Source organism: Stenotrophomonas sp. YIM B06876, from assembly GCF_030711595.1.
Classification (GTDB): domain Bacteria; phylum Pseudomonadota; class Gammaproteobacteria; order Xanthomonadales; family Xanthomonadaceae; genus Stenotrophomonas.
The window spans coordinates 1-53,768 of sequence record NZ_JAUJUJ010000005.1; the positions used below are offsets into that span (position 1 = coordinate 1).

The 53,768-nt window shown below is 66.6% G+C and carries 62 protein-coding genes (1 of these 62 running past the window's edge); 27 read left to right on the forward strand and 35 right to left on the reverse strand.

All coding sequences use genetic code 11. The features are described 5' to 3' along the window. Positions 1-302 (reverse strand): VOC family protein (locus QZH66_RS03785; RefSeq protein ID WP_305804626.1); only part of this gene is annotated, 302 nt, incomplete at its 3' end. A gap of 144 nt (positions 303-446) precedes the next feature. Continuing rightward, positions 447-941: an HNH endonuclease gene (locus QZH66_RS03790; protein ID WP_305804627.1), complete on the reverse strand. Its 495-nt coding sequence runs from the start codon at positions 939-941 to the stop codon at positions 447-449. Between the two features lie 44 nt (positions 942-985). On the opposite strand from QZH66_RS03790, the gene QZH66_RS03795 reads away from it, so the two are divergent. Together QZH66_RS03795 and QZH66_RS03800 are read left to right on the forward strand one after the other, a co-directional pair. After that, positions 986-1,171, forward strand: a complete 186-nt coding sequence (locus tag QZH66_RS03795; RefSeq protein ID WP_305804628.1) for a hypothetical protein — start codon at positions 986-988, stop codon at positions 1,169-1,171. Positions 1,172-1,298: 127 nt separating this feature from the next. After that, positions 1,299-1,748, forward strand: a complete 450-nt coding sequence (locus QZH66_RS03800; RefSeq protein ID WP_305804629.1) for a VOC family protein — start codon at positions 1,299-1,301, stop codon at positions 1,746-1,748. A gap of 202 nt (positions 1,749-1,950) precedes the next feature. Here the strand turns inward: QZH66_RS03800 and QZH66_RS03805 are convergent, their stop codons facing one another. After that, positions 1,951-2,760, reverse strand: a complete 810-nt coding sequence (locus tag QZH66_RS03805; RefSeq protein WP_305804630.1) for an HNH endonuclease — start codon at positions 2,758-2,760, stop codon at positions 1,951-1,953. Between the two features lie 131 nt (positions 2,761-2,891). Between QZH66_RS03805 and QZH66_RS03810 the strand changes: the two genes are divergently transcribed. Next, on the forward strand, positions 2,892-3,272 hold the full coding sequence (locus QZH66_RS03810; RefSeq protein ID WP_305804631.1) for a hypothetical protein: 381 nt from the start codon (positions 2,892-2,894) through the stop codon (positions 3,270-3,272). A 223-nt stretch (positions 3,273-3,495) separates the two neighbouring features. Here QZH66_RS03810 and QZH66_RS03815 read toward each other — a convergent pair whose 3' ends face one another. Further along, positions 3,496-3,702 (reverse strand): hypothetical protein, encoded by a 207-nt coding sequence (locus QZH66_RS03815; RefSeq protein ID WP_305804745.1) that lies wholly within the window; start codon positions 3,700-3,702, stop codon positions 3,496-3,498. A 202-nt stretch (positions 3,703-3,904) separates the two neighbouring features. After that, positions 3,905-4,903 (reverse strand): NAD(P)H-quinone oxidoreductase, encoded by a 999-nt coding sequence (locus QZH66_RS03820; RefSeq protein WP_305804736.1) that lies wholly within the window; start codon positions 4,901-4,903, stop codon positions 3,905-3,907. A gap of 431 nt (positions 4,904-5,334) precedes the next feature. Here QZH66_RS03820 and hdhA point away from each other — a divergent pair, with 431 nt between their 5' ends. After that, positions 5,335-6,102, forward strand: coding sequence for a 7-alpha-hydroxysteroid dehydrogenase (gene hdhA / locus QZH66_RS03825; RefSeq protein WP_305804632.1), 768 nt, complete (start codon positions 5,335-5,337; stop codon positions 6,100-6,102). Between the two features lie 122 nt (positions 6,103-6,224). Here hdhA and QZH66_RS03830 read toward each other — a convergent pair whose 3' ends face one another. From QZH66_RS03830 to QZH66_RS03850, 5 genes are all read right to left on the reverse strand, one after another. After that, positions 6,225-6,908, reverse strand: a complete 684-nt coding sequence (locus QZH66_RS03830; RefSeq protein ID WP_305804633.1) for a type 1 glutamine amidotransferase domain-containing protein — start codon at positions 6,906-6,908, stop codon at positions 6,225-6,227. Positions 6,909-7,469: 561 nt separating this feature from the next. Next, a complete protein-coding gene (locus QZH66_RS03835; protein WP_305804634.1) occupies positions 7,470-7,727 on the reverse strand; it encodes a hypothetical protein in 258 nt (85 codons plus the stop codon). 291 nt (positions 7,728-8,018) lie between these two features. Continuing rightward, positions 8,019-8,405: an MAPEG family protein gene (locus QZH66_RS03840; RefSeq protein ID WP_305804635.1), complete on the reverse strand. Its 387-nt coding sequence runs from the start codon at positions 8,403-8,405 to the stop codon at positions 8,019-8,021. A gap of 127 nt (positions 8,406-8,532) precedes the next feature. Further along, positions 8,533-8,745, reverse strand: a complete 213-nt coding sequence (locus tag QZH66_RS03845) for a DUF2945 domain-containing protein (protein WP_305804636.1) — start codon at positions 8,743-8,745, stop codon at positions 8,533-8,535. Then, positions 8,742-9,329, reverse strand: a complete 588-nt coding sequence (locus QZH66_RS03850) for a DUF488 domain-containing protein (protein ID WP_305804637.1) — start codon at positions 9,327-9,329, stop codon at positions 8,742-8,744. Before QZH66_RS03850 ends, QZH66_RS03845 begins: the two co-directional genes overlap by 4 nt. Positions 9,330-9,541: 212 nt before the next feature. Between QZH66_RS03850 and QZH66_RS03855 the strand changes: the two genes are divergently transcribed. Further along, positions 9,542-9,985: a hypothetical protein gene (locus QZH66_RS03855; protein WP_305804638.1), complete on the forward strand. Its 444-nt coding sequence runs from the start codon at positions 9,542-9,544 to the stop codon at positions 9,983-9,985. Next, entirely contained in the window at positions 9,978-11,297 is a 1,320-nt protein-coding gene (locus tag QZH66_RS03860; RefSeq protein ID WP_305804639.1) for a sorbosone dehydrogenase family protein, read from the forward strand. The genes QZH66_RS03855 and QZH66_RS03860 overlap by 8 nt, the downstream gene beginning before the upstream one ends. Before the next feature lie 122 nt (positions 11,298-11,419). Here QZH66_RS03860 and QZH66_RS03865 read toward each other — a convergent pair whose 3' ends face one another. Next, on the reverse strand, positions 11,420-12,448 hold the full coding sequence (locus tag QZH66_RS03865; RefSeq protein WP_305804737.1) for an NADP-dependent oxidoreductase: 1,029 nt from the start codon (positions 12,446-12,448) through the stop codon (positions 11,420-11,422). A gap of 610 nt (positions 12,449-13,058) precedes the next feature. Between QZH66_RS03865 and QZH66_RS03870 the strand changes: the two genes are divergently transcribed. From QZH66_RS03870 to QZH66_RS03885, 4 genes are all read left to right on the forward strand, one after another. After that, positions 13,059-13,373, forward strand: coding sequence for a hypothetical protein (locus QZH66_RS03870; RefSeq protein ID WP_305804640.1), 315 nt, complete (start codon positions 13,059-13,061; stop codon positions 13,371-13,373). After that, the gene (locus tag QZH66_RS03875) at positions 13,370-15,031 is read left to right on the forward strand and encodes a PA domain-containing protein (RefSeq protein ID WP_305804641.1); all 1,662 of its coding nucleotides are present in this window, start codon (positions 13,370-13,372) and stop codon (positions 15,029-15,031) included. Before QZH66_RS03870 ends, QZH66_RS03875 begins: the two co-directional genes overlap by 4 nt. A gap of 215 nt (positions 15,032-15,246) precedes the next feature. After that, the gene (locus QZH66_RS03880; RefSeq protein ID WP_305804642.1) at positions 15,247-16,176 is read left to right on the forward strand and encodes a M14 family metallocarboxypeptidase; all 930 of its coding nucleotides are present in this window, start codon (positions 15,247-15,249) and stop codon (positions 16,174-16,176) included. A 255-nt stretch (positions 16,177-16,431) separates the two neighbouring features. Next, a complete protein-coding gene (locus QZH66_RS03885) occupies positions 16,432-17,286 on the forward strand; it encodes a PA4780 family RIO1-like protein kinase (protein WP_305804643.1) in 855 nt (284 codons plus the stop codon). Positions 17,287-17,315: 29 nt separating this feature from the next. On the opposite strand, the gene QZH66_RS03890 is transcribed toward QZH66_RS03885, so the two are convergent. Beyond that, positions 17,316-18,221, reverse strand: a complete 906-nt coding sequence (locus QZH66_RS03890) for a LysR family transcriptional regulator ArgP (protein WP_305804644.1) — start codon at positions 18,219-18,221, stop codon at positions 17,316-17,318. A 134-nt stretch (positions 18,222-18,355) separates the two neighbouring features. Here QZH66_RS03890 and QZH66_RS03895 point away from each other — a divergent pair, with 134 nt between their 5' ends. Next, positions 18,356-18,991 (forward strand): LysE family transporter, encoded by a 636-nt coding sequence (locus tag QZH66_RS03895; protein WP_305804645.1) that lies wholly within the window; start codon positions 18,356-18,358, stop codon positions 18,989-18,991. Between the two features lie 95 nt (positions 18,992-19,086). Here the strand turns inward: QZH66_RS03895 and QZH66_RS03900 are convergent, their stop codons facing one another. Next, the gene (locus QZH66_RS03900) at positions 19,087-19,875 is read right to left on the reverse strand and encodes a phospholipase (protein WP_305804646.1); all 789 of its coding nucleotides are present in this window, start codon (positions 19,873-19,875) and stop codon (positions 19,087-19,089) included. Between the two features lie 389 nt (positions 19,876-20,264). Here QZH66_RS03900 and QZH66_RS03905 point away from each other — a divergent pair, with 389 nt between their 5' ends. Both QZH66_RS03905 and QZH66_RS03910 read left to right on the forward strand, forming a co-directional pair. Further along, on the forward strand, positions 20,265-21,305 hold the full coding sequence (locus QZH66_RS03905; protein WP_305804647.1) for an alpha/beta hydrolase: 1,041 nt from the start codon (positions 20,265-20,267) through the stop codon (positions 21,303-21,305). A gap of 81 nt (positions 21,306-21,386) precedes the next feature. After that, positions 21,387-22,592 carry an MFS transporter gene (locus tag QZH66_RS03910; protein ID WP_305804648.1) on the forward strand — a complete coding sequence of 402 codons (1,206 nt, stop codon included), beginning with the start codon at positions 21,387-21,389 and terminating at the stop codon, positions 22,590-22,592. A 57-nt stretch (positions 22,593-22,649) separates the two neighbouring features. On the opposite strand, the gene QZH66_RS03915 is transcribed toward QZH66_RS03910, so the two are convergent. From QZH66_RS03915 to QZH66_RS03925, 3 genes are all read right to left on the reverse strand, one after another. Continuing rightward, the gene (locus tag QZH66_RS03915; RefSeq protein ID WP_305804649.1) at positions 22,650-23,315 is read right to left on the reverse strand and encodes a methyltransferase domain-containing protein; all 666 of its coding nucleotides are present in this window, start codon (positions 23,313-23,315) and stop codon (positions 22,650-22,652) included. A 306-nt stretch (positions 23,316-23,621) separates the two neighbouring features. Next, entirely contained in the window at positions 23,622-23,783 is a 162-nt protein-coding gene (locus tag QZH66_RS03920) for a hypothetical protein (RefSeq protein ID WP_305804650.1), read from the reverse strand. A 185-nt stretch (positions 23,784-23,968) separates the two neighbouring features. Beyond that, the gene (locus QZH66_RS03925) at positions 23,969-24,457 is read right to left on the reverse strand and encodes a pyridoxamine 5'-phosphate oxidase family protein (protein ID WP_305804738.1); all 489 of its coding nucleotides are present in this window, start codon (positions 24,455-24,457) and stop codon (positions 23,969-23,971) included. A gap of 164 nt (positions 24,458-24,621) precedes the next feature. Here QZH66_RS03925 and QZH66_RS03930 point away from each other — a divergent pair, with 164 nt between their 5' ends. The 3 genes from QZH66_RS03930 to QZH66_RS03940 are packed head-to-tail and all read left to right on the forward strand — an operon-like array spanning position 24,622 to position 26,150. Then, entirely contained in the window at positions 24,622-24,909 is a 288-nt protein-coding gene (locus tag QZH66_RS03930) for a hypothetical protein (RefSeq protein ID WP_305804651.1), read from the forward strand. Between the two features lie 3 nt (positions 24,910-24,912). Further along, complete coding sequence (locus QZH66_RS03935) at positions 24,913-25,065, forward strand: hypothetical protein (RefSeq protein WP_305804652.1); 153 nt, start codon at positions 24,913-24,915, stop codon at positions 25,063-25,065. Next, positions 25,062-26,150 (forward strand): HDOD domain-containing protein, encoded by a 1,089-nt coding sequence (locus QZH66_RS03940; RefSeq protein WP_305804653.1) that lies wholly within the window; start codon positions 25,062-25,064, stop codon positions 26,148-26,150. Before QZH66_RS03935 ends, QZH66_RS03940 begins: the two co-directional genes overlap by 4 nt. A 40-nt stretch (positions 26,151-26,190) precedes the next feature. Here QZH66_RS03940 and QZH66_RS03945 read toward each other — a convergent pair whose 3' ends face one another. Beyond that, positions 26,191-27,762, reverse strand: a complete 1,572-nt coding sequence (locus tag QZH66_RS03945) for a phospholipase D family protein (RefSeq protein WP_305804654.1) — start codon at positions 27,760-27,762, stop codon at positions 26,191-26,193. Between the two features lie 135 nt (positions 27,763-27,897). On the opposite strand from QZH66_RS03945, the gene sstT reads away from it, so the two are divergent. Genes sstT through QZH66_RS03960 form a run of 3 tightly spaced genes read left to right on the forward strand, consistent with a single transcriptional unit; the run spans position 27,898 to position 30,146 of the window. Beyond that, positions 27,898-29,109 (forward strand): serine/threonine transporter SstT, encoded by a 1,212-nt coding sequence (gene sstT, locus QZH66_RS03950; protein ID WP_305804655.1) that lies wholly within the window; start codon positions 27,898-27,900, stop codon positions 29,107-29,109. 3 nt (positions 29,110-29,112) lie between these two features. Further along, a complete protein-coding gene (locus tag QZH66_RS03955; protein ID WP_305804656.1) occupies positions 29,113-29,835 on the forward strand; it encodes an AzlC family ABC transporter permease in 723 nt (240 codons plus the stop codon). Further along, a complete protein-coding gene (locus tag QZH66_RS03960) occupies positions 29,835-30,146 on the forward strand; it encodes an AzlD domain-containing protein (RefSeq protein WP_305804657.1) in 312 nt (103 codons plus the stop codon). The genes QZH66_RS03955 and QZH66_RS03960 overlap by 1 nt, the downstream gene beginning before the upstream one ends. Here the strand turns inward: QZH66_RS03960 and QZH66_RS03965 are convergent, their stop codons facing one another. Together QZH66_RS03965 and QZH66_RS03970 are read right to left on the reverse strand one after the other, a co-directional pair. Further along, the gene (locus QZH66_RS03965; RefSeq protein WP_305804658.1) at positions 30,147-30,857 is read right to left on the reverse strand and encodes a S4 domain-containing protein; all 711 of its coding nucleotides are present in this window, start codon (positions 30,855-30,857) and stop codon (positions 30,147-30,149) included. Between the two features lie 71 nt (positions 30,858-30,928). After that, positions 30,929-31,429 (reverse strand): M48 family metallopeptidase, encoded by a 501-nt coding sequence (locus QZH66_RS03970; protein WP_305804659.1) that lies wholly within the window; start codon positions 31,427-31,429, stop codon positions 30,929-30,931. Between the two features lie 83 nt (positions 31,430-31,512). On the opposite strand from QZH66_RS03970, the gene QZH66_RS03975 reads away from it, so the two are divergent. Further along, on the forward strand, positions 31,513-32,067 hold the full coding sequence (locus QZH66_RS03975; protein ID WP_305804660.1) for a DUF2058 domain-containing protein: 555 nt from the start codon (positions 31,513-31,515) through the stop codon (positions 32,065-32,067). 106 nt (positions 32,068-32,173) lie between these two features. Further along, positions 32,174-32,440 carry a DksA/TraR family C4-type zinc finger protein gene (locus QZH66_RS03980; protein ID WP_305804661.1) on the forward strand — a complete coding sequence of 89 codons (267 nt, stop codon included), beginning with the start codon at positions 32,174-32,176 and terminating at the stop codon, positions 32,438-32,440. Here the strand turns inward: QZH66_RS03980 and QZH66_RS03985 are convergent. The 9 genes from QZH66_RS03985 to QZH66_RS04025 all read right to left on the reverse strand — a co-directional run bounded on the left by QZH66_RS03985 (position 32,437) and on the right by QZH66_RS04025 (position 39,642). After that, entirely contained in the window at positions 32,437-32,655 is a 219-nt protein-coding gene (locus QZH66_RS03985) for a hypothetical protein (protein WP_305804662.1), read from the reverse strand. The two genes, QZH66_RS03980 and QZH66_RS03985, sit on opposite strands and share 4 nt — an antisense overlap. A gap of 335 nt (positions 32,656-32,990) precedes the next feature. Beyond that, on the reverse strand, positions 32,991-33,266 hold the full coding sequence (locus QZH66_RS03990; protein WP_305804663.1) for a hypothetical protein: 276 nt from the start codon (positions 33,264-33,266) through the stop codon (positions 32,991-32,993). Between the two features lie 31 nt (positions 33,267-33,297). Then, complete coding sequence (locus tag QZH66_RS03995) at positions 33,298-33,696, reverse strand: hypothetical protein (RefSeq protein WP_305804664.1); 399 nt, start codon at positions 33,694-33,696, stop codon at positions 33,298-33,300. Between the two features lie 477 nt (positions 33,697-34,173). Next, positions 34,174-34,758 carry a mechanosensitive ion channel family protein gene (locus QZH66_RS04000; protein WP_305804665.1) on the reverse strand — a complete coding sequence of 195 codons (585 nt, stop codon included), beginning with the start codon at positions 34,756-34,758 and terminating at the stop codon, positions 34,174-34,176. A gap of 52 nt (positions 34,759-34,810) precedes the next feature. Further along, entirely contained in the window at positions 34,811-36,088 is a 1,278-nt protein-coding gene (locus QZH66_RS04005; protein ID WP_305804666.1) for an ectonucleotide pyrophosphatase/phosphodiesterase, read from the reverse strand. 276 nt (positions 36,089-36,364) lie between these two features. Next, on the reverse strand, positions 36,365-36,562 hold the full coding sequence (locus QZH66_RS04010) for a hypothetical protein (protein WP_305804667.1): 198 nt from the start codon (positions 36,560-36,562) through the stop codon (positions 36,365-36,367). 12 nt (positions 36,563-36,574) lie between these two features. After that, on the reverse strand, positions 36,575-36,919 hold the full coding sequence (locus QZH66_RS04015) for a YkgJ family cysteine cluster protein (protein ID WP_305804668.1): 345 nt from the start codon (positions 36,917-36,919) through the stop codon (positions 36,575-36,577). A 350-nt stretch (positions 36,920-37,269) separates the two neighbouring features. Continuing rightward, the gene (locus QZH66_RS04020) at positions 37,270-38,625 is read right to left on the reverse strand and encodes an Hsp70 family protein (RefSeq protein WP_305804669.1); all 1,356 of its coding nucleotides are present in this window, start codon (positions 38,623-38,625) and stop codon (positions 37,270-37,272) included. 57 nt (positions 38,626-38,682) lie between these two features. Further along, positions 38,683-39,642, reverse strand: a complete 960-nt coding sequence (locus QZH66_RS04025; RefSeq protein WP_305804670.1) for a cation diffusion facilitator family transporter — start codon at positions 39,640-39,642, stop codon at positions 38,683-38,685. Positions 39,643-39,753: 111 nt separating this feature from the next. On the opposite strand from QZH66_RS04025, the gene QZH66_RS04030 reads away from it, so the two are divergent. From QZH66_RS04030 to QZH66_RS04050, 5 genes are all read left to right on the forward strand, one after another. Then, entirely contained in the window at positions 39,754-40,092 is a 339-nt protein-coding gene (locus QZH66_RS04030) for a zinc ribbon domain-containing protein YjdM (RefSeq protein ID WP_305804671.1), read from the forward strand. 509 nt (positions 40,093-40,601) lie between these two features. Continuing rightward, the gene (thpR, locus tag QZH66_RS04035; RefSeq protein WP_305804672.1) at positions 40,602-41,189 is read left to right on the forward strand and encodes an RNA 2',3'-cyclic phosphodiesterase; all 588 of its coding nucleotides are present in this window, start codon (positions 40,602-40,604) and stop codon (positions 41,187-41,189) included. A gap of 42 nt (positions 41,190-41,231) precedes the next feature. Further along, complete coding sequence (locus QZH66_RS04040) at positions 41,232-41,834, forward strand: hypothetical protein (RefSeq protein WP_305804673.1); 603 nt, start codon at positions 41,232-41,234, stop codon at positions 41,832-41,834. A gap of 64 nt (positions 41,835-41,898) precedes the next feature. Continuing rightward, positions 41,899-42,081 carry an oxidoreductase-like domain-containing protein gene (locus QZH66_RS04045; protein WP_305804674.1) on the forward strand — a complete coding sequence of 61 codons (183 nt, stop codon included), beginning with the start codon at positions 41,899-41,901 and terminating at the stop codon, positions 42,079-42,081. Positions 42,082-42,196: 115 nt separating this feature from the next. After that, the gene (locus tag QZH66_RS04050; protein WP_305804675.1) at positions 42,197-43,552 is read left to right on the forward strand and encodes an AcvB/VirJ family lysyl-phosphatidylglycerol hydrolase; all 1,356 of its coding nucleotides are present in this window, start codon (positions 42,197-42,199) and stop codon (positions 43,550-43,552) included. Positions 43,553-43,567: 15 nt separating this feature from the next. Here QZH66_RS04050 and mprF read toward each other — a convergent pair whose 3' ends face one another. After that, a complete protein-coding gene (mprF, locus tag QZH66_RS04055) occupies positions 43,568-46,129 on the reverse strand; it encodes a bifunctional lysylphosphatidylglycerol flippase/synthetase MprF (RefSeq protein WP_305804676.1) in 2,562 nt (853 codons plus the stop codon). A gap of 271 nt (positions 46,130-46,400) precedes the next feature. Between mprF and QZH66_RS04060 the strand changes: the two genes are divergently transcribed. After that, positions 46,401-46,748: a RidA family protein gene (locus QZH66_RS04060; RefSeq protein ID WP_305804677.1), complete on the forward strand. Its 348-nt coding sequence runs from the start codon at positions 46,401-46,403 to the stop codon at positions 46,746-46,748. Between the two features lie 94 nt (positions 46,749-46,842). On the opposite strand, the gene rnfB is transcribed toward QZH66_RS04060, so the two are convergent. The 6 genes from rnfB to QZH66_RS04090 all read right to left on the reverse strand — a co-directional run. Then, positions 46,843-47,259: an Rnf electron transport complex subunit RnfB gene (gene rnfB / locus QZH66_RS04065; protein WP_305804678.1), complete on the reverse strand. Its 417-nt coding sequence runs from the start codon at positions 47,257-47,259 to the stop codon at positions 46,843-46,845. A 26-nt stretch (positions 47,260-47,285) separates the two neighbouring features. Next, on the reverse strand, positions 47,286-47,876 hold the full coding sequence (locus tag QZH66_RS04070) for an HAD family hydrolase (RefSeq protein ID WP_305804679.1): 591 nt from the start codon (positions 47,874-47,876) through the stop codon (positions 47,286-47,288). A gap of 104 nt (positions 47,877-47,980) precedes the next feature. Continuing rightward, positions 47,981-50,074: a methionine--tRNA ligase gene (gene metG, locus QZH66_RS04075; RefSeq protein WP_305804680.1), complete on the reverse strand. Its 2,094-nt coding sequence runs from the start codon at positions 50,072-50,074 to the stop codon at positions 47,981-47,983. 96 nt (positions 50,075-50,170) lie between these two features. After that, complete coding sequence (locus QZH66_RS04080; RefSeq protein ID WP_305804681.1) at positions 50,171-50,614, reverse strand: DUF2147 domain-containing protein; 444 nt, start codon at positions 50,612-50,614, stop codon at positions 50,171-50,173. Positions 50,615-50,952: 338 nt separating this feature from the next. Next, positions 50,953-51,963, reverse strand: coding sequence for a serine hydrolase domain-containing protein (locus QZH66_RS04085; protein WP_305804739.1), 1,011 nt, complete (start codon positions 51,961-51,963; stop codon positions 50,953-50,955). 80 nt (positions 51,964-52,043) lie between these two features. Beyond that, positions 52,044-53,768: the 3' portion of a DUF885 family protein gene (locus QZH66_RS04090; RefSeq protein ID WP_305804682.1), read on the reverse strand. It continues 159 nt past the right edge of the window; the window shows 1,725 of its 1,884 coding nt (coding positions 160-1,884); its start codon lies off the right edge, out of view — the gene reads right to left on this strand; its stop codon occupies positions 52,044-52,046.

Consider the following 53,768-nt stretch of genomic DNA (forward strand, 5'->3'; position numbering starts at 1 on the left):
ACGCCGCGCTCTATGTCCATGCCCAGATCGGGGTACTCCTCCAGCGCCACTCCCTTCGCGCGTAAGGTTTCGGCGATGGCCACGACGTCATCGCCGCCGCTCCAAGCCACAGCGTTGCCCGTGCCCGGCCGGACGCCTTCGGACCGGTAGACCACGAGCGTCGTGTCGCCCGTGCGGTATCCCACCACGCCGTCCATGTCGTCGTCGCGCGGTTCCAGGCCTAGGGTATTGCTGTAGAAATCCCGCGCGCGGTCCAGGTCGCTCACCGCGACGATGGCGCTTGAGGTCTTGTCCTTCAACATGGGGCTCTCCTCTTAGCAAGTGCGCCGCGAGCTAGCGAGCACCCGCCGCGGCCCTGCGACCCTGCGCGGGCTGGCGTTGGAGCGGCGTCAAGTCGGCGTTAACCCGCCGCCCACGTGGCGCTCAGCCGAGCCTACGGTCCTTTGTCAGGCGATCTTTCGTGCAAACACTGATCTGTGGTGCTCTAGGAACTTCGCTTGTTCCGGACGGAACTTCTCGACACGCTTAGAAGGGTCGATGAACCATCGTTCAAGCACGTCCCCCGGCAAAGAGAGGTGTGTAAGCATCCTCCCGTTATCGTCGAATGTGATTAGGTGGTCATCGAACAATGCATCTACGTGGGGCGACAGCAGAATGCCGTTGTAGCCGCTGATGCGTTCAGCGTTGGATGAGTCCCTCCACGCTTTGATATGGCTCGCAACCAACACGCGCTTGTCGGTCACGCCCGTCACCCGGCAGGCTGGATCGAGAAGAATCACACGTTTGCGGAAAAGGCCTTGACCCACACGAGCCTTGGCCAGCTGCATTCGCTGGGTGACCGGAATGGTTTTGTCATCCTCGATGCGATGCAGCTCTGCGAGTACGTCAGCATCGGGCTCGGACTCGCGCACAAAATTTAACAGGAACGGGGTCAGGTTCACTTCGTAGGCTGGGCCCTCTCTATCGCGTCGATAAGGCGATAAGGTTGGCCCAGCAGCGGCTCGATGCTGCGATTGACGCAAAGCGTCATCACACCAACCAGAATCTGGCAAACGAGGCCGTCAAAGAGGCGCGCGAAGCACTCAAGAAGGCGGAAAAGTTGCGTGTCCTCAAAATTGCGGAACTCGCAGCCTCTGCAAAAGCATGGCGAGAAAACCGCCCGGCGGAGTGAATGAAGCGAACTTCTTGCCCTCCGCTCCGTGCTCGCCGTAGGCCGTGGTGGGTTGCAGTGGCAGCGTCATCTGACTTTAAGAAGGGTTGTGGCAGCCTGCGCATCCGACAACGTCAGGAGGTGTGCGGTGAAGATCGTTACCAGTCTGAGCTTTCGCGGCCAGTGTCGCGAGGCATTCGAGTTCTACGCGAAAGTCCTGGGCGGAAAGATTACTGCCGCCATGCCTTACACCGAGGCGCCGCCGGAAATGCAGTTGGCCGATCCGAAGTACAAGGATTGGCTGATGCATTGCTGGCTGGAGGTCGGCGACCAGGCGCTGATGGGGGCGGATATGGATACCAAGTGGGCCCCCAATGTCGACAAGCCCAAGAATGGCTTCGATGTAACCTTGCATACCAATAATGCCGACCAGGCACGTCGCTGGTTCGATGCCCTCAAGGAAGGCGGCAGAGTAGTCATGGATTTCAACAAGACCTTCTGGTCACCCGGGTTCGGTTCGCTGGTCGATCGGTTCGGCGTGCCGTGGGTGGTGAACACGATTCCCGCCGCACATACTGGCCAGGCAAATCCCCATTGAGAACGTCAGTGAAGGCGGAAGTCAGAGGTGATTTGTATTACTGGCAACCATGAAAAATAGTGGTGAGAGTAAATATTTATTGCTGGCCTTTCCGATAAGAGATCAGGTTGGAGTATACGACGTCGGCTGCGCGCGCCCATCAGCTGTGTACCACGGGAAAATCAAAGGCGCTGGGTTGGTGAGCCAACCCAGCCTACAGCTTTCATGGTGATTGATCGGCGCTTTTCGACTTCTCATGCATCGTTTGGCGATGCTTGACGATGAATTCTTGGCTCGGCGCGAAGCGTTCCGGTAGCTCGATTTGTTTCCCTTCAGTGGGGAAGAATACGTCGCGCACGAACGTGTCCTTGCTGGTCTTGAGCCGTTCGGAAAGCAAGATACGGGAATCATCCGTCAGCGAAAATAAGTAGGTGTCGAACGCCTTGTCATGAATGGCGGAAAGGCATAGGCCGTTGCTGGGGTTCAGGCGGTTGGCCTTGTCAGCACTCCAAGGAACGATGTGGCTGGCGACAAGCAATCGCGGGTCACTCAAGCCGGTGATGCAGCAACGCCCGCGATAGCTGGCAAGTACTGCTCGACGAAAGAAGTTCTGCTTGATGCGCTGTTGCACAACTGCTTGCCGCACTTCGCCGGTGAAATCGGCCAGTGCATCGTCATCAGTGGATTGGAGCGCGGCTGCGTGTACCAGTCCACGTTCCTGCTGCAGATGTTGCAGGTGCTGCTCGCACTCGACGGCCAGCGCTTCCCAGTCCGCGTGGAATCTGGCCCATATTTCACGATCCATTTTGGATGCGCCGCGGAGTCCTTTACGACCAGTGCGAGTGATGGAGGGATCGAGACTGGCGAAGTTCACCAGCTTCATCGCCAGTGCGCTTGGCGTTCGCCCAATTAGCTGAGCCAATTCGACGATATCTGGGTTCTTGCTGTGCAGCTTGCCAAAGGGCGTTTGGCAATAAAAGTTGAACGCAAGCTTGAGCTGCGTAGGTGTCCAGTTTGAGGCGGCATTTCCCATTGCATTCCCCCTGATGCTGGTTGCCAGGATACGAGAAGGAAGGGGGTGCAGCGACTGCTGCGGCTGCGTGAGTGGTCGCAGCCATTGCGACCGACTCCGTTCAACATGCAGGCAACGGAAGGGAGGCGGTGATGAGCGAACAAGAGCAAGTGGGATTGAGCGTGCTTGAGTATCTGTACCGCGATGCCGGCAACTTCAAGACGCATGGCGCGTTGCTGTTGAGCGGTTATGAGGTTGGCGCGGAGGCCGCGATGCTCGGATGCTTGGACTGGGGCAGGCAATTCGTCGCCGAGCAAATCGGCGTCCCTTCGCTATGCGAGGCGCACTGGGCGGCCGTGGGGGACGGTCCGTCGGACCTCGATCATGCGTACCACGAACTTTCGTGCCTGAGGCCGGCCAATCCAAACGAGCTGCATTCGACTGCACACGGCACACTGGATGCTTTGCTGGGGCGGATGCGCGCGGCCAAGGGACGCTGGGATGTGCGGTTGTCGCCTAATTGCGAGCTTTAGGAGAACAGAGTTCGTTTTGGTCTTTTGTGGCCGAACCAAGGATCAGTGGCGATGGCTATTGCTCGCACCTCGTACAACGAAAAGCCCCGCATTGCGGGGCTTTTTGGGGTCAACGATTCTGGCTGGCCCACCTTGGGCGGTCAGCGCCACGCTGGCATGCCGCGAGCTGGTCCCGTTCGCGCATCAGCCGCGGCGAAGGAGGGAGGCACCGGCGCCGGGTGGATCATGCGTTGCTTTTCTTTTCGCGCTTCTCGGCCTTTTTTTCCTTCATGGTCTTTGCCGGTTTCTTCTTCTGTTCCTTTTTCTGGTCCATGCCCTTGCTCATCGTCTTCTCCTGGGTGTGAGTGGTGGCGAGCTGCAGTGGCAGCCGCTGGCGCGGTTTACGCGGCCCAGCATAGCCGAGCGGGGTGCGTTGAAGGCGTTTCGGCACCGGCGGCCGGGGCGGTGGCGGCCCGTCTTGTTGTGATCCCGGCCAGGGCGCGCTGTGCGCCGCGTGCCGCCCGAACTTGCCGTCTTGCCAAGGCGCATCCTTGTTGCCTGACGAGGGTGGTTGTCTGGTTCACCCGCCTCGCGGGCGGGACGCATCGTGCCGGTCCGTGGCTGGGGCCGGAAGGACAGGCCCCCTCCCATGGCTACCACTGCAGCATGATCTTGCCGATATGCGCGCTGCTCTCCATCAGCGCATGCGCCTTGGCCGCCTCGCGCGCCGGGAAGACCTGGTGGATCACCGGGCGGGCCTTGCCGGCTTCCAGCAGCGGCCACACCCGCTCGTGCAGTTGGCGGGCCACCGCGGCCTTGAACGCAACCGGGCGCGCCCGCAGCGTGGAGCCGGTGATGGTCAGCCGCCGCTGCATGATCAGCAGGGCATCGATGTCGACCTGTCTGCCCCCCAGGGCGGCAATGAATACCAGTCGGCCCTCTTCGGCCAGCAGCCCCAGTTCGCGGGCCACGTAGTCGCCGGCCACCATGTCCAGGATCACATCCACCCCGCGGCCGTCGGTGTGCTGCTGCACCTCCGCGACGAAATCCTGCTCGCGGTAGTTGATGGCGTGGGCTCCCAGTTTCTCGCAGGCCGCGCACTTTTCGGCATTGCCTGCGGTGGCGAACACGCGGTGGCCGAACGCCCGGGCCAGTTGGATGGCGGTGACGCCGATCCCGCTGGAGCCGCCCTGCACCAGCAGCGATTCGGGCGTGCCGTGGTCGGTGGTGCCAAGGCGTCCGCGCTGGAACAGGTTGCTCCACACGGTGAAGTAGTTTTCCGGCAGCGCCGCCGCTTCGATAAGGGTCAGCCCCTTGGGTACTGGCAGGCATTGCAGCAGCGGCGCCACGGCGTACTGGGCATAGCCGCCCCCGGTGAGCAGCGCGCAGACGGCATCGCCGGGCTTGAGGCCGAACGGGTTGTCGCCGCCGAAGTCGCCTTCGACCAGTTCGCCGGCCACTTCCAGTCCGGGCAGGTCGGAGGCGCCCGGCGGCGCGGGGTAATTGCCTTGTCGCTGGGCGACATCCGGGCGATTGACGCCGGCGGCCGCGACCTTGATCAGCACTTCGCCCGGTCCCGGGCGCGGGATCGCGCGTTCGGTTGGCTGCAGTGTGTCCGGTGCACCGGGTCGGGTGATTTCGATGGCTTGCATGGTGACCATGTGGGCTCCGTTTCGAGTAGGAAAACCGGGGTCAGAGTGAAGTGGCCCGGGTTGAAATTGGGTGAGCGTGCAGGTTCGACATCGCTCCGCCTATCGGAATGTGCGAAGCGGTCGCGGTGTCGCGGCCCGGGGTCGATTTCTCGCGGCGTTGTCGAGACCGAACCGGCCCGGACATCACGATATCTTTTCACGGCAGGGCAGGTGCATGCCAGGAACTATGCAACTCACGGCGCCCGCTGTGATGACACGCCCCGCACTGGGGGATTTTTTCTGCATGGTGGGGAGGGCCGCGCTTCGGAGCGGCGCAACCCCGGTGATTGAGGCGGTCCTGACGCGCCGGGTGCAATGATGCCTGCTGCGGGTTGCTGCAGGGGGCAGATGTCCCGGTACCACCTGGCGATTTTCTCAACGGAGTATTCGATATGTACGATCCAGCGGTTTTCCGGCTCGACGGCCAGGTTGCAGTGATCACCGGGGCCGGGGCGGGCATCGGCCGGGCCATTGCCGAGACGCTGTCCGGCGCGGGTGCGGCAGTGGTGGTCAGTGACCGCGATATCGAGGCGGCGCAGAGCGTTGCCAAGGCGATCCTCGCCAATGGCGGTCAGGCGGCCGCACTGGCCTGCGATGTGACCAGAGAGGAGGATCTGGTCGCACTGGTCCAGCGCAGTGTGCAGACTTTCGGCAAGTTGACGGTGCTGGTCAGCAATGCCGGCGGCGGTGGGCCGAAGCCGTTCGATATGCCGATGGCCGATTTCCGCCGCGCGTTCGATCTCAACGTGTTCTCGCTTTTCCGCCTGGCGCAGCTGGCCGCACCGGAAATGGAAAAGGCCGGCGGCGGTGCGATCCTGGCGATCACCTCGATGGCGGCCGAGAACAGGAACAGGCGCATGGCCGCCTACGGTTCGTCCAAAGCGGCGACCAGCCATCTGGTGCGCAATATCGCCTTCGACCTGGGGCCGAAAAATATCCGCGTGAACGGCATTGCCCCCGGCGCGACGCGGACGGACGCCCTGAAGTCGGTGCTGAATGACGCGATCGAAAAGAAGATGCTCGAACACACGCCGATCAACCGCCTGGGCGAGCCGCAGGACATGGCGAACGCGGCGCTGTTCCTGTGCTCGCAGGCGGCAGGCTGGGTCAGTGGCCAGATTTTGACCGTATCCGGTGGCGGGGTGCAGGAACTGGATTGAGACCGGACCGGGTCGATTCTGCGGTCGATTCCGGACGGGAACCGGTGGATAACAGAAAGCCCCGCAATGCGGGGCCTTCTGTCGATATCGCCAATGGGTGCCGCCGGCGGGTCAAGCGCCGGTCAGCGGGTCTTCACCAGTTTGAGCAGGGCATGGGCCGCCTCTTCCGAGGAGGCGGGGTTCTGGCCCGTCACCAGGGTGCCGTCGGTGAGCACATGCGGGGCGAAATCCGGACCGCTGGAGTAATGGCCGCCATTGGCCTTGAGCATGTCTTCCACCAGGAACGGCACGATCGCGGTCAGGCCGACGGCATCCTCCTCGGCGTTGCTGAAGCCGGTGACGTTGCGACCGCTCACCAGCGGCGCGCCGTCTTTGCCGCGCGTGTGTTTGAAGATGGCCGGCGCATGGCAGACCGCGCCCAGCGGGATGCCGGCGACTATGGTGGATTCGAGCAGGGCGATCGAGTCGCGGTCTTCGGCCAGATCCCACAGCGGGCCGTGGCCACCGGGATAGAACACCGCATCGAACGGCTGGCCAGCGACGTCGGCCAGTTTGCGGGTATGCGCCAATGCCTCGCGCGCGGCGGCATCGCTGGCAAAGCGGGTGGTCGCGGCGGTTTGCGCGTCGGGCGCGTCGCTCTTGGGGTCCAGTGGTGGTTGCCCGCCCTGGGGCGAGGCCAGCACGATTTCGGCGCCGGCATCGCGGAACACGTAGTAGGGCGCGGCGAATTCCTCCAGCCAGAAACCGGTTTTCTGGCCGGTATCGCCCAGTTGGTCGTGAGAGGTCAGGACCATCAGGATCTTCATGGAGTGTCATTCCGGAACGGGGGGAGGACGAACCTTAGCGGGGCCGCCATTGCCATGGCGTGACTGTGGCGGCCACGTCGATCGGCCCGCGTCAGATCGCGCTTTTCTGGACTTGCGTCGTGGTGGTGGGGGAGCCGGTTTGTTTGCGTCTTCTGCCGGTGGAACAGACGCGCGTGATGAGCATGCTGTCCCACAAGTCACCGCCGCAGTGACGGCGCGGGCGCGGCAGTCCGCCCTCCGGTGCGGTGTCAACCGGTAGGGTGGAAACGCGGTGCAGGCGATCTGCGCCAGCGGCGATCACGCGCCGCACTGGAGTCGGCCGGGTCGTAGCGTGGCGGGTTGCGCAGGAGCGCCGCAGTTGGCGACACCGGGCTGCCTGTGTGGAGTGGGCAGCGTCAACGCCAATGCATAAGGCGATACCGCGGTAGCTGAAGGCCGGTGCGCGCGATGATGGGTACAACGGTAACGCCGGCAGCCGGAACAGCGGGTGCCTGGGCGGTGGGATTGCTGCATGGAAACGGACGCCGCCGGCGTGGCGGCGTCCGTTCCAGCATTGCGTGCTCAGCCCTTGGCGGCGGCGGGCTTCGCGGTGACCGGCGTGGCGGCGCGGCGGGTGTTGCCGCGGGAGCGCGCTGCGGTGACATTCACCCGCAGCGGCGTGATGCCCAGCACTTCGATATGGCCGCCCTGCTTGCGGAAGGCTGCGACGTCGGAAGCGATGCTCTCGCTGGTGATGTGCGGGCCGGCATTTTTGCCCTGCGCCGTGCGCTTGAGCTGCGGGGAGGAGGTGCTGCGGGTTTTTGTGGCCTTGCGTGGCATGGGATTTCCTTCTGTCGATTCGCCGTTGGCCAGCAGTCTGCTGGCCGGCGGAGCGGCAACGGTGCCGGGGCGGCGGGGTTGCCAGGATCGGAACTTCCCATCGGAGGCGCGACATATGCGCCGATACGCCGCGACAATGCAGTGGCGTGAAGGAGTGACAGGAAGTGCGCGCATGGTGCCAGCTCCCCCCTGAACATGATGTTATTTGTGCTTGACTCCGCGCCGTAGATGGTGTTTCGACGGCTCGCGTCGGTCCGCTCATGGCGCCGGGGCGGCGGTATCCGGTGAGGCTCAGCGCAGTGCCAGCCACAGCCCGGTACCGGCCATCGCCAGCAGGTTGGCGAACGTGAGCATCGCGCCCAGCACGCGTCCGGGCGAGCTGCCGCTGTTATGGCTCAGCCCATAGGCATGCAACAGACGCGCGCACATCAGCACGCCACCGAAGCTCCACAGCCACGTTGCCGGCAGCCCGCACAATTCCAGCAGCGCCAGCAGCAATGCCATCGGCCCGTATTCGATGAAGTTGCCCTGCACGCGGATGCGTCGCTCGGATCGGGTCGGCGCCGGTGCCCAGCCCCGCCCGATCCGCTGGCGCCGCCGCTGCCGCACGATGGGGATCACCGGCACCAGCAATAGCAGCACGCGCAGCGCGCTGAGGATCAGCGTGATTCCGGGCATGAGGGTTCCGGCAGGAGTCGCCGCCAACGGTGCGTGGCCAAAGATCCTTGGGCCTTTGTGTGCCAATAGTGGCATGCGGGCGCAGCCGCCGATCCGGGCCGCTCGCGCCCATTTCCGGCGCTGCCCATCAGGAGGGCAGATGACGCAGCGCGCTGCCCTTGTGCATGGCGATATGGTCGGTGGTGTCGCTCTTGATCTCGTACTGCGGATCGTCTTCGCTGCAATGGCGGATATGGCCTTTGTAGGTCGTATCGCGGGTATGCACTTGGCGGATGTGGCCACTGACCTGTCCGGCTTCGGAGTTCCAGCAGACGTGGTCGCCTACCTTGAAGGTGGTCATGGATTTTCCTTGCGCTCAGGGTGGGGGGCGTGCGGCTGTCCGCCGGCCGTTGGCGGATAGATCACCGCGGTGCCGCGCACAATCGCCCCCGGGGTCAACGTGGCGGCGCTGATATGGCCTCGGCCGAGGATGTGGAGCACCTGCACCCCGCGTGCCAGCAGGTGGTCGGCGATGATGCGGCGGTGACAGCGCCACCACACCGCTTCGGAGCACATCAATGTGCAGCGCTGGCTTGATGCGCGGTCAAGCAGCTCCTGCAGGCCCTTGTCGAAGGCGCTGCTGCGCGCATAGGCCGCATAGCGGGCGAAGCTGGCGTTTTGCCAGAAACCCTCGGGGGCCGCGCCCTCCAGTTCGCGACGGGTGCGGCGTCCACACAGCGCTTCCAGGTGCCAATAGTCGATGTTGCGCGTCGCCAACGCGTGGGCCAGGGCATCGGCGTTGTAGTGCGGGAAACGGCGGGAGCCGGGCAGCCGGCGTACGTCCACCACGCAGCCGATGGCGGATTCCGACAGCAGCGCCAGGAATTCGTCCAGTGGCCGGGTGGAATGACCGACGGTGAAAACGGGATTGGAGATGCACGCCATGGCACAACGCTAGAGGCGTGGCCGGGATTGATCCGTGAACACGCACCGCCACCGGCTGGAGGTGGGGCTCCTTCGCGCCACCTCGGTTGGCGACACCTCGTGCACATCGGGCCGACTACGGTTCGGCGGTACGCCTTGCACGCGTCCGGTCGTCCGCCTCGTCGGGCACGCCGGCGACCCCGTTCCCGAGATGGATACAGAGAACCCCGGCCATGAATACCGGTGACGCACCTCGCCGCTCTATTGCTGCCAATGCCATTTATGGCCTGCTCAATCCGCTCCCGTTCGGCTTCTTCGTGGCCGCGCTGGTTTTCGACATCCTTTACGCCCGCAGCGCGGTGGTGATGTGGGGCAAAAGTGCCGCATGGCTGATTGTCTTCGGCCTGCTGTGTGCGGTGATTCCGCGCCTGATCAACCTGGTGCAGGTGTGGGTGACCCTGCGCCACGGTGCGATGCGCGGCGACCGCTTCGACTTCTGGTGCAATCTGCTGGCCATTGTCGCGGCGACCTTCAATGCGTTCGTGCACAGCCGCGATGCCTATGCGGTGATACCCGCCGCGCTCTGGTTGTCGGCGGTGACGGTGGTGTTGTTGGCCATGGGCCGCGTCGCCATTGCGATACAGCACGACATCGCGGGAGTGCCGGCGCATGAGTGAGGTCTTCAGAAGCGGGGCGCTGGCCTTGGCCTGTGCGGTAATGGTGGCCGGCTGCAGTGGCAGGGCCACGCTTGAGCCGAACCAGCAGTCCGGCGGCGATCCGCCGCTGCCCACGGCCCGCAACTTCCTGGTCCCGCCGATGCAGGTGCCCGAAGGCGTGGGCTGGAAACAGGGACAGACGCCGCAGGTGGCGCCGGGATTGCAGATCGAGAAGATCGCCGATGGACTGATGCATCCACGCCAGCTCTACCTGTTGCCCAACGGCGATGTGCTGGTGGCCGAAGCCAACAGTCCCGGTACCGAACCGGTCACCACGCCCAAACAGCTGATTGCCGGCAAGGTCAAGACGGCTTCGGGCAAGGGCGCCAGGGGCGGCAACCGGATCACCCTGCTGCGCCGCAATGGCAGCGCGCCGGGGATGTGGGAAAAACACGTCTTCATCGAGAACCTGAATTCGCCCTTCGGCATACAGCTGCTCGGCGATTGGCTGTATGTCGCCAACACCGACGCCATCGTCCGCTTTCCCTACGTCAGCGGCGTCACCCGGATCACCGCGCCGGGCGTGGAGTTCGCCGATCTGCCCGGCACCCTCAACCACCATTGGACCAAGGCGCTGCTGGCCAGTCCGGATGGCGGAAAGCTGTATGTGGGCGTCGGCTCCAACAGCAACATCACCGAGAACGGTCTGGACGTGGAGTACCGCCGCGCCAACGTGCTGGAGGTGGATGTGGCCAGTGGTGGCAGCCGCATCTATGCCTCGGGCCTGCGCAATCCGACCGGCCTGCAATGGGAGCCGCAGAGCGGCAGGTTGTGGACCATCGTCAACGAACGCGATGAGATCGGCCCCGACCTGGTGCCGGATTACCTGACCTCGGTGCAGGAAGGCGGCTTCTACGGCTGGCCTTACAGCTATTTCGGGCAGCATCTGGACCGCCGCGTCATGCCGCAACGCCCGGACCTGGTGAAGAAGGCGATCAAGCCGGATTACGCGCTGGGCTCGCACGTGGCGCCGCTGGGGCTGTTGATCTGCGACAGCAGCGCGCTGCCGGGGAAATATCGCAGCGGGGCGTTCATCAGCGAACACGGCAGCTGGGACCGCTCGCCGCTCAGCGGCTACCGGGTGACCCACGTCGCCTTCGAGCAGGGCAAACCGGTGGGCGTGCCCGAACCGATCGTCACCGGGTTCCATTCCAGGGATGAAAAACAGCTGTACGGAGCGCCGGTGGGACTGGTGCTGGACCGGGAAGGCGCGCTGCTGATCGCCGACGATGTCGGCGATGCGGTCTGGCGGGTTTCCGCGGCCACGCATTGAACCGGAGCTGCGGCGCCGCAACGAGCGGGCCACAGCGCGGGTCGTGGGGGTGGGGGAAAACCGGGCGTGAGGCGGCGACATTCCCGCTATGGGAGGGTCGCGGGCATGTGTGCCCGGCGCGCTCAGGCGTGGGCGATGCGCACCACCAGCTTGCCGAAGTTGCGCCCTTCCAGCAGGCCGATAAAGGCCTGTGGCGCATTCTCCAGCCCGTCGACGATATCTTCGCGGAACTTGATCCGGCCCTGCTTGACCCAGTTGCCCATGGCCTTGAGAAACTCGCCGTAGCGGTCGCCATAGTCATCGAAGATGATGAAACCCTGCATCTTGATGCGCTTGGTCAACAGCGTGCGGGTCAGCAGACCCAGGCGGTCGGGCCCGGGCGGCAGCGCGGTGTCGTTGTAGTGCGCGATCAGCCCGCACAACGGGATACGCGCCTTTGCGTTCAACAGCGGCAGGACCGCATCGAATACCGCGCCGCCGACATTCTCGAAATAGACATCGATGCCGTTGGCGCAGGCCGCTTGCAGCTGCTGCGGCAGATCGGCCGCGCGATGATCGATGCAGGCATCAAGGCCGAGTTCGTCGACCACGTAGCGGCACTTCTCCGCACCCCCGGCAATGCCCACCACGCGGCAGCCTTTGAGCTTGGCGATCTGCCCGACCACCGCGCCGACCGCGCCACTGGCGGCGGCCACCACCACGGTTTCGCCGGCCTTGGGCTGGGCGATATCGAGCAGGCCCATGAACGCGGTGAAGCCCGGCATGCCCAGCACGCCCAGGGCGAGCGACGGATGCGTCATCTGCGGGTCGAGCCGGTGCAGGCCGCTGCCGTCGGACAGTACGTAGTCCTGCCAGCCGCCATAGGCCAGCACCAGATCGCCGGGCTGGTAGTCGGGATGATGCGAAGCCTGCACGCGCGCCACGGTGCCGCCGCCCATCACCTCGCCGATGCCCACCGGATCGGCATAGGAAGCCGCATCGCTCATGCGCCCGCGCATGTAGGGGTCCAGTGACAGATACAGGTTGCGCAACAGCACCTGTCCCGCCGCCGGGATCGGCGCCGGCGTTTCCACCTGTTTGAAATTGGCCGTGGTGGGGGCGCCGACCGGGCGCGAGGCCAGCGTGATCTGGCGATTGACGGCGTGTGGAATGGACATGGTGCTTGCCTCGTTGGGTAGGTGTCAGGGGCGGTGGGCAGATTCCCGGGACGCAACGGGTGGCCGCGAACCTGCCGGCAACGGTCGCAATGATCACCGCCTTCGGCTGCATTGCAGCCGGTGGCTGAAGCCAAGGGTTGCCGGTGCCAGTGCGCGACACTTTTGCCGCTTACCGCAACGAACGGCTGCGGTGATCTGTACTGGTCTGATCCTTTGACGTTTCGCGTTGGCCGCCCGGGGACCCGTCTCGAATACTTCGAAGAGTGTGAACGCCGTGCGTACTGGGGCGCTGCCACCAGTGTGAGAGCGCTGCCCCGTGGCACAAATTAACCTATTCATTTTCGTTGCCGCGGGTAGCACGGGGCGCGGCACTTGTCGCCCTGTACAGGCCGGGGGACACTCGGCGCGCGAGGGGTGCCGGCCCCGCGTAGACGCATGGGGGGGAGCGGGCACCAGCCTCCGGCTCGACAGGATTGAGGGAACTATCATGATGAGGTTTTCCGCTTTCGTCGTACTGTCCGGCATGGCGTTTTGCGCCCATGCATCGGGACAGGCTGCAGATCCGCCCAGCGCGTCGCCGCCGGTCGTGGGGAGCGAGTCGGGGGTGTCGGTCGGTATCGATGCCAAGACCGGTCGGCTGCGGCCATTGACCGATGCTGAAATCCTGCAGTTGTCGCAGGCGGCAGACCGGGCAATGCCGGCCGCCCGCCCGGGCGCAACCGATCTTTTCAGCAGAATGCCGCGCACCGCGACCGATGCGCGCGCCACGATGCACATGGATCGCAAGGGCATGCTGACGATGCAGTTGCCGCTGTCGGCGATGTCGTCGATGACCGCCACCCAGGGGGCGGACGGCAGTCTGCGTATCAGTGAGGACGAAGGAGTGAGCGTCCCCGCTGCACAGGAGGTGCTGAAATGAAAAGGCAGATGATGGCGGCCCTGGTGGCCGCCGCTCTTTTTGGGGGTTCCGGTGCCCAGGCCGGCGTGATTACCCCGGTCAATCTCGATCCGGCCGGGCAGGGCCTCAATGACACCACCCCGCGCGCTGCCGAAGGCGGCAATCCGGGCAGTACGGTGGGTGAGCAGCGCCGGATCGTGTACCAGTTCGCGGCGGACCTGTGGGGCTCGTTGCTGCAGAACACGCCTGAAATCCGCGTCGGTGCAAGTTTCCAGCCACTGGCGTGCACCGATACCGGCGGTACGCTGGGATCGGCAGGTGCGTACTGGATCGCCGCGGATTTCCCCGGCGCACCGCTCCCCGGCGCGGTCTATCACGGTGCATTGGCGAAGGCGATTTCCGGCCAGGAGCTGGAGTCCTACCCGGTGGATATCACCAGCCGGTTCAACGCCAACCTGGGCTCGCCGGGCTGTCTGACCAGTTCCGGCTGGTACTACGGGCTGGATGGCAATACCCCGGCAGGCAAGATCAGTTTCCTCGATGTGGTGATGCATGAAATCGCCCATGGCCTGGGGTTCTCCGGCTTCGTCGGCTACAGCAGCGGGGTACTGGGCGAGCGCGCCGGTGCAGTGGGCTATTCCGATCCCTACACCCACAACGCGTTCGACAACATCCGCAACCTGCGCTTCACCGCGGCCGGCATGACCAACAGTGACCGCGCCGCGGCCATCCGCACCCGCGGCCGGCCCGGCTGGGACGGTGCCAACGTCAAGGCGCAGGTGCCGATGTGGCTGGAAGGGGCGACGGTGCTGCAGGTCAGTGGCGGCACCTTGAACCTGGTGTCGCAGTTCTACGGTGTCGCTTCGTTCGGGCCGCCGGCAACGGCGAGCAATTTCAATGCACCGGTGAAGCTGGTCAACGACGGTGTCGGCGATCCCACCGACGCCTGTGAACCGCTGGCGGCCGGCAGCCTGACCGGCAAGATCGCAATCATCAGTCGAGGTAGCTGCAGTTTCGAGCCGAAAACGGTCAACGCGCAGAATGCCGGGGCAGTGGGAGTGATCATTGCCAATGTCGCCACCTCGGCCGATCCGGGAACGGCGCCGGGCATGGCCGATGACGCGACGGTGGTGGCGACCATTCCGGCACTCAGCGTGAACCTGAGCGATGGCAACGCGATCAAGGCGGCGGCACAGGGCGCCAGCGTGGTGACCGCGTCGCTGGGCAAGGTGGCCGGGCAGTACGCCGGTGCCGATCCTGCGGGTCGGGCATTGCTGTACGCCCCCGCGGTGGTGGCCAGTGGCTCATCGTTCTCGCATTTCGAGACGGTGCTGACACCCAATGCATTGATGGAGCCTTCAATCAACGACTCGCTGTCATCCAGCTATCTGGTTGATCTGACGCTGGCCCTGTTCGCCGATGAAGGCTGGCGGCTCAACACCGGCACCGCCAAGGTCAATGGCTGTGACACCGGGGTAAAACTGTTCATGAACCCCGGGGTGATTGCCGGTGCCAATCTGGTGGCCAACGAGCGCGTATGCCGGGTGGAGGCGGCGGGCAACCGCATCCACTATCTGGGCTGCATGGACGGGCTGGCGCGGGATCTGCAGGCGCTGGGCATGATCGGCACGGCTGACAAGGCCAAGGTCCGTCTCTGTGCCACCAAGGCCGCCTTGTAACCGGGGGCAGGTGCAGTGAGGAAGGGCAGGCACGGGAATGCCTGCCCTTTTTTTGTGCAGGTTGATGTGGGGTGGGCGGTGGGGAGTGCGGCTGCCCCCTGCGGTCACGGTGGAGACGCCACGGGCCTGGCGACCGGTGGTGATGCGCGGCACGGCGCCCAGGTGCCGGTGCTAAAGTTCGCAGCCTCGAATTTCCGTCTATGAGAGGCAGCTTTATGAATCCCGTTTCCTCCGGGTTCTATCCCATCGGCACGCCGGGTCAGCCGTGGGGCGCGGCAGAGAAGGCGCAGTGGCGCGCGGCGCAGCTCGGACAGCGCAGTTACGCCGATGAGGTGCTGGGCAGGATCGAAGCACTGCGCGGGCGGTTCCAGGTTGAACAGTACGGCGAGCTGGATTACGGCGATGGCCGCTACCCGCTGTTGGCGATCCGCAGCAGCCACTGGGATGAGCGCCTGCCGGTGGTGCTGGTGACCGGTGGCGTGCACGGCTATGAAACCAGTGGCGTGCAGGGCGCGCTGCAGTTCGTTGACCGGCACGCGGCCGGGTATGCCGGCAAGATCAATCTGCTGGTCGCGCCCTGTGTGAGCCCGTGGGGCTACGAGCGCATCCAGCGCTGGAATGCGCTGGCGATCGATCCCAACCGTTCATTCGTGGCGGACAGTCCCGCGCCGGAATCGGCGGCACTGATGGCGTTGCTGGCGCCGCTGGCCGGACGCTGTCTGGTGCATATCGACCTGCATGAGACCACCGACACCGACGAATCCGAGTTCCGCCCGGCCTTGGCCGCGCGCGATGGCAAGCCGTTCGAGCCGGGCGGCATTCCCGATGGCTTCTATCTGGTGGACGACACCGAAAACCGGCAGCCCGGTTTCCAGCAGGCGGTGATCGCCGCGGTGGCGGCGGTGACGCATATCGCGCCGGCCGATGAACGCGGCCAGATCATCGGCTCGACGGTGGTCGCACCCGGGGTGATCGAATATCCACTGAAGGCGCTGGGGTTGTGCGCGGGGATGACTGGCGCCCGCTATACGACCACGACCGAGGTCTATCCCGACAGCCCGCGCGCCACCGCGCAGCAGTGCAATGACGCCCAGGTGGCGGCGGTGCGCAGCGCGATCGACTACGCGCTGGCCCACGCCCGCTGACCCTGGACATGAACGCGGATGGCCGCCCGGGCGTGCAGCAAGGGCGGCGGTCACAGCGCTGACGTGACTGGGGAATGGCGGCGGGCACCCGGATTTCGCTGCTGGGGCACTGTGCGGAGCGGTGGCTGTCGACTTCCGCCACGCCGGCGCGCGCTGCAACGGCAGCTGTCCATGGCTGCTGCGATCAGCGCTGGAACAGCCGTTGGCCGGCGAAATGGAGGATCATGTGCGCCCGTCCAAGTACCTCGCTCCTGAATGAAGACCCCCAATGGCCTGCAACCGCTGATCGACGATGGTGTTATCGACGAGGTGATGCGTCCGCTCAAGAGTGGCAAGGAAGCTGCCGTGTACGTGGTGCGTGCGGGCGATGAAGTGGTTTGCGCCAAGGTCTACAAAGACATGGGCCAGCGCAGTTTCCAGAAACGGGTGCAGTACCAGGAAGGCCGCAAGGTGCGGGGCAGCCGCGAGGCCCGTGCCATCGGCAAGGCCAGCAAGTACGGCCGCAAGCAGCAGGAAACCGCGTGGAAAAACACCGAGGTCGAGGCGCTGTACCAGCTGCGCGAAGCCGGCGTGCGCGTACCCGAGCCGCATGGGTATTTCCACGGCGTGCTGGTGATGGAGCTGGTGGTGGACGCCGATGGCCGCTCCGCGCCGCGGCTGGGCGAGGTCGAGCTGGCGCCGGAGCAGGCGTGTGAATTCCACACCTTCCTGGTCCGTCAGGTGGTCAAGATGCTGTGCGCCGGCCTGATCCATGGCGATCTGTCCGAATACAACGTGCTGGTCGGCCCCGACGGTCCGGTGATCATCGATTTCCCGCAGGTGGTCAGCGCGGCCGGCAACAATGCCGCGCGCACCATGCTGCTGCGTGACGTCAACAACCTCACCGCCAGTCTGGGCGCGTGGGAACCGGCGCTGCTGGAAACCTGGTACGGCGAGGAGATGTGGGCGCTGTTCGAGGCCGGCGAATTGCGGCCGGACAGCGAACTCACCGGCGTGTTTGTTCCCGACCAGTCGCACGCCGATGTCGACGGCGTGCGCGAGGCGATCAACGAGGCGCGGATGGAAGCGCTGATCCGGCAGCAGGGCCGGGAGATGGCCGAGCAAGACTGAATCGCGCCACGGCGCGGCGGCGGGGTGGGCTATCTTCGCTTTCGCACCAGCGCCGAGGAGGCGGCAAGGATGGCGCGGGTCAGCAGCGCCATGGTGGTGACTTCGCCTTTCCAGTGCTGCCAGTACAGCGGCACGTCTTCCCATGCACGCTGTTTGACGTAGACCAGCCGGCCGCTTTCCAGGTGCCGGCGCACCAGTGGCAGCGGATTCATGGTCCAGCCCAGGCCGCCGAGATTGGCCTGGACAAAGGCGCGGGTCGACGGAATCCACCAGGTCGGCGCGTCGAGTGGCTGCCCGGCCCCGGCCAGGCGGCGGGCGTAGCGGGCCTGCAGATCGTCCTTGCGGTTGAACACCAGTACCGGCGCCTGCGCCAGGGATTGCGCGTTGACGCCTTTGGCGAAGTGGCGGGCGTGGAATTCCGGGGTGCAGGTGGCGGCGTAGCGGATGCTGCCCAATGCATGGATCTGGCAGCCCTGCACCGGTTCGGACAGGGTGGTGACCGCGCCGAGGACGGCGCCCTGGCGCAGCAGTGCGGCCGTGTGGTCCTGGTCTTCGGTGTGCAAGTCCAGCGTGGTGCCGGTGGATTGGGCGAAGGTCAGTGCCGCCTCGGGAAACCAGGTTTCCAGACTGTCGTGGTTGACCGCGATCGGGATGGACGCCCGTGGCAGGTCCTCATCGGCAATGCCCATCCGGTGCAGCGCATCATGTTCGAGCAGCGCGGTCTGTTCGGCCAGCTGCACCAGGATCTGGCCTTCGCTGGTGGCTTCGGTGGGGATTGAACGACGCACCAGCAGGTGGCCGACGCGATCCTCCAGCGCTTTGATCCGCTGCGAAACGGCGGAGGCGGTGACATTCAGTGCCTGTGCGGCGCGCTCGAAACTGCCCTCGCGGATCACCGCGGCCAAGGCGCGCAGCTGTGCATGGTCGATGCGCATGTATTTAGTTTTTCTAAAGTTGGTTAAACAAGTTTAGCTCTACTTTTTGATGTTGCGCTGCGACAATTCGCCCGTTCGCGGTGCTGCCGGCCTCTGCCCACGCCGCTTCCCCCCTCGCAGCAGGCAATAACGTCATGTTTTCGGTAATTTCCGGCAGCGCCGGCCTCGGCGCGTGGTTCAGCGGCGCCGCCATCGGTATCGGCTTGTTCGCCATCGTCGGCGCGCAGAGCGCGTTCATCCTGCGCCAGGGCATCCTGCGCCAGCACGTGGTTCCGATCATCGCCACCTGCGCCACCATCGATGCGGTGTTTATTTTCGCCAGCGTCGCCGGCCTGAAGACAGTGACGGCCAGCCTGCCGTGGTTGACGGCCGTGCTGCTATGGGGCGGCGTGGCATTCCTGGGCTGGTATGCACTGCAATCGGCGCGGCGGGCGATGACGGGCGGCGGCGGCATGCAGGTGGACGACAGCGCCGAGCCTTCGCGAAAGGCGGCGATGCTGGCGGCGGCCGGATTTTCCATCATCAATCCGCACTTCTGGCTGGACATGATGGTGATCGGTTCGATCGCCGAGAATTTCGGCAATGCCCGGATGGCCTTCGCCGCCGGCGTGGTCACCGCCAGCTGTGTGTGGCTGACGGCGCAGGGGCTGGGCGCGCGCCTGCTGGCACCGCTGTTCACCAGGCCCGGCACCTGGCGGGTACTGGATGGCACCATCGCGGTGATCCTCAGTGCACTGGCGTTGACGCTGGCCATCCGCGGCGTCAACTGACTCCTGCGGGCTTCTGCAGCGCGGGTCGGCATTGCAGAAGCCCACCGCGTTCGGCGCCGCGCAGGCGTCGCTGCATGGAAGCCATCACGTGGCACTCAGCCGCGGCGGTGCTGGAACAGCCACTGCCACATGGCCGGATTGCGGTAGGTGGGGTCCCATGCATTGTGGTTGGTGCCGGGGTATTCGGTGTAGCGGATATTGGCGTGCTGCTTGAGGCCGGCCCGATAGATGCGCCGGTCGTTGTCAGGTGGGACCAGGTCGTCTTCGGCACCGTGGAACATCCAGACCGGCACCGTGCGCAGGCGGGTGGCGAGCGCGGTATAGGGATCGGCCTCGCCGGCAAGCTGGTCGACCAGCAGCCCGGGCTGCTCATCGGGCGGGGCGTGGATCGCGCCACAGACCGGCACCAGCGCGGCAAAGCGGTATGGCTGCATCAGTGCCAGTTCCCAGGTGCCATAGCCGCCCATCGACATGCCGGTGAGGTAGGTGCGGTGCGGATCGCCGTGGAATTCGGCGCTGGCCGCGTCCAGGGTGGCCAGCGCCATGCGTGCGCTGCGTCCCAGCCATTCGGTGTCCTGCGGCGCCTGCGGCAGGACCACCAGCGCGGGGAAGCTGGCGGCCTGGTGTTTCAACCACGGGCCCAGACCGGCTTCCAGTTGGCGCCGGTTGTCATTGCCGCGCTCGCCCGAGCCGTGCAGGAACAGCACGATCGGGGTTGCCGCTGGACCACGCTGCGCCGGGACGAACACCTGGTAGGCAAACGTGTGGCCTTCGACCTGCAATGAGCGCGCCACGAAATGGCCGCCGGCCGCCGGCGGCACTGGAGCGCTGGCACAGCCAACTCCCAGAATCGATATCGAAAGCAGGATCCGCAGGCGGTTCATGAACAGTCCTGACAGTGCTGTTGCCCCTCAGCTTAGGCGCTGTGGCGACGCCTGGCGAGGTTGCCGCGCCGCGCAGGGAGTGCCTGCATCCAGTCATGCCGCAGGTGGGAAATGGCGGCAATCTGGCCAGTCCTGGCGTTGTGAAGTGCGCCGGTAGGCCATGCCAGCTGCATCATGCCAATCGCCCGCGGGGCCCGGCGTCGGGCAGCACTGCCGAGCGCCATCGGCAGGCGTCGACATTGGGCAGGTATGTCCGCGCCCGCTGAACGTCGGTCGCGGAGACAGGCGCAGGCCGCACAGGCGCTCGCCGCCGTGCAGGCAAGGCAAGAGCAGGGCAGTGGCCGCGGATATACGCCTACGATATGGAAACCGTTGCCAGGGAGGTACCCATGGCGGAACAACAGGCAAAGCGCCCGTGGCATCAGCGCGTGCGGCGCGGCTACCGTGCGGCGTGGCTGCCGGGCCTGCTGGTCGCTGGCATTGGCGCCACCTTCCTGCTCAGCCCGTGGCCATCGGCGCTGCTGATACGGGCGGTATTCGACTATGGCGGAAGCCAGGCCAACCGCGCGCTGGCGCAGCGGGTGCCGCCCGGCGTGGTCTCGCTGCAGGACCAGCGCTATGACCCGGCCGACGCCGATGCCCGGTTCGATCTGTACCGCCCGCAACAGGCGCTGGATGGCGGCAGGCCGTTGCCCGTGGTGGTGTGGATGCATGGCGGGGGTTTTGTCGGCGGTACCCGCCGCCATGTCGAAAACTACGCACGCATGCTTGCCGCGCAGGGCTATGCGGTCGCCGCCGTGGGATATTCACTGGCGCCCGGGCAGCACTATCCCAGGCCGTTGTTGCAGCTCAACCGTGCTCTGGGCTATCTGCAAGCCCACGCCGGCGCGCTGCAGCTGGATATGCAGCGGGTGGCGCTGGCCGGTGATTCGGCCGGCGCCCAGCTGGCGGCGCAGATGGCGGTGGTGGTGAGCGATCCCGCCTACGCCCGGTGGATGCAGCTGCAGCCCGCCATAGGCGCCGACCAGTTGCGCGCGACGGTGCTGTTCTGTGGTCCGTATGACGCGCTGGCCATGGCGCGGGACGTCAACACCTCGTGGTTCGTGCATACGGTGGTGTGGTCGTATTTCGGCTCGCGCAAGCCGGATCTGGAGGCCGTGGCGCAGTTCTCGGTCGCCGGCGCGGTGACCGCCGCGTTTCCGCCGACCTTCATCTCGGTGGGCAACGACGACCCGCTGCAGGCGCAGTCCTACGCGATGGCGCGCGCACTCCAGCGGCAGGGTGTTCCTCTGCGGACGCTGTTCTTCTCCGACCAGCCGGCGTTGGCGTTGCCGCACGAATACCAGTTCGATCTGCAGTTGCCGCAGGCGCGGCAGGCATTTGCCGGGCTGTCGGATTTTCTGCGGCAGCGGCTCGCATCGCCGCCCTGAATTCCGGACTGCGCGTGCCCGGCCGGGCCTCCCGTTCCCGGGAAGGTCATGCGCCCCCCACTACACTGCGTGGTTATGAATTTGATCAAGCCTGTCCTGTGGACACCGGGTTTCCTGTTGGCCTGTATTGCCAATTTCCTGCTGGGCATGTCGTTCTACCTGCTGATGCCGACCTTGCCGTTCCATCTGCTGGAGCAGTTGCAGGTGGGTGAGGCCACGGTCGGCGGCATCCTCGCCAGCTATGTGATTGCGGCCCTGCTGGTCCGACCGTTTTCCGGTTTCATCGTCGAGCACTTCAACGCCAAACATGCGTACCTGGTCGCGCTGGCGGCGTATGTGGTGTTCACCAGCGGCTATCTGTTTGCGCATACCGTGCTGGCGTTCGTGATCGTGCGGCTGGGCATCGGCGTCACCTTCGCGGTGCTGAGCACCGCAGCCAGCACCCAGGCAATCGACATCATTCCCTCGGCGCGGCGGGGCGAGGGCATCGGCTTGTTCGGGTTGATGAGCAGCCTGGCGATGGCGCTGGGACCGATGTCCGGGCTGTGGTTGATGGACCGCTACCCGTTCGCGGTGATCTTCAAGGCGGCGGTCATCGCCGGCGTGGCTGGCCTGCTGGTGGCGTGCCGGGTGCGTTCGCCGCGCAAGCGGCGGCGGCCTGCGGTGGCGGTGTTGTCACTGGATCGCTTCCTGCTGGTGCGCGGCCTGCCGCTGGCGTTCACCCTGGCGGTGATCGGGCTGGGCTACGGCATGCTGCTGGCGTTTGCCGCGATCTACGGCAAGCAGCTGGGGGCGCTGAACACCGGCCTGTTCTTCACCTTGATGGCGGTTGGAATGATGGTGTCACGGGCGTTCTCCGGACGCCTGATCGACGGCGGCCGGGTGGTGCTGGTCACCAACAGCGGAACCGCCGCGGTGGTGCTGGGGCTGGGATTGATCGCGCTGGCCCAGGGCCCGGCGCTGTATCTGCTGTCGGGGCTGCTGGCCGGCTTCGGCTTTGGCGTGGTCTATCCGGCGTACCAGACGATGATGGTCAACCTTGGCGGCCACGCCCAGCGCGGTACTGCGGTAGCCACGTATTTTTCGGCACTGGACGTGGGGATCGGTCTGGGCATGCTGCTGGCCGGCGTTATCGCCGCGCGCTTTGGATTGGCGGCGGCATTCGCCACTGGCGCAGCGTTGTCGCTGGTCGCCGGGATGTTGTTTGCGCTGCGCTTGTCGCAGCGTGATATCGGGGGCGCTGCCGAAACCGTGATTGCGCCGGTCGAAACGCAGCGCGAGCACTGAGTGCCAATCGCCCGCACCGCGGCAAGCGCGTGATCCGCGGCGTGGCGGCGCGGCCGGTCAGCAGCGCGGCACCTGCGTGCGCCGGAAATGCAGTACCCGTGGCGTATGCGCAGGCAGCGTCGCAGCGACAACCGGCAGCGGCGGGTCCAGCGCGAACCCTTGCGCGTGCAGCAGGCGGGTAAACAGTCCGCCACTGCCGCGGCCCGGATCGGTGATGACCACTTCCGCCACGGGTAGCGCGTGGCGTTCGACCAGTCCGGCCAGCAGCAGGGCATGGTCGCGCTCGTACATCACGTCGCTGGCGATGATGACGTCGAACATGCCCAAGGAGGGGAGCGGCGCATCCCAGTCCATATTGCGGAAATGGACCGATGGCAGCCCGTTCATCGCCGAGTTGTAGGCAAGGAAGGATTCGGCCAGCGGGTGGATGTCCGAAGCCACCACCTGTGCGCCGCGCCGTTGCAGCACCAGGCTCGGCAGGCCGATGCCGCAGCCGACTTCAAGGATGCGCTTGTCCTCGATGTTGAAACTGTCCATCGCCAATGCCAGCAATTCGGCCGCCGGCCATACCTGCCCGAACAGGCTCCACTGCGCCGAGGAGATACCCAGGCGTGCGCCGTGTCCATCGGGGTCGGAGAACTGCTGCAGATCGCGCAGCACGCGCAGCCGGTAAGGCTTTGGGCCCACCTCGAGTTCGAGGTGGCGTACTTCATAACCTGGCATGTGCTCTCCCGGGAGCGTTGCAGCCTGCATGCAGGCCGGTAAAAGTGAAGGGAGAGGCCGGCGGTCGCCTTGAAGGCGGGCCGGGCGAAGGCGTTGCAATGCCGGTGTCAGATGGCCGCGTACCGCCTGGGCAGGACGGCCATCAGCACCATCGGGCAGGAGGGCGTGAGCCCGGTGTGGCGGTCACGCCAGACAGCCGATGACGCCGGTGGTGCGCTTGCCTGCAAATACCGCTGTACGGCGTCGCGCAGGCCCGGCATCCACCGGGCAGCGGGAATACGCACTGTATGCGGGTGGAGCGTGCGATCAGTCGTGCTGCGACGGCGGCGTCGCGACAGCGGGAGAGCCGTCGGCTTCGGCTTTGGCGGCTTCCTTGGCCTGGCGCTTGCGCGCCTCTTTTTCATCCTGCTGTTTCTTTTTGGCGATCTCGCGCTGCCGCTTTTCGAACGAGTAATTGGGCTTGGCCAAAGGGCGTATCTCAATTGAAAGATGCACCAGTGTAGGCCCTGGCGGCCATTTTCCCTCACCCCAGCTGAAGCGAGGCCGGAAAAAGGCTGTTTTGCAGCTGAACCAGGCGCTTTCCGGGAGCGCCGGATTCCTGCCGCTTGCGCCGCTTGCACGCAGCCAGGCTCCGCCTGCGCGGCAGATGCGGCTCAGCGCAGGTCGATCGTGCCGACCTTGTCCTTGTAGTCCTCCTGCGGCTTGATGCCCAGCATCATCTTTGCGCCGGCCAACAGGTTGGATTCGTTCAGCCAGATCTCCGCCTCGGTGGGGTCCAGTCGCAGCAGCACCAGCGACGGATCATCCTTGCCGCCTTCATACCAGGCCGCCACGAACGCGTTCCACAGGCGATCGACCATTTCGCGGTCATCGGTGAGGTGCAAGGTGCCGCGGATGCTGGCGAAAAGATCATGCGACTTGGAGCTGAACGCGGCGATCGCCTGATTGCCTTGCGCCAGATGCTGGACCAGCGCGTTGTTGCGACTGGTGAAAAACCAGATCGGCCCGCGTGCGCCTTCTTCCACTTGCGCCGTCATCGGCCGCGAATGGCCGTTTTCCACGCCATCCAGACCGAGCATCAGCGTCCGGTCGGAATGCAGTGCTTTCCAGAATTTATGTTCCAGATCCTTGAGGTCGGTCATCGCTGTGCTCCGTATATTCCGGGAGTTCCAGTATTCGGGGGCGGCGCGAACCGGGCGTGAAGTCGCCCCGGATTGGCATCGGGCCACGACCGCCCGATAGACTGCGCGGCTTGCCGTGGCGGCGGTGTCGCCGACGGGATCGATCGCATCCACAGGAAGCCCCAATGAAAAAACTGCTGGCCATTGCGCTGCTGTGCCTGTTGTCGGCCTGCAGCCAGGGCATAAAAGGCGTCTACGCCGATGACATGGGAGCTACCCGGTATACGTTCCAGTCCGATGGCAGGCTCGGCATCGAGGTGATGGGTGTGCAGCAGTACGCCAGCTACACCCGCGACGGCGACCGCCTGGAAATCGCGCTGGCCGGGCACGGCGCTTCACTGGGTTTCACCATCAACCCGGATGGCTCGTTGACCGGGCCGATGGGCGTGCGCCTGCGAAAGCACAAAGACTGAACCGTGGCGCCGCTGCTGGTGGCAGTCGCGGCGGGCGCCTGCTGCATCCGGTGGTCGCGGCGTTGCCGCTGTGCCGGCAAGGGCACTAAAGATCTGCCGGGTATGGTCGATATCGTCGGCAGGATCGCGCATGGATTGCAGGCCGCCCACTTATGACCACCCTGATTCCCGTCCTGGCCGCATTGGTCGCGGCTCTGCTGGTGCTGGTGATTTTCCGTGTCCGCCATCGCCGTGGGCGTGCTGTCGGCGTGACCGCAACGGCATGGCCGGTCACGGCCAAGGCCGAGGCGATGGACGACGCGATGTGCGTGGATGGCGAACAGGCGTGGCGGATCCTGCAACAGGCACAACGCGGCTTCCACGCGCTGGCATTGGGCGTGCCCGGTACGGACGCGGCGGACGAGGAGCTGGACCCGCCGCACCGGGCGGTGATCGCGGCGGTGATCACGGCGTTGGGCCGTGCAGATCTGTCGCCGCGCTACACCCCGCGGCGGCCGCAGTTGCTGCCGCAGTTGATCCAGAGCGTCAACGATACGGCCGCCTCGTCACGTTCGATCAGCGCCATCATCGGCCAGGACCCGGTCCTGGCCGGCAATCTGCTGCGCATTGCCAACAGCCCGCTGTACCGGTTGCAGTCACGCCCGGTGGAAAGCATCGAGCGCGCGGTCACGCTGGTCGGCACCGATGGCATCCGCCAGATCATCTCCGCGGCGCTGGTGCAGCCGGTAATGCACGCCGGTGGCGGGGATGGCAGCCGCTTCCCGGTCCTGATCTGGGAATACTCGTTGCGGGTGTCGGCCGCCGCTGCCGACCACGCGCGCGGCGTGGAACGCGACGACGGCTTTGCCGCGCAGCTGGCGGGGTTGCTGCACGGTCTGGGCGCGGTGGTGGTGATGCAGGCCGCGCATGACGAATACGCCCGGCAGCCGGCGCTGGCGCCCTCGGCCCTGGCGTTGCGGGAATTGCTGGAGCGCTGCACCCAGCCCACGGCGGCGCGGATCGCGCTGCACTGGGAGCTGGCAGACGTCATCCATCAGGCCTTGCACGACGGCGACAGTCCGGCGGCGCAGGACAGCGCACTGGGACGTTCGCTGCGCTTCGCGCGCACGGCCGCCGCGCTGGCCGTGCTGTGCGCTGAACAGCAAATGGAAGACGCCCGGGCGTTGGACCTGCTCGCCCAGCTGGCGCCGGCGCATGTGGCCGGCTGGATCTGGAAACGTATCCGCCAGCCCGCCGCATAGCGTCGCGCCGGTCAGCGTGTGGCGTTGCCGGGTGGTCCGGTTACAGCTGCGATTCCAGTGGCAGCCAGCTGATGCCGCGGGCCAGCGCCCGTTGCATGAACGAGGTCTCCGGCTCGACGCTGTAGCTTCGCGGCGGTTGCGTGCCGCGGTCCAGCCAGCGCACCCGCCCGCGCGGATCCAGATAGACCCGGTAGGCCAGGGCGGGACTGGCCAGTCGCAGGTATTCATCGCGCAGCTGCGCGGCGAGGGTGGGATCGTCGAACAGCACACCCATCTCGGTGTTGAGATAGGCCGAGCGCGGGTCCAGGTTGAACGAGCCGACGAAGCCGCGCTGGTCATCGATGACGAACGCCTTGGTGTGCAGGCTGGCGCCACTGCTGCCGAACAGCGTGGACTTGCCATGCCCGCCGTGGGCCTTGAGCTCGTACAGCTGCACCCCGCCGCGCAGCAGGGAGGTGCGATAGCGCATATAGCCGCCATGCACCGCAGCCACGTCGTTGGCGGCCAGGGAGTTGGTGATCACTCCCACCTGCCTGCCGTCGGCCACCATCTGGGTCATGGCCCAGGTGCCGCTTTTGCCGGGCACGAAGTAGGGCGAGATCAGCAGTGCCTTGTGCCGCGTGCCGGTCAGTTCCCTGACCAACCGGGTAACCAGCCAATCGCTGCGGTCGGCCTGGCGATGCTTGAGCGGTGGATCGGAGCGCACCTCGACGTGGGCGGTCCAGTGCAATGGAATGTGGTCTTCCAGATAGCGCGCCTGCGCCTGGTCGCGCACCCGTTGCAGGTAAGGCCGCGCGCGTTGCAGCAGCCATTCCGGTTCCGCCTTGCGGAGCAGTGTCTGCAGTGGCGCGCTGTGGCGGTTCAGCGCGGTGATCGGCACCGCGGCATCACTGTTCCAGTAGTCGTCGAAAATACCGCTGGCCTGGGCCACCACCGGGCCGGCCAGCAGCAGGTCGAGGTCGCGGAAATTCACATCCGGGCGGGCATCGAAATACTCCTCGCCGATATTGCGCCCGCCGACAATCGCCATGCGGCCATCGGCAATCCACGCCTTGTTGTGCATGCGGTGGTTGACGCTGAATGCCCGTTGCACCATTTCCAGCGATCGCCACAGCCCGCCGCGGTTGCGGAACGGGTTGTACAGGCGCAGCTCGATGTTGGGATGCGCATCGAGCGCGACCAGCATCGGGTCCAGCCCTTTTGCGTTCATGTCGTCGAGCAGCAGCCGTACCCGCACGCCGCGCTCGGCGGCTTCGTACAGGTCGCGGGCCAGCAGATGGCCGACCAGGTCGTCATGCCAGATGTAGTACTGCAGATCCAGACTGCGCCCGGCATAGCGGGTGATGACCGCGCGCGCGGCATAGGCATCCAGCCCGTCGGACAGGTAGGCCACGCCGCTCTGGCCGGGGTGGGCGGCCAGCAGCGGCTGCAGCTCGCGGTCGATCCGGGTCTGCGCCGGCTGCAACGGCAGGGTATGCGACGCGCTGCCCAGTGCCTTGGGGGTCAGCCGGTCGGCCAGCAGCAGGCCGCTGGCGACCAGCACCAGCAGCGCGGCCAGGACAATACCGAACAGGCGCAGCAGCCGTTTTGCACGGGATCGGGTCGCATTCATGGCCGCTATCGTAATCGCGCCCCGCGCCGCTGCAACCAGACCGGCAACGCAGGGCACCCAGTGCATGACGTTGGAGGGATGCCGGCTTTCGCGCATTCGGAGACAATCCGGGACTTATTTGTCCGAGCGCTTCCCATGACCGACCGCCTCTCACGCCTGCGCGCGCCCAGCCTGGTTACCCAGATCGTCATCGGTTTACTGGCCGGCAGCGTGTTCGCGCTGCTGTTCCCGCAGGCCGGCTCGGCGGTGGGCCTGCTTGGCACGCTGTTCGTCGCCGCGTTGAAGGCGGTGGCGCCGGTGCTGGTGCTGGTGCTGGTGGCCGCGTCCATCGCCAATCACCGCCAGGGGCAGCAGACCCATATCCGCGGCATCCTGCTGCTGTATGTGCTCGGCACTCTGGCAGCGGCCATGGTCGGGGTGCTGGCCAGCTTCCTGTTTCCCAGCGTGCTGACGCTGACGGTGCCGGCCGATACCGGACTCAGTGCACCGGGCGGGATCGGCGAGGTGTTGAAGACGCTGGTGCTGAAGATCTTCGACAATCCGGTCAATGCGCTGGTCAACGCCAACTACATCGGCCTGCTGGCCTGGGGTGTGGGACTGGGTCTGGCGCTGCGCCACGCCAGCGCAACCACCCGGCAGATGCTGGCGGACCTTTCCGCCGCGGTCACCTGGGTGGTAAGGGCGGTGATCAAGCTGGCGCCGCTGGGCGTGTTCGGCATCGTCGCCTCGCTGCTGTCCGAATCGGGACTGGGCGTACTGCAGGACTACCTGCATCTGCTCGCCGTGCTGGTCGGGGCGATGCTGTTCATGGCGCTGGTGGGCAATCCGCTGATCGTGTTCGCGGTGACCCGGCGCAATCCCTATCCGCTGGTGCTGCGCTGCCTTCGCGAAAGCGGCATCACCGCATTCTTCACCCGCTCATCGGCAGCCAATATCCCGGTGAACATGGAGCTGTGCCGCAAGCTCGGCCTGCACCAGGAAACCTATTCGGTGGCCATTCCGCTGGGCGCAACGGTCAACATGGCCGGCGCGGCGATCACCATTTCGGTGCTGACCTTGGCGGCGGTGAGCACGCTGGGCATCACCGTCGATCTGCCGACCGCGCTGGTGCTGAGCATCGTGGCGGCCGTGGGCGCCTGCGGGGCCTCCGGGGTGCCGGGTGGTTCACTGCTGCTGATTCCGCTGGCCTGCGGGCTGTTCGGCATCGGTGACGACATCGCGATGCAGGTGGTGGCAGTGGGGTTCATTGTCGGTGTGGTGCAGGATTCGGCCGAGACCGCGCTCAACTCGTCCACCGACGTGCTGTTCGTGGCCGCGGCCGAACAGGCGCGGAGCGGCCGGCGCTGACCGATGGCCGGGCGTTTTACTCCTGCGGTCCGCATCGGGCTGTCCATCGCGCTGGCAACCGGCCTGTACGGCATTTCCTTCGGCGCGCTGGCGGTGGCTTCCGGTTTCAGCGTGGGCCAGACCGTGGCACTGAGCCTGCTGATGTTCACCGGTGGCTCGCAGTTCGCCTTTATCGGCGTGGTGGCCGGCGGCGGCAGCGGTGTGGCGGCCTTCGGCGCGGCCACGTTGCTGGGCATCCGCAACGCGGTCTATGGCGCGCAGATCAACCAGATGGTGCGCCCGCGCGGCTGGCGCCGGGTGGCGGCCGCGCAGGTGACGATCGACGAGTCGGCGGCCACCGCGGCCGGGCAGACGCTGCGCGACGAGCAGCGGCGCGGCTTCTGGGTCGCCGGGATTGGCGTGTATGGGCTGTGGAACCTGTCCACCCTGCTGGGCGCGGTGCTCGGCGATGCGCTGGGCGACCCGCGCCAGTGGGGGCTGGATGGCGCCGCGGTGGCGGCCTTCCTCGGGCTGCTGTGGCCGCGCCTGCGTGGCCGCGAGCCGGTGGCCATCACCGTCAGCTGCGCCTTGATCACCGTGATTGCGTTGCCGTGGGTGCCGCCGGGCGTGCCGATCCTGCTGGCCGCGGTGGGGGCGGCGCTGTGGGGCGGGTTCGGCCGCGGTCGCGCCGATGAAGGTCTGGAGCCGGACATCGCGCCGCCGCTGACCCGGCCGGAGCCGCGCTGATGCCGCTGTGGGGGTGGATCCTGGCCGCCTGCGCGGCGGCCTATGCGCTCAAGCTGGCCGGCTACCTGGTGCCGGCGCGCTGGCTGGAAACGCCGCGGATGACGCGGGTGGCCGGCACCCTGACCATCGGCCTGCTGGCCTCGTTGACCGCAATGAACGCTTTTTCGGCAGGGCAGGGGCTGGCGTTGGACGCGCGGCTGGGCGCGTTGCTCGCCGCCGCCCTCGCATTGTGGTGGCGGCTGCCGTTCCTGCTGGTGGTTATCGCCGGCGCGGGCGCTGCGGCCACGCTGCGGCTGGCCGGCTGGGGCTGATCAGAAACGCTGTCCTGCCGCCAGATAGCGCCACTGGCCTTCGGGCATCTTGCTCAGGCCGACGCGGCCGATGCGCAGGCGGCGGATCGCCACCACGTCCAGCCCGACTTCCCTGCACATGTAGCGCAACTGCCCGGGCCGCACGTTCTTGATCGCAAACCGCAGGCGGTCCTCGTTCTGCCAGCTGACCTTACACGGCGGCAGCTCGCGGCCTTCATGGCGCAGGCCATGGGCCAGGCGCAGCATGCCGTAGGGTTTCAGCTCGCCGCTGATCTCGACGTTGAATTCCTGTTCCAGCAGCGCCTGCTCTTCTTCCAGACAGCGGCGGATGCGCCAGTCCTGGCTGAAGACCACCAGCCCGCTGGCAGCCGCTTCCAGCGGCATCAGCGCCTGCAGCCTGTGGAAATGCCGCTGCAGCAGGCGGATGCCACTGGCATCGGACTCGGCGCGGGTGGCTTCGGTGATCTGCGCCAAGGCTTCGGCAGCAGACATCCCGGCCGGTTTGTTGAACAGCAGCGTGGCCGACTCGAGGCCCTTGGCCTCGGCATCGGCGTCCAATACGACGGTTTCGGCGCCCACCATCGTCTGCGGGGTATCCACCACCACACCGTCCACGGTGACGCAGCCGCCCTCGATGTATTGCTGGGCTTCGGCGCGGGAACACTGGAACAGGGCGACGACACGCTTGTCGAGGCGGATGGGTGCGGACATGGAAAGCGGCTCGGTACGACGGGCAGGGAGTGTAGCGGCTGATGGCCGCCGCTGCTGGGGCGGGGCCAGGCTCAGCCCGGCTGGGCGCATTCCAGCTGGGTCAGGTACAGGCGCAGATCGAATTCGAGCTGGTGGTAGTCCGGCGCCATATGCGTGCACAGCTGGTAGAAGGGCTTGTTGTGGTCGGCCTCCTTCAGGTGCGCCAGCTCGTGCACCACGATCATCTTCAGGAATTCGGCCGGGGCATCGCGGAACACGCTGGCGATGCGGATCTCGCGGCTGGCCTTGAGTTTGCCGCCGTGGATCCGCGAGATCGCGGTATGCGTGCCCAGTGCGTGTTTCATCACCTGCAGCTTGCTGTCATAGATCACCTTGCCCAGCGGCACCGACTTGCGCAGGTAGCGGTCCTTCAGCTCCTGCGCGTATTCATACAATTGCCGGTCGTTGCGCACTGTATGTGGCTGCTGGTACTTGTCGCGCAGCAGCGGCCCGAGCTTTTCCTGTTGCAGCATCGTGCGCACCTGCTGCTGCACGTGTTCGGGATAGCCGGCGAGATATTTCAACGGTTGCATTGGCAGAGCGCGGGCGCCAGCGGCGCGGATCGGGGCAGGCCAGTATGATGGCAGCCATCGCTGACAGAAGAACATGCAGGCACATGGCGAAGGCAAATCCCCTTCAGGAACAGTTGCTCAAGGCCGGACTGGTCAAGAAGTCCGCAGTGGCGCAGGCCGCCCGCGAACAGGTCAAGGCGCGCCACGGCAAGACCCCGGTGGCGCCCACCGAAAGCCAGCGCGAAGCCGAACGCGCGCGCGCCGAAAAAGCCGAGCGCGACCGGCTGCTGGCCGCCGAGCGCAACGCGCAGGCGCGGGCCAACGAGTTGCGGGCGCAGGCGCGGCAGATCATCCAGGACCGCAAGGTCCCGCGCAGCGGCGAGCTGGAATACCGCTTCAACGACGGCAAGCTGATCCGCACCCTGCGGGTGGACGAGGCGCTGCGCAAACAGCTGGCCTCCGGTGCGCTGGTGGTGGTGCAGCACGGCGAGGGCTACGAGCTGCTGCCGCGGATGGCGGCCGACAAGGTGCGCGAGCGCGATGCCTCGCTGATCGTGGTCGACCACGGCCAGCCGGATGAAAGCCCGGTGTCCACCGGCAACGCCGAGGACGACGCCTATTACGCCCAGTTCCAGGTGCCTGACGACCTGGTCTGGTGATGGCGCCGGCCCCCGCGTCGGCGGGCCGTCCTGCGCCGGTCGATTGACGGAATGCTTTGACCGCCTCGGGTAGGCTGGGGCCGGGTCATCAATGGAGCCGACCATCATGGCGACCGGTTGGGCAGGAGACGACGCGGTACAGGAGCAGATCGACGCCACCGTCGAGGATGCGATCAAACGGGCCCGCAGCAAGCTGCACCATGGGCCCGGTTTGGAACGTTGCGAGGAATGTGATGCGCCCATTCCCGAGGCACGCCGCAAGGCGGTGCCGGGCGTGCGGCTGTGCGTGAGCTGCCAGGAGGTGCAGGATCGCGCGGAGAGCGAGTCCAGCGGTTACAACCGCCGCGGCAGCAAGGACAGCCAGCTGCGCTAGATCGTCAGCATCAGCCCGAGATGCGCGATGGGCATGTTGAAACCGGCACCGATGGCGCTGGGCAGGCCGGGCGGGACGAATCCGCGGGTGTTGAAAACGAATGCACCCAGTGCCAGCGCGATCACGCTGAGCCAGCGTGAGGGCGGAAGTCGCGGGAGCGGGGGGGCGGCTTCCGGCGCGTTGCGCGGACACGAAGGTCGGGAAGTGGCAGGCATGGGGGGCAGAAGCTGCAGCGGCAACGCAGCGGGGGCACCGCAACCGGGGTGCGAATCTTGACATGCCTGCCCCGTACGTCGGCCCAACGCTGTGGTGCATATCCGGCAATGGCGCTGGCCTGCCGGGGGGGGGGGAGGGGGGCAGCCCGGTGCGACAGCTGGTTCCCAGGACGTTGCGCGCCAATGGCAACCCGTTGCGCGAACTGTCCCGTCCGCGCCAGAAAGTGTCGAATCACAAGGTTGCAGGGGCCTCGTGGCGGTATCTGCGGACACTTCGCGCCGCGCAGCGGAAGTCGGCTCCTGGGCTGGGCAAGGCCGGAAGTCGGTGTGCGCGGTCAGCGGCGACGTGAACGGCCACCCAGCCAGGCGCCAAGCTGAGCCAGCAAGCCACAGAAAATGCTGCCCTGCAGTGCCCAGGTGACGATGTGTCCCCCCAGCAGATAGGCGCCTGCGATACCCATGGCGGCACCGGCAAGTGCAGCACGGGCAACCTTGCGTTGACGCGCCAAGGCCACGGCCTGTTTTTCGCGCTTGCGCACGAACTCTTCCCGGGCACGCAGGTCAGGTTCCAGAATGGCCTGGGCGATCGCTTCTGCTTGTGTCTTGTCCATGCGGAAAATTTCCGTTGAGCACTCCGGGGACTCAGCTCGTGCGGCCCAGCGGTGCGGGTTTGAAAGGACGGGTCGAGCGCAGTGCGCCGAGGCCAGCCAGCAGGGTGGCGGCAACCGCCAGCCAGAAGCCGCCTTTCACCTCACCCCACAGGTGGACGCTGGCGAAGTACAGGCACGCGCAGAACGCCAGCGATGCAAATAGTCCCGGCCACGGTCGCCGATAGGGCAGTACCACCGCGGCGGCACCGATCACGCTCGCCAGCGCCCACAGCAGCTTTGTCCCGAACGTGGCCGCCCACAGGGTCCGGAATGCTTCGGTACCCGGGAACAGGTTGAAAAAAAGATCGAGCGTGACAACGGAATGCATGACCACCAGCGGCACGAAAGCCGCTGCGGCCAATCGACTCGGTAATGGCGTGCTGGCGTGCATGGAACCCCCTGCGATTCAACAACCGGGTTGAAGTGGCCGATGCGGGCGCGTCGGCTGGAATGGGCATCTTGCCGTCACCGCACCGGCCTTGGAGCAGCTTGAACGGCAACCGTCCGCATGGCGCTGGCGGCTGGCGCGGCCATGCGGGGCCCGGGCGCGGAAACAATTGCAGCGGCCCGGTTTGCGCATGCCAAAACGCAGTGGCCTGCCAGCGGTGGAGCGGGCACGGCGGCCGTTTGCGATTCTTGCTTCATGGAGTCTCCAGCGTCAGGGGGAAGCCGGCCTCGGGGATGGCCATGGATATTCCGGTCCGCAGCTTGGAACTGTCAATTGCGACGGCTTCCGGAGCGTTGGGCAGAAGGCCGGATGGTCACCTCGCCGCATCCGATCGCCGCCGCTTCAGCGGGCTGGAAATGGTCAACCCCGCCGCAGCGGGGTTGGTTCGGTGATGTGCGTGGATATGGATGCAGCAGGAGTTCAGCCGTCGCCTTGAACCGGCGCCTGCGCATTGCCGCCATTTTCGCGCCATCTGCGCAGGCCGCGCTGGAAGAACAGGCTGTTGGGAATCTGCATGAAGGTGGCGTCGGCCGGGCCGTCGATCTCCTGCAAGGTGGTGTAGATCATGTTGACGTCGATCACGCGGCCCTTGAGGCCGGGCTTCTCGCCGTTTTCCAGCAGTTCGATGCGGTCGCCGATGCGGAACGGGCGGGTGGTGAAAATAAGCAGGGTGCAGAAGATATTCGACAGCACGCTCCAGGCGGCGAAGAACGCGACCGCACCGACCGCGGCAAAACCGGTAAAAGCGGTCCACAGCACGGTGGCCGAAACGCCCAGCCGGTCCAGGATCACGATCAGCGTGGCGCTCCAGATGATGAAGTTGAACAGGCGCCGGGCGGCGACTTCCAGTTGCGGTGGCAAGGTGTAATGCGTGCCCAGGCGGGCGAGCAGGCGACGGGCCAGCACCCGCAGCAGCCAGGCGGCGGCCAGCACCAGCAGGATGCTCAGGCCGGTCTGCAGGGTGCCGATCCATTCGTGCATCCAGGCGGGGAGGTAATGCGTCATACGGAGTTCTCTTGGCGGTGCCTGGGCAGCCGGTGCGCACAGGCGTGAGGGATCATGGAAGGGATTTCAGCGCCGCCGCGGTACGCACGGGATGGCCGTCGTTGTGCGCCGGCGTGATCGCCAGCAAGTGGGCCAACAGAGGATAGACGTCGACATTGTCGATGGGCGCAATCACCGCACCGCGTTTGAAGGCAGGACCGTGGGCAATGAACAGCGAATGCATATCCGGATGCCGGGTGTCGTAGCCGTGTTCACCGCGCGTGCGATAGCGCTTGAGTTGCAGCCTCTCGCGGGTCGTGACCTGCCAGCCGTGCTCGGCGATGCAGAGGTAGGCGGGAACGCGGCGGTGCTGGCCGAACTGGAAACGCGCTGGAATCTGTTCGCGGGTCATGCACTGCATATGCGGGTGTTTGCCCAGCAGCTTTGCGGCGTGCGCTTCGCCGCCGGGAAGGGCGTCGAACGAGGCGTAGGCGCCGGTCCAGCTGACATCCAGCGCGCTCACATCCACCAGGTCATCCAGCAGCACCTCGCGCTCCGGTCCGGTGCTGGCCATGCCGTGATCGGAGCCGATCACCAGATTGACCCGCTGGCCCAGCCCTTGCGACCGGATGCCGGCGACGAGCGCGGCCATCGCCGTATCCACTTCGCCCAGCGCGGCATTGAGTTGCGGTGAATCCGGGCCATGCACATGGCCCATGGTGTCGACCAGATCGAAGTACAGGGTGATGAAGTGCGGCCGTTGTGCCGCCGGCAGCGCCAGCCATTGCAGGACCTGTTGCACCCGCTGGGCCGAGGTCACCTTGATGTCGAACGCCCGCCAGAATTCCGGCCGGGCGCCATGGATCGGCGCTTCCGAGCCGACCCAGAACATCGAGGCGGCACGGCCGCCGTGTTCCCGCACGCTGGTCCACAGCGGCTTGCCGCCATTCCACCAGCGCGCGTCGGCCACCGTGGCCGGGTCGAACATGCTGAAGCGCACGCCGGGGATCTGCGGGTCGGTCATGAAGTTGGAGATCACGCCGTGATTGTCCGGGCGCAGGCCGGTCACCAGGGTGTAGTGGTTGGGAAACGTGATCGAGGGATACGACGGCCGCATGTACTGCGCGCGCACGCCGTCGGCGGCCAGCGCGGCCAGTGTGGGGGTCAGCCCGCGCTCGAGATATTCGTTGCGGAAGCCATCGATCGACACCAGGATCAGTGGCGCCTCGGCGTTTGCCGGCATCGGCTGTGCGGCGGGCGTGGCAAGCGCAGGAGACGGCGTTCCGGTCAGGGACGTACAGCCGGCCAGCGCCAGCGCCGAGAACAGCAGGAGTGCGGAAAATCGGAGCATGCAGTCACAACATCAGGAGGGTGGCCGATTGTCGGCCACCAGCCGCGGTCGTGTCAGCTGATCGTCATCGGTCGCAAGACCGGCGCAGAGGATCGGCGTCGCAGCCGGGCGCGTGCTGCCGTTTGCGGAAAACCAGCACGTTCCGCTGTGACCGGGGCCGTGATGGCAATGCGCGGCCCGGCAGCGGGGAGCGAAGAACGCCGCTGCCTCCGGCACGCAGCGGCAGGCGCGCGCAGAGTGCTGTACGGCCGCGATGCAGCGGCGGCCGGGGTCGCCTCAGCCTTCTGCGGCCTTGGCCTCTGCGATCTTCTTCAGGGTATTGGTGTTGCCCAACACCTCGATCTTGCCACCGGCCTTGCGGAAGGCGGCGAGGTCGGCGGCCAGGCTTTCATGGCTCAGTGCCGACGATGCCTGCTTGCGGTCGGGACGGTTGATGCGCGGCTGGTTGGCGGTCTTCAAAGGCAAGCGTGACATTTAAGCTCCTTTCTAGCGGTACAGGGTGAGGGGAATGCCGCGGCTCATCTGATCCTGGTAGGCGCTGCGGACTTCCCGGCAATACGGGGCGCCCATGACAAAGCGCCGGCAGATGGAGGGACGCTGTTCGTAGATGGTGCAATTCAGGTGATGGCCGTCCACCGCCACGCACCAGCCCTCTTCATCCCGGGCCATGACGTGCAGTCCGGCTTCGGTGTATTCGGTCAGATGCTCGGGGACCTTGTCCTCGGGCATCAGCAGTACCGTCAGGCGACAGCACACCGCATCGCAGCGGCTGCAGCTGATGTCGGATTTACGCTCGGCAGGGGGGTTGGCAGCAGCAGTGGCGGTAGCCATGCGTCGGCCTCCAGGTTGTCGGCGCGCGACCGTCGCAGACGAATGCGGGAGGGGCGCGTCCAGATCGGCAGGCACCAGAGACCACCGGCGCCCTCAGGACGGGTGGCGCTCGGCGATGGGTGGGGCGGCTAGGGCGCAGGGCGCGCAACGCAAGCGCGGCAGGGCGGCGATGCAACGAGACGCGCCAATGCCGGTGGAAGGCCCGTCGCGAGAAAGTTCAGCGCGCTTATCATACGCGGCTTTGTGCCGACAAGCGTTAATGGCCTCGCATGGCGACGTGGAGCCGCCGCTCGTGTGCGCATCCCGGAGGGCAATCGCACCGGTTGCGCGTGCCGGCAGCGGTGCGCCTTTTACCGCGAGGCCGACAGGGCCAGGCCCTGCACCACGCCAAAGGACGGATCGCCATGCACCAGCCGCGACTGCGGGAACGCGGCGGCGGTGGCCTGCTGGATATAGCCGGCACGCGACATGCCTCCGGTCAGGAAGACCGCGGCCGGTTCGGTGCCGATATCGGTACGCACCTGCTGCAGCAGGTCGCCCAGTTCGCGCAGATACGTGGTGGCGGCGTCGCCCAGACGGCTGGCAGCGATCTCCACGGCCAGTCCGCGCTCGATGAAATCCAGCGCGCTGGTGTGGGTGGCGGCGTCGCTGAGGCCGATCTTGCACTGCTCCACCGCGCGATACAGGCGGGCGGTGTTGCCGGTGTCCTGCAACGCCCGCAGTCGCGGGCCGTAGGGCGCATCGACATCGCGATAGCTGTGCTGGCGGAAATCCTTCTGCCGGGTCATGTCCTGCACCATTGCCGCTTCCACATAGTGATGGGCCGGGACGCGGGTGATGCCGCGGCCGAACAATGGCATATAGCCGGTCAGGCTCAGCGCCAGGTCGATATCGGTACCGCCGCGGGGAATACCCCAGGCGCGATGGACTTCCGGCACGCCGTCACCGCCGACGCGGGCGTGGGCGATATCGGTGGTGCCGCCGCCGATATCCACCACCACCACGTCATGCGGATCGCGGCTGCCGGCGTGGTAATGCATGGCTGCCGCGGCCGGCTCTTCAAGGAAATCGATGCTGTCAAAGCCGGCGGCGATTGCGGCGCTGTGCAGGATGTCCAGCGCCTGCGCATTGCCGGCCTCGCCGATCGAACTGCGGAACTGCACCGGGCGCCCGAGCGTGGCGCGGCGCACATTGGCGCCGAGCTGCCGCGAGGCGGTCAGGCGGATGTGTTCAAGGATATGGGTGGCGATACCGGTGATGGTCTGCCGCGCGCGCGGATGCAGGTTGTAGCCGAGCATCGATTTGGGGCTCTGCACCAGGTTGCCTTCGTTTTCCTCGAAGTAGGCTTCCAGCGCCGCATCGCCGTAGACCGCGTTCTGCAACAGCGCGGTCGAGCTGCGCGGTTCGCGGATCCGCTCTTCCATCCATTGCCGGCGCACCACCCGGACCGCATCGCGGCGCAGCTGTTCCGCGGTGCGTTCCTGCCCGGCGGCGCGGGCATCGCGGCGACCGGATTCAACCAGTTCGCCCACCTGGTGTTCCAGTGCCGGAGTCAGCGCGAAGTCGTTCGGATCGCGCATCACCTCGGGGAAATACACCGTGGTGCGGAACTGCATGGCCTGGCCGAAGCGGATTGGCACCACACGCCCGTCAATGACCGCCGCGGCGGCGGAGTTGCTGGTGCCGAAGTCGATGCCGAGTTTCATGCGCGGTGCCGCTGATGCGAGGGCCGCGCACTTTACTATGGCCGGCCGGGACGCGCGTCACTGCGTCGATGCGGGGGGATCCAGTTGCTGCAGGCGTTGCTGCCAGGTCTGTGGCGTCTGCGGCTTCACAAACAGCGCCACCAGTTCGGGATGGCGCGCGTGCGCGGCGGCCTCGATGCGGCCGATGCAGGCTTCGATCTGCGGGGTGGTGCGGTGGTCCTCGAACTCGGCGCTGAGCGCGGCCATCACCTGGTTGGGGCCCATCTGCACGGTCAGCACGCCATTGGCCGAATGCACGTCCGGATCGCGCGAGGCGATCTCCAGCAACGAGCGCGCGACGTCCGGATCGGCCGATTCGCCGAGCAGCAGGCCCTTGGTTTCGCGCGCCAGCAGGAAAGCGGTCACCGCCAGCACCGCGCCGATGCCGATGGAGGCGATGCCGTCGAGTTCGGGCATCTGCAGCAGCTGCGCACCGAGCAGCCCGGCCAGGGCGATGAGCAGGCCGATCAGCGCGGCGCTGTCTTCCAGCAACACGGTGAAGGTGCTCGGGTCCTTGCTGCGCCGGAAAGCTTCGAAATAGCCAAGCTGGCCCTTGGTGGCGCGGAATTCGCGCACTGCCACGGTCCACGAGATTCCCTCGAACACCAGCGATACCCCCAGCACCAGATAGGCCAGGCTATGGCTGCCGCCCGGGACCGGATGGCGCAGCCGCGTGATGCCTTCGTAGATCGAGATGCCCGCGCCCATCGCAAACACCAGCAAGGCGACGATGAAACTCCAGAAATACAGTTCGCGGCCGTGGCCCAGCGGATGGGCGTGGTCGGCAGGGCGGTTGGCGCGGCGCAGGCCGTAGAGCAACAGCACTTCGTTGATCGTATCCACCAGCGAGTGCACGCCTTCGCTGAGCATGGCTGAACTGCCGGACACCGCGGCGGCGATGAACTTGGCTACCGCGATGGCCAGATTCCCGGCCAGCGCCACATGGATGACCCGCCGCGGACCGCTGGTTCCCGTCACGTTCTGCTCCGTAGCTGCGGTGGCGTTCCGCCGCGCAACTTTCCGCGGCCGGCTGTCGCCATGACGTGAGCGGCTACAATTGACAGCCTTTCCTGATGTCCGGGTCATGCCATGTCTGTTACTTCCTGTCCCCAGTGCTCACTTCAGAACGTCTATCCCGATGGCGCGTTGTGGGTCTGCGCCGATTGCGGCCACGAGTGGGCGGCCGGCGATACCGCCGAGGCGGCTTCGGGGGTGGTGGTGCGCGACAGCAACGGCAACGTGCTGGTGGCCGGCGATACCGTCACCGTGATCAAGGATCTGAAGGTCAAGGGCTCGTCGATCCCGCTCAAGCAGGGCACGGTGATCCGCAATATCCGCCTGGTGGAAGACGATGCCGAAAACATCGAAGGCAATTCCGACAAGATCAAGGGTCTGGTGCTGAAGACCTGCTTCCTGCGCAAGGCCTGAGCGCCGTTCTGCGATCGGTGGCCAGTGGGCAGCGCTGTGCGTGCCGGGCCGGGCCGGTACAGGTTTTTTGCGGTTGCCCGGTAGCGGACACCGCCCGCAGCCCGAACCGGTCCGTCTGCTCGCCGCTTTTTTCATCGTTCGCGTCGCGGGGCCCCGGTAGGGCGCGCGGTTTGGCCGCGGGCGGGCGCAGCGTGGCGCGCGCCAGATAGCGCCGATGCAGGCGCCGCACTCCATCCACAGCGCATGTGGACGAGGGCCGGGTAAACATGTGGATAACCTCCCGCAGCCGTTGCGTTGCAAGGCGCAGGGGGTGCGTGCTCAAAAAATGGCCAGCGCCGGTGGAGCGGGGCGCTGCGGGTCGAACCGGCCACCGCCCATGGCGCGGGTTTGAGCCGGCGCCAGCCGCGTTGGGGCGGCGGCCCGGAACCGGGCGGTCTCTGCTAGTATCCGCGGCCTTCCATTAGTGCGGTTCGTCGCGACAGGACGCGCCTCTGCTGGCTTGCGACATCATGAAGACGTTTCTTCCCTCTGCCGATGCGCAAATGGCGCTGGGCTTCGGTAACGATATTCCGACCGAACGCCTGTTTTTCGCGGTGATGCCCGATGCGCAGACCGCGGCGCGGATCGTCGAGATCGCCGCCGGCCTGCGCGAGGAACATGGCTTGAGCGGACGGTTGCTGGCGCGCGAGCGCCTGCACATCACCTTGCATCATCTGGGCGATTACGCCGGGTTGCCGCCGAGCCTGCTGGCCCGCGTGCAGCAGATGGCCGCACGGGTGCGCCTGCCCGAATTCGAGGTCTGTTTCGACCAGGCCGGCAGTTTTGCCGGGCACCGGCAGAGCCCGTTCGTGCTGCGCAGCGAAGGGGGCGCGGAACTGCTGCACGGTCTGCACCAGGAACTGGCGCGTTGCCTGCAGGGGGTGGGGAGCAGGTCCGAACATGCGTTCACCCCGCACCTGACCCTGCTGTACGACACGCGCCGGCTGCCGGTGCAGCCGGTACAGCCGATCCGCTGGTGGGTGCGCGAATTCGTGCTGATCCGCAGCTTTCTCGGGCAGACCCGTTACCAGCTGGAAGGACGCTGGCCGCTGGGGTGAGGCGCGCTTGCGCATCGCCGGCCCTGCGCCAATCATGAGCATATGGATCTGCTTCCCTTTGCACTGCCGGCGCCGCTGCTGGCCCAGATCGAGACGGCCTACGCCACGCCGCCGCGGGCATATCACAACCTGGCCCATGTGCAGGCGCTGCTGCGGCACTACCGCGACGTGGCTGCCGGGCCGGGTTGGCAACAGCCGCGCGAGGTGTGCCTGGCCGTGCTCTATCACGATGCGATCTACGAAGCCGGCCGCCGCGACAACGAAGCGCGCTCCGCGCAGCTGGCGCTGCAGGCGATCACGCGCTGGCTGCCTGACGCCGGGATCGATGCGGCGCGGGTGGGGGCGCTGATCAACCTCACCGCCCGCCATGGCCAACTGCGTGCGGAACAGCTCGATGCCGATGCCGCCTTGTTTCTTGACAGCGACATGGCCATCCTCGGCGCCGCGGCCGAGGTGTTCGACGCCTATGATCGCGGTATCGCCGAGGAATACCGCGGCAAGGTGCCGGGCGTGCTGTTCCGGCTCAACCGCCGGCGCTTCCTCGCCGGCGTGTTGGCACAACCGCGGATCTTCTTCAGCGATTTTTTCCACACCCGCTACGATGCGGCCGCGCGCGCCAACCTGCGTCGCGTCACCACTGCTTGAAGCAGGCGCGGCACATGCCACTCCCGATGTGCTTCTTTTCGACACGCTCCTCCTGTATCGCGCAATGACCCGGATTCCCGACGCTTTTCCCGACCCGCGCCCGCAGCCTCCCGAAGAACCGGGGCCGAACGAATGCTGCGGCAGCGGCTGCCCGCTGTGCGTGCTGGACCTGTATGCGGACGAACTGGCCCGCTACCGCCGCGAGCTGGCCGCGTGGAAACAGCGCCATCCCGACGCGCCGGAATAGGCTTTTCCCGCACTGCGGGCATGCGCCGCTCGCCGCAGCTTTGGCGGTGGCCGGCGTGACGGCGGCCTGATCCGGGGCGCATTATCGTGCCGGAGACCGGGATGGGAGCGGGATGATGCGGCAGCGGCATGGCGTTTGTCTGATGCTGGGTGCGGTGATGGTGCTGTGGTCGATGGCGGCGCTGGCGGCACCGGAGACGGTCAGCCACGGCCGCTTTGAAAACATTGCGGTGGTGAAGCCGGGCACGGCGCCGGCACGGGTGGTGATCTGGTTCCGCGGCGGCCGCAACGATGCCGCACATGCGGCCCGGATCGAGGCGCTGCGGGCCGATGGCGCGATGGTGCTGGACGTGGATACCGCGCATCTGAAGAAGGTGGTGCGGCGTGAGGGGGACGGCTCGTGCGCGTTTTCCGATGGGGACGTGGAAAATTTCTCGCGTTACGTGCAGGCCTATTTCCACATGCCCACCTACCGCCTGCCGATCCTGGGCGGTGATGGCGCCGGTGCGGCGCTGGCGTATGCGGTGGCCGCGCAGGCCTCGTCCGGGATATTCGCCGGGCTGCTGACGGACGGGTTCTGCGCGCACGAGCCGCGGCAGCAGATGATCTGCGGCGACGGGGTGGCGCATGGTCGCCTGCAGCCGGCCCCGCTGCACTTTCCGTGGCTGGCCGCCGCCGATCGAGCGCATGGCGCCTGTGCGGTGGCAGGCACTGCCAGGTTCCTGCAACAGGTGCCACAGGCGCGGATATTCCAGCGCACGCGCAACGCCGATGCATTGCCGGGGCTGGTGGCGGCGGCGCGGGTACTGGGCGCGCAGGCGGGGGTGAGCCTGCCGCCGGCACCGGTGGACCTGAGCGGCATTCCGGTGGTGGAGATGCCGGCGATCGGCCGCGGCGATGGGCGCACGTTCGCCATCTTTGTTTCCGGGGACGGCGGCTGGGCCGGACTCGATCAGGAGGTCGCCACCGCGCTGGCCGCGGCCGGTATCCCGGTGGTCGGGCTGGATTCGCTGCGCTACTTCTGGACCGAGCGTACGCCGCAGGGGTTTGCCGTCGACCTGGAGCGGATCGCCCGCCACTACAGCCAGCAATGGCAGCGTGACCGCTTCGTGTTGATCGGCTTTTCGCAGGGCGCCGATGTGTTGCCGGCGGCGATCAACCAGCTCTCGCCGAACGGCCATCGGCAACTGGCGCTGTCGGTGCTGCTCTCGGCCGGCACCCTGGCCGACTATGAATTCCATGTCGCCAACTGGCTGGGCGGCGATGCCCACGGTTTGCCGATTGCCCCACAGGTGCAGCGCATGGGCGCGGCCACCACGCTGTGCGTGTATGGCGCGGAGGACGACGATGCGTTGTGTCCGCGGCTGCCGGCAGGTGCGGCGCAGATCGTGAAGCTGCCCGGCGACCATCACTTCGAAGGCGACTACGCGGCCTTGGCCAGGACCATCCTGCAGCATCTGCCCAAGCCGTGAGGCGGCGCCGCGGCGTCATTGACTGCGGCGTGGCTCCATCGAGATCAGGCGGGTGGCATCAAGCAACGCTGCCGGCAGATGCATGCCGCCAGGGGCGGCCAGGTAGCGGGTGCGCCAGACCGGTTGGAATTTCGACTTGAACCGGCGCAGACCACTGAAGCCGTAGAAGCGTTCGCCGTGGCGCGCGACCAGGTTGGCGAAGCGGTTCCAGCGCCCGGCCAGGCGGTGTTGCGACATCCCCGACAGCGGCGCCATCCCCAGTGAAAACCGCTCGAAGCCGTGCGCACTGCCCCACAGGAACAGCTCGATGAAAAGGAAATCCATGGTGCCCTTGGGCGCGTCGGGCACATGGCGCATCAGGTCCACCGACAGTTCGTGCCCGGCCGGTGCCTGCCACAGGTTGGCGAAGGCCACGATCTGGTTGCCGGCCATCACCAGGGCCACCGGAAAGCGGCGCAGATAGGCTGGATCGAAACTGCCCAGCGAAAACCCTTTTTCATCGCCGGCCTTGTCTTCCAGCCATTGCTGCGAGATGGCCTGCAGGGTGGGCAGCAGCGCGTCCACCTCCTCCACCGGGGCCACGCGGAAGCCGAGACCGGCGCGCTTGCCGCGGTTCCAGGCCTGGCGCAATTCGGCGCGTTCGCGGCCGTCCAGGGTGAAGCCATGCAACGGAACCATCGCTTCCTCGCCGAGCTTGACCAGGGTCAGGCCCTGGTCCAGATAGGTCTGCCAGTAGGTCTCGCCGACCTGGTAGAACACCGGGCGCAAGCCCAGCCGGTCGGCTTCCTCGCGGAAGCGCCAGATCAGCTCGCGCGCGGTATCGGGCGGGCCGACGGGATCGCCCATGGCGATCAGCGAGCCGCCGTAGCGTTGCATCATCACGAAACCCTGCCGGGCCTCGTCGCGCAGCACCGCCTTGTCGCCGGTCAGCACCAGGCAGGCCTGGGTGTCCTGCGCGCCGGCCAGAACCCCGGCCAGCTCCTCCAGCGTGGCCGGCCCGGCGCCGGGCAACGGCGTGCGGGTGCTGTGCAGCAGCCGCGCCAGGCCGAAGACCGCCACCACCATGCTGACCACCAGCAGCGCCCGCAATGCCCGCGGCGCATTGCCGGAGAGGGCGAACTGCCACCACAGCTCATGTTGATATTCGACGTGGCTGTAGACGAAAAACAGCAGCCACACCGTCGCCACCAGCACCAGCCCGAGATTGCGCAGCCACGGCCATGACCAGGCTTCGTCGAGCAGCGCGCCCTGGCGATAGAACTCCCGGCGCGAGGCCCACAGGGCCCCGGCGGTGATCAGCGCGGCCACGACGATGGTGACATGGCCGCCCCGCAGCCATACCGGGACGGGCACGCCGGCACACATCACCAGGGCCAGCATCCACGCGGCATGGCTGCGCCGCTGCAGGCCCTGGCCGATCAGCAGCAGCACCACGCCGCCGAGGCTGCCGAGCAGGTGCGAGGTTTCCAGCACCGGCAACGAGGCGTTGCGCACCACATGCCGGGGCGTTGGCAGGGTGCCGTCGATCACCAGTGCCGCGCCCACTGCGAACACCGCCAGGGCGATGATCTGCGGCAGCCACGGGCGCACCGTGTGCCAGGCCAGGCGCATGCTGGCCGCACCGCCGGTGTGCAGCGGGGTGCGCAGTCCGGTGGCCAACGCCATCAACGTGGACAGGACCAGCGGCACCACGTAGTAGGTCACCCGGTAGATCATCGCGGCCGCGAGCAGCGCGGCAGGCGCGACATCGGGCAGCAGCTTCAGCAGGCTCCATTCGAACACGCCCAGGCCGGCCGGTACGCTGGAAACCAGTCCGGCGACCACCGCGACCAGATACAGGCCGATGAAGCCGACGTAGCCGGTGCTGGTGTCGTCGGGCAGCAGCACATAGAACGCCGCGGAGGCCAGCGCCAGTTCCAGCACACTGAGCGCGGTGACCGCGGTAATCGTGCGGCGGTCCGGAAGCCACAGCGCATGGGTACGCCAACGCAGCGTGCGGCCGCTGTTGCCGGCCAGCGGCAGCAGCAATACAAAACCCAGCAGTGCGACGATTCCGAGCAGCCGTACCGCCTGTGCGGAGACCGGCAAGGCCAGCGCCGCGGCGCCGGGTTCGAGCACAAAGGCCAGCCCCAGCAGCACCCACGCCCCAAACACGAAGCCCAGGGTGCTCATCAACACCACCTGGCCGATATCCGCCAACCCCAGCCCGGCGCCGCCATAGCCGCGCAGCCGCACCGCGCCGCCGGTCAGTGCCGCAAACCCCAGGGTCTGGCCGACGGCATGGGCGAGAAACGCGGTGATCGCCACGCGCTCCGTGGACACCTGGACCGGGCTCCGGCGCAGGCCGATGGCGTCAAAGCCGATCAGGCAGGCGTAGCTGCTCAGGCCCAAGACCAGGGTCAGGGCGATCTGGCCGGTGCCCAGTGCGGAAAACGCCCGGCGAATCGCGCGGTAGCCGTGTTCGTTGAACTCGTTGGCCAGGGCATGCAGCGCCAGCGCCAGGATGGCCAGGCTGAACGCCACCGCCAGCGCTCGACGCCACGCGGTGGAACGGGGGGCAGGCAACGGGGAGTTCATTGGCAAAGTGTGCACTGCCGCGCGACAGAGGCAAGTCAATGCAAGCCGCCTCTTCAACCGAACCGCGGCGATTGCGCCAGAGTCCCGGCGGACCGGGCACGATGATGCAACGGCGCAACGATGCAGCAAGTGTCCTTCGCGGCACCGGCCGAAGGCGAGGGGCGCGGCTGGATCGCCAATGCACGCGGCGTGTGGAGCCTGTGAGTCCCAGCCGCAGCGCCTGGGCCGCAATCGGGTGACAATGCCGGTGACCCCACAAGGAGCAGCGTCCATGATTGAGCGTTTCGATACCGGCCCGCGCATGTCGGAATTGACCATCCACCAGAAGGTGGCCTACCTCGCCGGACAGGTGGCGGAAGACACCAGCCTGGATATCGTCGGCCAGACCACCCAGGTGCTGGCGGCCATCGACGACCTGCTGCTGTTGGCCGTCACCGACAAGACCAACATTCTGCGGGCCGAGATCTTCCTGGCCGATATGGCCGACTTCGCCGGCATGAACGAAGCCTGGGACCAGTGGGTGCCGGCCGGTGCCACCCCGGCGCGGGCCACGGTGCAGGCCAGGCTGGCCAATCCGGAATGGAAAGTGGAGATCGTGATCACCGCCGCGGTGCCGTAAGCGCACACCCGATGCGATGTACCGGCGAAGGGGGCCGGGATGTTTCAAGGCCCGGCTTGTGACCCGATTGCCGGCGCCCCCCCCGGCGTCGGATCTACACCGGCTCCAGCACGATGCAATCCACCGGGCAGGGCGGGATGCACAGTTCGCAGCCGGTGCACAGGTCGGCAATGACGGTGTGCATGTATTTGGCACCGCCGATGATCGCATCCACCGGACAGGCCTGGATGCACTTGGTGCAGCCGATGCAGTCCTGTTCGATGATCACCGCCACCTGTGGCGGTTTGTGCGCGCCGCGGCTGCGGTCGAAGGGCTGCGCCGGCACGCCGAGGATATGCGCCAGCGCGCGCGCGCCGGCATCACCGCCCGGCGGGCAGTGGTCCACCCCGGCCTCGCCGCGCGCCATCGCCTCGGCATAGGGGCGGCAACCATCGAAGCCGCACTGCCCGCACTGGGTCTGCGGCAATACCCGGTCCAGGCGTTCGATCAGGGTGGAAGCGGTGTCATGCATGCGGGGCGTGGGGCTGCGTGATGGGGTCAGGAAACAAGTTTGCCGCGGTACCAGCGCTCGTGCGCCAGCGCCAGCATCGGTCTGTCTTCGACGCTGTCGCCGTAGGCATGGATGCGCAGGTACCGCGACAGGTCGTAGCGGCGGCGGATCCGCGCGACCTTGTGCGGGCCGCAGTCGCCATCGGCATAGCGCCCGGTCAGGCGTCCCGCGTCGGCTTCCAGGCGGTTGCAGATCAGCTCCAGCCCCTGCTGGTCACACCAGCGCTGCAGGTACAGATCGATGGAGGCGGACACCACGGCGACGGTATGGCCCTGCGCCTTGTGCCAGCGGATCTGTTCCAGCATCTCCGGGCGCATCATCCCGGGCAGGTGTTCGCGGGCGTAATCCTGCGCCATCTGCGCCACTTCGCCGGCATGGCGGCCGCTGAACACCTGCGCGGTGACGCGGCGGCGGATGCACCCGGCGGAGATCAGCTTCAACCGATAGGCCAGCATCCACGGGCCGATCCGCCACCACGCCTGCGCGCGCTGCTCGGGCGTGGCCACCCGCCGCAGGAAGCGGCTGTAGGTGTCGCAGACGGTGATGGTGTGGTCGAAGTCGAACAGGGCCAGTTCCATGTCGGGAAATTCCGGAAGCGGTGCCGTTGCATCGATGGGGGACAGGCGGTGGCGCGGGCGATCCGGGCAGCCGCCCTGCCCGCCGCCGGGCAGGGCGGGGTGGCTCAGCGCACCGGCATCCCCGGCTGTGCGGCGCTGTCGGCGTCCAGCAGCGCCAGCGCGCCACCGTCGAAACCGGCCGACAGGATCATGCCCTCGCTCAGGCCGAAGCGCATCTTGCGCGGCGCCAGGTTGGCGATGAACACCACGTTGCGGCCGACCAGCGCCTCCGGCTCGGCGTAGCTGGCGCGGATGCCGGAGAAGATCTGGCGCTGACCGAGGTCGCCGGCATCCAGCAGGAAGCGCAGCAGCTTGTCCGAGCCTTCGACAAAGCCGCACTCGAGCACCTTGCCGATGCGCAGGTCGAGTTTGGCGAAGTCGTCGATGCCGATGTACGCCGGGGCCGCATCGCTGCCGGCGGTCGCTTCGACCTTGGGCGCGGGCGCGGCGGCCTTGGCCGGCTTGGCCTCGACCACCGGGGCGGAGGCGGGCTGCAGGGTGTCTTTGGAAGCGTCGGTCATGGCGTCGATGTGTTTGGGGTCAATCCGGGTGAAAAGCGCGGTGTATGGCTGGATGGTGTGGGCCGTCAGCGGCGCGGCGATCTGGTCCCAGCCGGTGACCGGCGCGGAGAGGAAGGCTTCGGCTTCGGCCGAGGTGCGCGGCAGTACCGGCTTGAGCGCGGTGACCAGTACCCGGAACAGGTTCAGCCCCTGAGTGCAGACCGCCTGCAGCTGTGCCTCGGCACCTGAGCGGCCGTTATCCAGCTCCTTGGCGATCACCCACGGCTTGTGGTCGTCGATGTACTTGTTGGCCTCATCGGCCAACGCCATGGTCTGGCGGATCGCCGCGGCCGGGTCGTTGCGTTCGTAGGCCTCGCGGATCGGCGCCAGTGCGGCGACGAAGCGGTCGTACTGGGCGGCGTCGGGCAGCGCGTCGGCGAGCCGGCCATCGAAACGCTTGGAGATGAAACCGGCGCAGCGGCTGGCCAGGTTGACGAATTTGCCGACCAGATCGCTGTTCACGCGGGCGATGAAGTCACTCAGGTTCAGATCCAGATCATCGACGCCGCCGGACGACTTGGCCGCGTAGTAGTAGCGCAGTGCCTCCGGCTCCAGACCGGCGTCGAGGAAGGTGCGGGCCATGACGAAGGTGCCGCGCGACTTGCTCATCTTGGCGCCATCCACGGTCAGATAGCCGTTGACGTGCAGCCGGGTCGGTGCGCGGTGGCCGGTGCCGTGCAGCACCGCCGGCCAGAACAGGCCGTGGAAGTTGACGATGTCCTTGCCGATGAAATGGTGCAGTTCGGTCTGGCTGCCGGCCAGCAGGTGCGAGGAAAAATCCTCGCCGCTGTGCTCGCACCACGTCTGGAAGCTGGACAGGTAGCCGATCGGCGCGTCCAGCCACACGTAGAAATACTTGCCCGGCGCGCCCGGAATCTGGAAGCCGAAATACGGCGCATCGCGGGAAATATCCCAGGCGCGCAGGCCGCCGTCGGCCTCCAGCCATTCGGCCAGCTTGGCCTTGACTCCCGGCAGGGCCACATCGCCGGCCAGCCACTCGCGCAGGAAACCTTCGAAACGACCCACTTCGAAGAAGTAATGCTCCGAATCGCGGATTTCCGGGGTGGCGCCGGACACCACCGACTTCGGCTCGATCAGGTCGGTCGGGCCGTAGGTGGCGCCGCAGACTTCGCAGTTGTCGCCGTACTGGTCGGCCGACTTGCACTTCGGGCAGGTGCCCTTGATGTAGCGGTCGGGCAGGAACATGCCCTTGGCCGGGTCGTAGAACTGCGCCACCGAGCGGCGGCTGATGTGGCCGGCCGCTTCCAGCTTCAGGTAGAACGCTTCGGTCATCGCGCGGTTGGCGGCCGAGTTGGTCGAATCGTAGTGGTCGAAAGCCACGCCGAAGGCGGCGAAGTCGCGTTCATGGCTGGCCTGGATATGGGCGATGAAGGCTTCCGGGGTGACCCCGGCCTTTTCCGCGGCCAGCATGATCGGGGTGCCGTGGGTGTCATCCGCGCAGACGAACCAGGTCCGCTCGCCGTTCAGCCGCCGCGCGCGCACCCAGATATCGGCCTGGATGTAACCGACCAGGTGGCCCAGGTGCAGCGGACCGTTGGCATAGGGCAGGGCGGTGGTGACTAGAGCGGTACGGGTCATGGCCGGCAGCGATGCGAGGGGGCGGGGATTATCGCATGACCGAAACAGGCGACCCGGCCGGAGCCGGGTCGCGGGTAGTACCGGGCCGCGGCGGACTTACTCGCGCACCCAGGTCTGCGCACGGCAGATGAAGGCGATGCAGCCGGAGACATCCAGCTTCTTGCCGGCGTCCTTCAGCTCGGCCTTGGACTTGTAGGTCTTGCCCTTGGCCGGATCGAGAATGGTGCCGCCGCTCCAATGACCGGAACCGTCGGACTTGAGGTTCCACAGGATGGTCATGCCCTTGACCGGCTTGTTCTTGTTGGCGCCTTCGCACTTGTCGCAGACCGGGTTGGGGCCGCGGTCCGAATGCAGGATCTCGACCACCTTGCCGGTCAGGGTGCCATTGGCGGCCTCGGTGATTTCGACAATCGATTTCGGCTTGCCGGTGGCATCGTCGATCGTTTTCCAACGACCAACCGCGCCATCATTGGCATTGGCGGCGAAGCCGGCTGCCAGCAGCGGCAGGGCCAACAACAGGGTTTTGAACGTCTTGCGCATGTATCCCCTCCCAGGGTCCGTCTCACAACCGGCGGCGCCGGCATGGGGCCGAATGTAACCGCATTCTGCCCCGTACGGAAACCGTGCCGAAGCCCACCCCGTGCCACTGCGGATTCTGCGGCCATTGCCCCTTGATCCGCTTGCGGTTGCCGGCCGGTACGCCCCGGCCGATCAGCGGGTGGCAAGGCCCGAAGCCGGCCCCGTCCGGGTTCGGCGCGGGCTTCAACATCCCGCGCGTCTTGGCGATCCTGTCGCCGGGGGCGATGCCTGCATGGAGGTCCTGCCCGTGGGCCTGGCCGCCGGGAGTTGCCGGGGCGTGGCGGACGCAGCTTGCCGCTTCAGCGGGCCGGATCCAGCCAGCGGCGGGCGATGCCGACGGCCAGCGGATACGGTTCGGGCTCGTTGCGGTTGCTCAGCACGATCACCGTCAGGCGCTGTTTCGGGTAGCGCACGATCACATTGCGGAAGCCGATGCTTTCCCCGCTGTGCCACAGCGCACCGCCATTGATGCGCCAGCCGAAGCCGTAATACGGCACATCCGGTTCATGGGTTTTCGTCGCCGGGCTGAAGGCCAGCTGCAGCGAGCGGTGGCGCAACAGCCGTTCGTCGTACAGCGCGGCGTCCCACCTGGCCAGATCATCGATGGACGAATAGATGCCGCCATCGCCGAGTACCGCGCTGGTGGGACTCTGGTCGGTACGCTGCCAGCGGCCCTCCATCCGGCTGTAGCCGTAGGCGCGGTCGGGGATGTCGTCCACGCCATCCTGATGTGCCCAGGTGTTGGCCATGCCCAGCGGCAGGAAGATGCGCTGGCGCAGGAAGCTGGCGAAGTCGCTGCCGGAGGCCTTGCCCACCACCAGCGCCAGCAGCGCATAGCCGCTGTTGCTGTAGCGGTAGTCGCTGCCGGGTGCGAAGTAGCGGCGGTCTTGTTTTTCCAGCAGCCCCAGCACATCGCTGTCGTGGACCTGGCGGGTGTCGGCCGGGTCCATCAGGCCTTCGTAGTCGAGCAGGCCGCTGGTATGGCTGAGCAGGTGCCGTAGCGTCATCGCATCGGCCGCCGCGGGCAGGCTGGGCAACCACTTTTTCAGCGGATCGTCGATGCCCAGCTTGCCGTCTTCGGCCAGCAGCAGCACCGCGGCGGCGGTGAACTGTTTGCTCACCGAGGCCAGCCGGTAGTTGCTGGACGGCGAAGCCGGGGTGCCGTCTTCCATCACCGCCAGCCCATAGCTGCGGCGGAACACCGGCTGCCCGTCCTTGAGCACCAGCACCGAGGCGCCCGGCACCTGGCCGTCATAACCTTGCATCAGCGCATCGATGCCGCGATCGGCCGGCGCTGGCGGGCGGGCCATGGCCGCGGCGGAGAACGCGAGCAGGCACGGCGCGGCAAGTTGGAACATCCACTGCGGCATCACGGCTCCTTGCTCAGGGATCAGGTCTTCTTGCTGGCGATCCAGCGGTCGATCTTGGCTTCCAGGATATCCAGCGGCATCGAGCCGTCCTTCAGCACTTCGCTGTGGAATTCGCGCAGGTCGAAACGCGCGCCCAGCGCCGTGGCGGCTTTTTCGCGCAGCTGCAGGATCTTGATCTCGCCGACACGGTAGGCCAGCGTCTGCCCGGGAAGCGCCATGAACCGCTCCACGTCCGCAGCGGCTTCGGCGGCGCTGAGATCGGCATTCTTGACCATGTAGTCGATGGACTGCTGGCGGCTCCAGCCTTGCGCATGCAGGCCGGTGTCCACCACCAGGCGCACGGTGCGCAGCAGCGTGTTGTGCAGATAGCCAAGCTCGTCATACGGGTCCTGGTAGATGCCCATTTCCTGGCCGAGGAATTCAGCGTACAGGCCCCAGCCTTCGACGAAGGCGGTATCGCCACCCAGGCGGCGGAACCGCGGCAGGCTGCTCAGTTCCTGTTGCAGGCCCAGCTGCAGGTGGTGGCCCGGGATGCCCTCGTGCAGGTACTGCATGGGCACCGCCCAGCGTTTGCGCGAGGGCAGGTCGTGCGTGTTGAGGTACAGGATGCCCGGGCGTTTGCCGTCGGCCGACGGTGGCTGGTAACTGGCGCTGCTGGCACTCAGCGCGCGCTCGGGTTCCACTTCGCGGATCTCCAGCCCGGTCTTGGGCAGCGTGGAAAACAGCGTGGGCACCCGGGCATCGACCTGCGTCCGCACCTGCTGGTAGCGGGCGAGCAGGCTGGCGCTGTCCTTGAACACGAACTGGCGGTCGTTGCGCATGGTGCGGAAGGTTTTCTGCAGGGTGCCGCGGATGCGGGCCTGCTTCATCACCGCGCCGATCCGCTCCTGCAGGTCCGCCACTTCCTGGACGCCGAGCTGATGGATTTCAGCCGGGGTACGCGAGGACGTGGTGCTGCTGGCCACATTCTGTGCGTACCAGGCCAGGCCGTTGGGCAGGGCGCCCAGACCTTCGCTGGTGCGGGTGGCCGGCAGGTATTCGGTGGCGATGAAGCCGCGCAGGGCGCGGTAGGCCGGCAGGATCCGGTGCTCGATCATGCGTTTGTATTCGGCGCTCAGACGCTGCTTTTCTTCGTCGGGAAAATTGTCCGGAAGATTGCGGATCGGCCCCCAGAACAGGCTTTCCTCGGCCGTTGGCGTGATCACCGCATCGAGCTGCGGCAGCACTTTTTCCATCAGCGCGCGCGGCTGCACCACGCCGGCGGCCATGCCCTGGCGCATGTTGGCGATGGCCTGCTCGAACAGCGGCGGAATGCCGGCTGCGCGGCGCGACCAGTTTTCATAATCCTTGACGGTGTGGAACGGCTGCGCACCTGCGCCGGAGCCCAGCAGGGCGACGATGCTGGCCAGGTTGTAGTACTGGTTGATCGGCAGCATCCAGCTGGGGAACTGTTCGGCGGCCAGGGCGGAACGGGCGTCACGCACGAAAATCTCATAGCTGAGCAGGTCCTGGCCCTGCAGGCCATCCGCGCCCACCGCTTCCACCTTGCCCAGCCACTCCACGGTGAAGTCGTGGGCCTGTTGGCGCGAGGCGGCGGCCAGGAAATTGGGCAGCTGGTCGTTGTAGCGGCTCTCCCCCTGGAACGTGGCCTGCAGCGGATTGAGCCGCATCGAGGCATCCCAGTATTCGTCGTAGATCCGGTTAAGCCGGCTGGCCTTGCTCTGCCTGGCCGGGGCGGGTGCTGC

Bases quoted from the DNA above. Each gene is read 5' to 3' on its own strand.
- QZH66_RS03805 (WP_305804630.1), bottom strand. From the start codon at position 2,760: ATGGGAAATGCCGCCTCAAACTGGACACCTACGCAGCTCAAGCTTGCG.
- QZH66_RS03810 (WP_305804631.1), top strand. From the start codon at position 2,892: ATGAGCGAACAAGAGCAAGTGGGATTGAGCGTGCTTGAGTATCTGTAC.
- QZH66_RS03820 (WP_305804736.1), bottom strand. From the start codon at position 4,903: ATGCAAGCCATCGAAATCACCCGACCCGGTGCACCGGACACACTGCAG.
- hdhA (WP_305804632.1), top strand. From the start codon at position 5,335: ATGTACGATCCAGCGGTTTTCCGGCTCGACGGCCAGGTTGCAGTGATC.
- QZH66_RS03830 (WP_305804633.1), bottom strand. From the start codon at position 6,908: ATGAAGATCCTGATGGTCCTGACCTCTCACGACCAACTGGGCGATACC.
- QZH66_RS03835 (WP_305804634.1), bottom strand. From the start codon at position 7,727: ATGCCACGCAAGGCCACAAAAACCCGCAGCACCTCCTCCCCGCAGCTC.
- QZH66_RS03840 (WP_305804635.1), bottom strand. From the start codon at position 8,405: ATGCCCGGAATCACGCTGATCCTCAGCGCGCTGCGCGTGCTGCTATTG.
- QZH66_RS03845 (WP_305804636.1), bottom strand. From the start codon at position 8,745: ATGACCACCTTCAAGGTAGGCGACCACGTCTGCTGGAACTCCGAAGCC.
- QZH66_RS03850 (WP_305804637.1), bottom strand. From the start codon at position 9,329: ATGGCGTGCATCTCCAATCCCGTTTTCACCGTCGGTCATTCCACCCGG.
- QZH66_RS03855 (WP_305804638.1), top strand. From the start codon at position 9,542: ATGAATACCGGTGACGCACCTCGCCGCTCTATTGCTGCCAATGCCATT.
- QZH66_RS03860 (WP_305804639.1), top strand. From the start codon at position 9,978: ATGAGTGAGGTCTTCAGAAGCGGGGCGCTGGCCTTGGCCTGTGCGGTA.
- QZH66_RS03875 (WP_305804641.1), top strand. From the start codon at position 13,370: ATGAAAAGGCAGATGATGGCGGCCCTGGTGGCCGCCGCTCTTTTTGGG.
- QZH66_RS03880 (WP_305804642.1), top strand. From the start codon at position 15,247: ATGAATCCCGTTTCCTCCGGGTTCTATCCCATCGGCACGCCGGGTCAG.
- QZH66_RS03885 (WP_305804643.1), top strand. From the start codon at position 16,432: ATGAAGACCCCCAATGGCCTGCAACCGCTGATCGACGATGGTGTTATC.
- QZH66_RS03890 (WP_305804644.1), bottom strand. From the start codon at position 18,221: ATGCGCATCGACCATGCACAGCTGCGCGCCTTGGCCGCGGTGATCCGC.
- QZH66_RS03895 (WP_305804645.1), top strand. From the start codon at position 18,356: ATGTTTTCGGTAATTTCCGGCAGCGCCGGCCTCGGCGCGTGGTTCAGC.
- QZH66_RS03900 (WP_305804646.1), bottom strand. From the start codon at position 19,875: ATGAACCGCCTGCGGATCCTGCTTTCGATATCGATTCTGGGAGTTGGC.
- QZH66_RS03905 (WP_305804647.1), top strand. From the start codon at position 20,265: ATGGCGGAACAACAGGCAAAGCGCCCGTGGCATCAGCGCGTGCGGCGC.
- QZH66_RS03915 (WP_305804649.1), bottom strand. From the start codon at position 23,315: ATGCCAGGTTATGAAGTACGCCACCTCGAACTCGAGGTGGGCCCAAAG.
- QZH66_RS03925 (WP_305804738.1), bottom strand. From the start codon at position 24,457: ATGACCGACCTCAAGGATCTGGAACATAAATTCTGGAAAGCACTGCAT.
- QZH66_RS03930 (WP_305804651.1), top strand. From the start codon at position 24,622: ATGAAAAAACTGCTGGCCATTGCGCTGCTGTGCCTGTTGTCGGCCTGC.
- QZH66_RS03940 (WP_305804653.1), top strand. From the start codon at position 25,062: ATGACCACCCTGATTCCCGTCCTGGCCGCATTGGTCGCGGCTCTGCTG.
- QZH66_RS03945 (WP_305804654.1), bottom strand. From the start codon at position 27,762: ATGAATGCGACCCGATCCCGTGCAAAACGGCTGCTGCGCCTGTTCGGT.
- sstT (WP_305804655.1), top strand. From the start codon at position 27,898: ATGACCGACCGCCTCTCACGCCTGCGCGCGCCCAGCCTGGTTACCCAG.
- QZH66_RS03955 (WP_305804656.1), top strand. From the start codon at position 29,113: ATGGCCGGGCGTTTTACTCCTGCGGTCCGCATCGGGCTGTCCATCGCG.
- QZH66_RS03960 (WP_305804657.1), top strand. From the start codon at position 29,835: ATGCCGCTGTGGGGGTGGATCCTGGCCGCCTGCGCGGCGGCCTATGCG.
- QZH66_RS03965 (WP_305804658.1), bottom strand. From the start codon at position 30,857: ATGTCCGCACCCATCCGCCTCGACAAGCGTGTCGTCGCCCTGTTCCAG.
- QZH66_RS03970 (WP_305804659.1), bottom strand. From the start codon at position 31,429: ATGCAACCGTTGAAATATCTCGCCGGCTATCCCGAACACGTGCAGCAG.
- QZH66_RS03975 (WP_305804660.1), top strand. From the start codon at position 31,513: ATGGCGAAGGCAAATCCCCTTCAGGAACAGTTGCTCAAGGCCGGACTG.
- QZH66_RS03980 (WP_305804661.1), top strand. From the start codon at position 32,174: ATGGCGACCGGTTGGGCAGGAGACGACGCGGTACAGGAGCAGATCGAC.
- QZH66_RS03985 (WP_305804662.1), bottom strand. From the start codon at position 32,655: ATGCCTGCCACTTCCCGACCTTCGTGTCCGCGCAACGCGCCGGAAGCC.
- QZH66_RS03990 (WP_305804663.1), bottom strand. From the start codon at position 33,266: ATGGACAAGACACAAGCAGAAGCGATCGCCCAGGCCATTCTGGAACCT.
- QZH66_RS03995 (WP_305804664.1), bottom strand. From the start codon at position 33,696: ATGCACGCCAGCACGCCATTACCGAGTCGATTGGCCGCAGCGGCTTTC.
- QZH66_RS04000 (WP_305804665.1), bottom strand. From the start codon at position 34,758: ATGACGCATTACCTCCCCGCCTGGATGCACGAATGGATCGGCACCCTG.
- QZH66_RS04005 (WP_305804666.1), bottom strand. From the start codon at position 36,088: ATGCTCCGATTTTCCGCACTCCTGCTGTTCTCGGCGCTGGCGCTGGCC.
- QZH66_RS04010 (WP_305804667.1), bottom strand. From the start codon at position 36,562: ATGTCACGCTTGCCTTTGAAGACCGCCAACCAGCCGCGCATCAACCGT.
- QZH66_RS04015 (WP_305804668.1), bottom strand. From the start codon at position 36,919: ATGGCTACCGCCACTGCTGCTGCCAACCCCCCTGCCGAGCGTAAATCC.
- QZH66_RS04020 (WP_305804669.1), bottom strand. From the start codon at position 38,625: ATGAAACTCGGCATCGACTTCGGCACCAGCAACTCCGCCGCCGCGGCG.
- QZH66_RS04030 (WP_305804671.1), top strand. From the start codon at position 39,754: ATGTCTGTTACTTCCTGTCCCCAGTGCTCACTTCAGAACGTCTATCCC.
- thpR (WP_305804672.1), top strand. From the start codon at position 40,602: ATGAAGACGTTTCTTCCCTCTGCCGATGCGCAAATGGCGCTGGGCTTC.
- QZH66_RS04040 (WP_305804673.1), top strand. From the start codon at position 41,232: ATGGATCTGCTTCCCTTTGCACTGCCGGCGCCGCTGCTGGCCCAGATC.
- QZH66_RS04045 (WP_305804674.1), top strand. From the start codon at position 41,899: ATGACCCGGATTCCCGACGCTTTTCCCGACCCGCGCCCGCAGCCTCCC.
- QZH66_RS04050 (WP_305804675.1), top strand. From the start codon at position 42,197: ATGCGGCAGCGGCATGGCGTTTGTCTGATGCTGGGTGCGGTGATGGTG.
- mprF (WP_305804676.1), bottom strand. From the start codon at position 46,129: ATGAACTCCCCGTTGCCTGCCCCCCGTTCCACCGCGTGGCGTCGAGCG.
- QZH66_RS04060 (WP_305804677.1), top strand. From the start codon at position 46,401: ATGATTGAGCGTTTCGATACCGGCCCGCGCATGTCGGAATTGACCATC.
- rnfB (WP_305804678.1), bottom strand. From the start codon at position 47,259: ATGCATGACACCGCTTCCACCCTGATCGAACGCCTGGACCGGGTATTG.
- QZH66_RS04070 (WP_305804679.1), bottom strand. From the start codon at position 47,876: ATGGAACTGGCCCTGTTCGACTTCGACCACACCATCACCGTCTGCGAC.
- metG (WP_305804680.1), bottom strand. From the start codon at position 50,074: ATGACCCGTACCGCTCTAGTCACCACCGCCCTGCCCTATGCCAACGGT.
- QZH66_RS04080 (WP_305804681.1), bottom strand. From the start codon at position 50,614: ATGCGCAAGACGTTCAAAACCCTGTTGTTGGCCCTGCCGCTGCTGGCA.
- QZH66_RS04085 (WP_305804739.1), bottom strand. From the start codon at position 51,963: ATGGCCCGCCCGCCAGCGCCGGCCGATCGCGGCATCGATGCGCTGATG.